Below are 57,671 nucleotides of genomic sequence, written 5' to 3'. Positions count from 1 at the left end.
GAGAGCCCGCGCGGCGCTCCGGGCGCGAGAGCGAGAGACACATCCATGTGCGGCATCGTCGGCATCGTCGGGCGCGACGCGGTGGCGGGGCAGGTGATCGAGGCTCTGCGCCGGCTCGAATACCGCGGCTACGACTCCGCCGGCTTGGCCACCCTCGAGCACGGCCGGCTGGCGCGCCGCCGCGCCGCCGGCAAGCTCGCCAACCTCGAGGCCAGGCTCGCGCAGGAGCCGCTCACCGGCACGATCGGCATCGGCCACACCCGCTGGGCCACCCACGGCCGGCCCAACGAGACCAACGCCCATCCCCACGCCACCCACAACCTCGCGGTCGTGCACAACGGCATCATCGAGAACTTCCGCGCGTTGAAGCAGGAACTCGAGGCCGACGGCGTCGTGTTCGAGACCGAGACCGACACCGAGGTCGTCGCCCAGCTGGTCAGCCGCGCCATCGACCGGGGCCTCGGGCCGGTGGCGGCGGTCGAAGCCGCCCTGCCGCGGCTGCGCGGCGCCTTCGCGCTCGCCTTCCTGTTCGCCGGTGAGGACAACCTGCTGATCGGCGCCCGCCACGGCGCGCCGCTGGCGATCGGCTTCGGCGCGGGCGCGATGTATCTCGGCTCCGACGCCCTGGCGCTGGCCCCCTTCACCGACGCGATCACCTATCTCGACGAGGGCGACTGGGCGATCCTCGCCCGCGACGGCGCCGAGATCCGCGATGCGTCCGGGGCGGTCGTCCAGCGCCCGCGCCAGACGATCGCCACCCAGGCCTACCGGATCGACAAGGGCGCCTATCGCCACTTCATGGCCAAGGAGATCCACGAGCAGCCCGAGGTGGTCGGCCGGACGCTGGCCCACTACGTCGACCTGGCCAACAGCCGGGTGGTGCTGCCCGAGGCGCTGCCGTTCGACTTCGCCCGGCTCAGCCGGGTGTACATCACCGCCTGCGGCACGGCGTACTATGCCGGCCTGGTGGCGCGCTACTGGTTCGAGCAGCTGGCGCGGCTGCCGGTGGAGATCGACGTGGCCTCCGAGGCGCGCTACCGCGAGGCGCCGCTGGAGCGGGACGGGCTGACGCTGGTGATCTCGCAATCGGGCGAGACCGCCGACACGCTGGCCTCGCTGCGCTACGCCAGGAGCCAGGGCCAGCACACCTTGAGCGTGGTCAACGTGCCGAGCTCGACGATCGCGCGGGAATCGTCGGTGGTGATGCCGACGCTGGCGGGTCCGGAGATCGGGGTGGCGTCGACGAAGGCGTTCTCGTGCCAGCTGACGGTTCTGTTGTGCCTGGCGATCGCGGCGGGGCGGGCGCGGGGCACGCTGGACGCGTCGGGCGAGGCGCGGCTGGTGGAGGCGCTGATCCGGGTGCCGGGTCTGATGGCGGAGGCGCTGACCCGGGAGGGGGCGATCGAGGCTGTGGCGCGCGAGGTCGCGCAGGCGCGGGACGTTCTGTATCTCGGCCGGGGCACGAGCTACCCGATGGCGCTGGAGGGTGCGCTGAAGCTGAAGGAGATCAGCTACATCCACGCGGAGGGCTACGCGGCGGGCGAGCTGAAGCACGGTCCGATCGCGCTGATCGACGCGAGCGTGCCGGTGATCGTGATCGCGCCGCATGACGGGGTGTTCGAGAAGACGGTGTCGAACATGCAGGAGGTGGCCGCGCGCGGCGGGCGGATCGTGCTGATCGGCGATGCCAAGGGCGCGGCCGAGCACGGTCTGGAGACGCTGGCGACGGTGACGATGCCGGCGCTGGAGCCGAGCGTGGCGCCGATCGTGTACGCGGTGCCGATCCAGCTGCTGGCCTACCACACCGCCGTGATCATGGGCAAAGACGTCGACCAGCCCAGAAACCTCGCCAAATCCGTCACCGTGGAGTGACACCGCGGATCATCGGCGGCCCGGTCGCAATCCAGATCGGCCTGAACGTGGCGACCGCACGCGTGTTCCATGCCGTTTACGCGGGCGGTGGATGTCGGGCCGATGCCGAAGACGTGCGGGGCGATTCGGATGTCGCCAGCCCGGCGGTTGTATACTGAAGAAGAACGGTGCTCGACGGGAATGGGCAGGCTGGCGGCGCGGCCGTACCGGTATGGGCGATGACGCAGGGCTGCGCGCGGATGGCAGGCATGGATCGTGCGATCATCGAGGCATCCGGCCTCTTCGATCGGTCCTGGTACGGAACGGCCTACCGGGCGATGCTCGGGCCGGATGCGGAACCGCTCGAGCACTTTCTCGAAACGGGAGCCGCGCGCGATTGCCGGCCGAATCCGTTGTTCGATGTCGCCTATTACCGGCGCCAGGCCGCGGCCCTGCGCGCAGGCGACAATCCGCTAATGCATTACATCGTGACCGGTTCAGGCTTGAACCTGAATCCGAGCAGCGTGTTCGACAGTGTCTGGTACAGGAAGCACGGGTCGTTTGGCGCTCAGAAAAGCCCGCAGACGGTGCTGGGCCATTTCCTTCATGTCGGCCGATACTGTGGCCTGAGACCCAACGCGTTCTACGACGATGGGTATTACAGGTCCGCCTATCCCGATGTCGTGGCGGCGGGTTGTGACCCGCTCTACCATTTCGAGATGTGGGGAGAGGCGGAGGGGCGGCATCCGGCGGAAGGAATCGCGCCGGCATCCCTGCAGGCGCTCGCCGACGCCGAGGGGATCACCGGCGATGCCGGCAGACGGATCGCCCAGCTCGTCGCCCGGAGGCCCGGAACGTCGTTCGCGGACTTGGCGGCGGCCGCAACCGAGACGCAGACGCAGAGGCTCGATCGGATGCGGACCTCGGAGGGGGCGGACAGGTCCGCAATTCTGGTCATCGGGCATGCCCTCGGCGGTGGCGTGCGCCGCTTCATCGACGAGCGGATCGCGGTCTTGGTGGAGGATCGCGACGTGCTGGCCTTGGCCGCTGCCCCAGGCGGTTTCGTCCTGCAATACCGGACGGTCGCTCAGACGCTCGATCTGTTCATCCCGGCTGTTGAGACAGGCCGGCTGCATGACATCATCAAAGATATCAATCTGTGTGCGGCGGAAATCCATCATACCCACGGCTTCAAGGATCTCGAATCCTTGATCGAGGGACTGGATATCCCGATCGACCTCTATCTGCACGATTACTACCTCGTCTCGCCGCAGCCGCATCTGTTAGGCCCGGATAGCCGTTTCGTCGGGGACGACCTGGAACTTCACCATGCGGAGCTGGAGCGCGCCGCGATCGTTCCGGGCCCGCTTACGGTCCGGTCGTGGCAGAGATCGCAGCGTTGGCTGTTCGAAAGGGCCCGACAGGTGATCGCGCCCGCACACGATGTCCGCCGGCGCATCAGGACGATCTATCCCGAGCTTGAGATCTCGGTGATCCCCCATGAACGTGACACCCTCCTGAAGGACATCCGGGCCCGCACGCCGCGGGTGCGGGCCCGGCCCGGACGACCGATGACGGTCGCGCTGCTCGGCTATCTCCAGACGCACAAGGGGATCGACGTCGCGCGGGCCGTCTTCGATCTGGCGCGCCGGAGAGGTCTTGACCTGACGTTCGTGATCATCGGGTATTGTGATGACGTTCGCGAACTCGGACCCAATGTACGGGTGACCGGCCGCTACGCGGATCGGGACCTCGAGAGCATCCTCGTCGACGAGGCGCCCGATCTCGTGTGGTACCCCGCCCAGTGCCCGGAAACCTGGTCCTACACATTGACCGCCGCCTTGCGGCTGAACCTGCCGGTTCTCTGTTCCGACATCGGTGCCTTCGCCGAGCGGATCGCGGGGGTCGAGCACGGCAGGACGTTCCCGTGGGACGCCGCGCCGGTCGCGTGGCTGACCTGCATGGTCGACCAGTTGAGCGGCCTCGCGCGTGATCCGGGAGGCCGTGCGGCCGACTGGGACCATGCGCGGTGCTGATCCAGTCCGACTGCACCCGGAGGGCTACCGCACACCGGCCTGGCGCCTATGTCACCCCCGGCAAGGAGCCGTTCCAACCATGATCATGATCCTCATCTGCTTCCTGGCGCCATGGCTTGCCATGTTCCTGCGCGGGAAGGTGTTCCAGGGCATCCTCTGCATTCTTCTTCACCTGACGATCATCGGATGGATCCCGGCGACGATCTGGGCACTTATCGTCACCCGCAGGGAAGCCGCCTGACGCGCTTCCAGCGCCGCACGAGGACGGAGAGATGCCGCCCAAGCTCACCAAGGCGATCATCGGGGCGGTCATCGCCGTCGCCCTCGCGGCGGCCGTCTCTTACGGCCTGATCAGCCAGCAGACCTCCGACTCGATCCAGACGCAGGCGAACCAGACCCTGCAGAACGATCAGGCCGCGCCCGCTCCGGGGCAGAAGCCGCCGCCGCCACCCGAGAACACGATTCCGCAGGCCCCCGGCCAGCCCGGGTCTTCGCCCCAGCCTCCGGCGCCGACGCCGCAGCGGTAGCGGCACCGTCCGGACGAGCGCGGTTCTCTTCTGACTGCCACCCGGTCTGCCCCGCTCCCTGTGTCGGACCGGCGATCCTGGGGACGGCGTCGCCGATCAACAACCTTGCGCGCGGCGCAGTCACGTCACCGAATGTTGGCGTGCGAAGGACCGGGCCGCGCTTCGGGTCGAGATCACCGGGAACGGCGACACGACGAAGGAGCCCATAGGAGGCCGCGCACCGACGGCGGCCCGCCGCCGGCCAGAAATCGGCGCGCGCCTCCTGCATTCGGGGGGCGCGGTCACCCGCAACCGGATCTAGCTTTCCCCTCGGCGCAGCGCCTGCGCCCCGTGGGAGGACGAAGATGGACTCTGCCTTGATCCCTGCGCTCCGGCGCAACCTTGCCCTGTTCGCGCTCGCGTTCGCCGCCGCCGCCCTGGCTTTCGGCACCGTCATGCTGACCGTGCCGCCGACCAGCGAGGCCGCGGTCCCGAGTGTCTCGGATGACGGACTCATCCCGCCGGTCACCAATTGCGAGTTCCTGCCGACCGGCGACGTCGACAGCTGCACGGTCTACCGGTGAGTGCGTGAAGCCCGGCCCCGTGCGGCCGGGCCGGCGGCGCCGGGCCGTACGGTCGCAGCCCCAGGCAGGTTTGAACCCTGGAGGTGCGAAAGGATCCTCCTCGCCTCAGCCAGCAGTATGCTGTGGCGGGCACCCGAGAGTGCGCGACGAGCCTGCCCGCCCAACCGGAGCTCCCGCACCGGCCTCGACCGCGCGGCGCGTTGCGTGAGAGGCTCTCACCTCTTGGGTCAGACCTCTTGGGTCGGACTTCTTGGCGGGTCAGACCTTTTGGCGGGCTCGGAGAACCCGGAGCTTTCCCGGCGCGGACCAGCCTGCCGGGTCAGGGCACGTCCGACGAACGACGACGTCCAGTCGGCGGGGTGTCGTGCGTCGACGGAGTGCCGAGGCCTCACGCGGGTCTAGGATTGTCCCTTCCAGGGCACCAGCACGCGCTCGAGCCAGCGCAGGCCGAGTTCGAACAGGGTCGCGAACAGGCCGATCACCAGGATGCCCATCACCACCACATCGGTGCGCAAAAAGTTGGAGGCGTTGAGGACGAGCTGACCGAGGCCGGCCTGGGCCGCCACCATCTCGGCGGCGACCAGGGTGGTCCAGCCCACGCCCATGCCGATCCGCAGGCCGATCAGGATCTCCGGCATCGCCGCGGGGATCACCACGTGGCGCAAGACCTGCGCGCGGCTCGCCCCGAGGGCGCGCGCCGCATGGATCTGGTCGCGGGAGGCGGAGAGCACGCCGGCCCGGGTGGACAGGGCGACCGGCGCGAAGCAGGCGAGGAAGATCAGCAGCACCTTGGACAGCTCGCCGATCCCGAACCAGATGATCATGAGCGGGAGGTAGGCCAGCGGCGGCAGCGGCCGATAGAACTCGATCAGCGGGTCGAGAAGGCCGCGCGCGATCCGGCTCGTGCCCATGGCGAGCCCGGCGGGGATCCCCAGCAGGGCGGCGAGCCCGAAGGCGCCGACGACGCGCAGGAGGCTGTCCCGGACGTGGAGGCCGAGCGGCGCACCGTCGATCGCGCCGGTCCAGGCCTGGCCGAAGGCCGACAGGATCGCCTCCGGCGCCGGCAGGAACAGCGGCTTGACCCAGCCGGCTCGCGTGGCGATCACCCAGAGGCCGAGGACCGCCAGCGTTGTGACGAGGCTGACCACCGGAACCAGCGCCGTGCCCCGGAGCCACGCTCCGCCGCGGAGCCACGCACTATCGCGGCGTCGCGCCGGATCCGCCGGGGCCGTCGCGTCCGGGGGCCGCCCGGTCATCGGCCCTCTCCGGGCGGCGCGTCGGCGCGGCGGTGGATGCGCCCGAGCACGCGCTCGCGCATGGCGATGAAGGCGGGATCCGACTTCACGGCCCGGGTGTCGCGGCCGCCCACCACCGCGCGCGAGAAGGGCAGCTCCAGCGTCTCGACGATGCGGCCGGGACGCGGGCTCATGATCACCAGCCGGGTCGCGAGGAACACCGCCTCCTCGACGTCGTGCGTGATGAAGAAGGCCATCTTGCCGGTCCGGTGCCAGATCTGGAGGATCAGCTCCTGGACCTGCTCGCGGGTGAAGGCGTCGAGCGCCCCGAGGGGCTCGTCCATCAGCAGGACGCGCGGGTCGCTGGCGAGCGCCCGGGCGAGGCCGACCCGCTGCTGCATGCCCCCGGAGAGTTCGTAGACCTTCCGGTCGGCGCAGTCGGGCAGGCCCACGAGGTCGAGCATCGCCCGGGCGATACGGCGCCGCTCCGCCCGGGGAGCGCCCCGCATCCTAGGTCCGAACGCCACGTTCTCGGCGACGTCCAGCCAGGGCATCAGGGCGTGGCGCTGGAACACCACGCCCCGGTCGGCCCCCGGCCCCCGGATCGGCACGCCGTCGAGGAGGATCCGGCCCTGCGTGGGTTCGAGGAATCCCGCGATGGCCGAGAGCAGCGTGGTCTTGCCGCAGCCCGACGCGCCGAGCGCAACCACGAATTCCCCCGGCCGGATCGTCAGGTCGATCTGCGCGAGGGCGTCGACCGCGGAAGGCCCTGCCCCGTAGCGGACGCTGAGGTTGCGGATCTCGATCATGAGCCACTCCGGTCCGGAGGCGGGCTATTTCCGGGCCGCGTCCACGTACTCCCCGGTGACGTGCCGACCGTAATCCGGCGCGAGCGCCTGGACGCGGCCTTGAGCCTTCAGGAATTCCGCGGTCTCTGTCAGGGCCTTGGTGGCGCCGCCGCTGAGCCACGCCGGGGAGGCCTGGGCCTCCAGGGTCGGGAAACGGTAGGCCGCGAGGCTCGCCGGCACCTCCGCTGGCGCCGAGCCGGTGATCCGGGCGATGGCCGCCACCTCCGGCGCGTCGGCGGCCCAGGGTTTGGCGGCGTAGGCGGCGTCCTGGGCGGCAATCAGCTTCACCAGGGTGACCAGGAAATCCCGGTTCTGGGCCGCCCAGGCCCGGTCGACGACCAAGCCGTCGAAGGTGGCCTTGCCCCTGCGGGCGAGGTCGCCCGCCGAGACCACCACGGTGCCGGATTTCTTTACCCGGGCCAGCACGGGATCCCAGATGAAGGTGGCGTCGATGTCGCCCCGCTCCCAGGCGGCGGCGATCTCGGGCGGGCGCATGTTCAGGATCCGGACGTCGGCCTGGGTAAGCCCGGCCTCCGCCAGCGCGGCGATCAGCTGGTAGTGCGACGTCGACACGAAGGGCACCGCGATCGTCTTGCCGCGCAGGTCGGCCACGCTGGCCACGCCGCTGCGCGCCACGAGCTGCTCGGCATCGGCGATCTCGTCGAGGATCCAGAACAGCTGGATGTCGAGCCCCTGGGAGGCGGCCGCGGCGATCGGGCTCGATCCCGCCTCCCCGATCTGGACATTGCCCGAGGCCATGGCGCGGATCACGTCGCCGCCGCCGCCGAACTTGCGCCAGTTCACCGTGTAGCCGGTGGCCTTCTCGAGAACTCCCGAGGCCATCAAGGCCCGGAACGGGATGACCATGTCCTGGTGAGCGAAGGTGACCGACCGGTCGGCGGCCCGAATGCCGCCCGCCGTGAGCGGGCCGAGGATCAGGAATGCCAGGGCCGCGCGCGCGACGCGGCGGCAGGAACGCAGTGCTGTAGCCATGAACGGAGCCCCTCGGCGAGACGACTCAAGAATCGCGTCGGCTCGCCGTCGGGAAAGTCGGACACGCTTGGCTTTCGACGCAAGAGCCTGAGCGGCCGGCAAGATCAGGTTGGAAGTTCAATCTCCTGACGGATCGATATCCGCAAGCATTGATCCATGCCTTCGGCTCTGGCCGCAGCAGACAAACTCCGAGTCCGTGCCCTGCCTCTGCGGAAGTGCTTGCTCTGTGCGAGGTCTCGACGCATCGGCATGTCTGGATCCGAGCATCCGGGATGACGGCCGGTCGTTTCGGGGCCGACCGGCCGTCAAACGCTTCGGATCGAAGGCTGCCTCAGGCGGCGCGGACGGTGCCGAGGAAACGCCCGACCTCGGCGGCGAGGTGCTCGGACTGGCGCGACAGCTCGGAGGCCGCGCCCAGAACCTGGCTCGCCGCCGCCCCGGTCTCCTCCGCCGCGCCCGCCACGCCCGCGATGGTCCCGGTCACCGCGCCGGTGCCGGCCGCCGCCTGCGTGACGTTACGCACGATCTCCTGCGTGGCCGCGCCCTGCTCCTCCACCGCCGCCGCGATGCCCGCCGCCACCCCGTTGATCTCCCGGATCCGGCCCGTGATCGCCCCGATCGCCCCCACCGCCTGACCCGTCACCCCCTGGATGCGCGCGATCTGCCCCGAGATCTCGCCGGTCGCCCGCGCGGTCTGCTCGGCCAGCGCCTTCACCTCGGAGGCCACCACCGCAAAGCCCCGGCCCGCCGCACCCGCGCGGGCTGCCTCGATCGTGGCGTTGAGCGCCAGCAGGTTGGTCTGGCCGGCGATCGAGGCGATCAGCCCGACCACGTCGCCGATCTTGGCCACGGCGGTGTTCAGCTCCTGCACCAGCGCGCCGGTCTGGTCGGCTTCCGCCGCCGCGACCCGGGCAAGTTCCGACGAGCCCTGCACCTGCCGGCCGATCTCCTGCACGGAGGAGCCGAGTTCCTCGGCCGCCGCCGCGACCGTGTTGACGTTGCTGGCGGCCTCTTCCGCGGCGGCCGCGACCGTGCCGGACTGGGCCGAGGTCTGGCCGGCGAGCGCCGACATCGCACCCGCCGTGGCCTGCAGCTCGGTGGCCGAGGCCGAGACCTGGCCGACGATGCCGCCGACCGCAGCCTCGAACCGGTCGGCCATCTCGCGCATCCCGGCCTTGCGCTGCTCCTCCGCGGCCAGTCGCGCCTGCGCGGTCTCCGCCTCCAGCTGCCGCGTCCGGATCAGGTTCTCCTTGAACACCTGGACGGCGGCGGCCATCCGGCCGACCTCTTCGGCGGTTCCGGAGCGGGGCACGTCGCGGCCGAGATCGCCCGCGGCGAGGCCGTCCATCGTGTCGGTCAGCGCCCGGATCGGCCGGGTGACGCCGCGTCCGATCAGCGTCGCCAGCCCGGCGATCAGGAGCGCGGCGAGAGCGGCTCCGGCGAGCAGGCGCTGGAGCGCCGGCTGCACCTGGGCGGCGGTATCGTCCGCGTAGATGCCGGTGCCGATGATCCAGCCCCAGGGCGCGAAGCCCTTCACGTAGGAGATCTTGGCCACGGGCTGATCCAGGCCGGGCTTCGGCCACATGTAAGGGACGAAGCCCGCACCGTCGCGGCGGACCTGATCGACCATGTCGACGAACAGGTGCTTGCCGGTCGGGTCCGCGAGGCCGCCGATATCCTGGCCGATCAGCTCGGCCTTCGGATGCATCACCATGCGCGGATGCATGTCCTGGATCCAGAAATACTCGTTCCCGGCGTAGTGCAGGCCACGGATCTCCGCGACGGCCCCGGCCTGGGCGGCGGCGCGGCTCATCCGCCCCGCCCGCTCCTCCCCCTCGAAATAGGCCAGCACCCCGTGTGCCGCCTCGACCAGCGTGCGGGTCTGCGCCGCGCGCGCGTCGCCGATCACCCGGGACAGGTCCCAGGCCGCGAGCCCGATCAGCAGCGCCATGCCGAGCAGGGCCGTCGCGGTGATCATCTGGAGACGCGTGCCGATGCGCAGGGTCATGATGGGCCGATGAAATCCGATGGGAGGCGCGGCAGCGCATGGCGGTCCCGGAGCTGGGCGGCCATGCGGGCGTGCACGGAAAGGGTCGTGGAGGCTATAAGGGACCGCGCACCGGGAAGTTCGGCGGTAGAGAGCGGATTACATCGGCAAAGGTAATAAGTAGTTATAGGGAAGTTCGATCGTTATGAGTTGCATTATGCTGCGTATTTAGGCCGTACTGACATAGGTTGTGATAACGCCGGGCTTCCGGGATGGGGTTGGCGTCGCGCCGATAGCGTGCGGACCTGCCGGCAAGCGGCGCGACGGCGGCCGCATCCCGCCGCGTCATCCCGGGGCCGCGCAGCGGAACCCGGGATCCGGACCCGCCGGCGCGTCAGGTGCTGGCCGCGCGGTGGTTCCGGATTGTCCGCCTCCGGCGTGCCCTTCGGGACCGAGCACGCCTGCGGCGCCCCGGATTGACGGCGCGGGACGCCGGTGGGGTGAGGGCCGCACGTGGCGATTCCCGTCGACGGCTTCGCCGCCGGGCTCACGCGCCCCGGGCCACCGCGCTGCGCGGGTGAGCACGGACAGGGCTGCTGCGTCCGAAGACCGCGACCAGAAACCGGCTCAGGTGATCGGCGCGGGATTGAACAGCGTCAGATCGTTGAACAGCCCCCACTGATCCGACCAGGGGCGCTTGCGCCCGCTCGCCACGTCCAGGATCAGGTGGAACAGCTCCCAGCCGACCTCCTCGATCGTGGCCTCGCCGGTGGCGATGCGGCCGGCATCGAGGTCGATCAGGTCGGACCAGCGCTCGGCCAGCTCTGTCCGGGTGGCGACCTTGATCACCGGCGCCTGGGCGAGTCCGTAGGGCGTGCCGCGGCCGGTGGAGAAGACCTGCAGGGTAATTCCCGAGGCGAGCTGCAGCGTGCCGCAGACGAAGTCGCTCGCCGGGGTCGCGGCGAAGATCAGGCCTTTTTCGCGCACGCGCTCGCCAGGGGCCAGCACGCCGGAAATGGCGCTGGTGCCGGACTTTGCCACTGAGCCCAGGGCCTTCTCGACGATGTTGTTGAGGCCGCCCTTCTTGTTGCCCGGCGAGGGATTCGCCCGGCGGTCGGCCTCGCCCTTGGCCAGATAGGCGTCGTACCACGCCATCTCGCGGATCAGCGCCTCGGCGACCTCCGGGCTCTTCGCCCGGGGGGTCAGGAGATGGATCGCGTCGCGCACCTCGGTCACTTCCGAGAACATCACGGTGGCGCCGCAGCGGACCAGCAGATCGGCCGCGAAGCCGAGCGCCGGGTTGGCGGTGACGCCCGAGAAGGCGTCGCTGCCGCCGCATTGCAGGCCGACTACCAGCTCGGAGGCCGGGCAGGTCTCGCGCGTCCGGCGGTTCAGTACCTCCAGGCGGGCCTCCGCCATCGACAGGATGCTGTCGATCATGGCCGAGAAGCCGTGGTGGCGCTCGTCCTGCAGCCGCACCACCCCGTCGCCCGCCGCGCCGTTGTCGGGCAGGAGCCGCTCCGAGACCAGCTTCTCGCAGCCGAGGCCGACGACCATGACCTCGCCGCCGAAATTCGGGTTCTGCGCGAGGCTCTGGAGCGTCCGGATCGGCACCACCGCCTCGGGGGCGTTGATGGCGACGCCGCAGCCATAGGCGTGGGTCAGGCCGACCACGTCGTCAACGTTGGGATAGCGCGGCAGCAGCTCCTGCTTGATCCGCCGGATCGCCACGTCGAGGGTGCCGGCGACGCATTGCACGCTGATCGAGATCGCCAGGATGTTCTTGGTGCCCACCGACCCGTCCGGGTTGCGGTAGCCCTCGAAGGAGTAGCCTTCGAGCGGCGGCAGAGGGGCCGGCACGCGGGTGGCCATCTCCAGGGCGTCGAGGGCGGGGGCGAGCGGCGTCGCGACGCGGGATTCCTCCACCCAGGCGCCCCGCGGGATCGGTTGCGTCGCGATGCCCACCACCTCGCCATAGCGGCGGACCTCGCCGCCCTCCGGGATGTCGGTGAGCGCGACCTTGTGGCCCTGCGGCACGAACTCGACGAGTTCCAGCCCGTCCGGGAACACCGTGCCGGCCGGCAGCCCGAAGGCGTTGACCACGATCGCGACGTTGTCGCGCGCGCTCAGGCGGATCGTGCGCGGGACGTCTCCGGCCTTCGCGCCGTTCTGGCGCGGGCGGGTCGGGGCTTCGATCTCGGCCTGCATCGGATGCTCCTTCGTGACGCTCCCGTTCGGGGTCCGTGTCGTGGTCCGGCGCGCGCTCAGGGGGCGTCGCCGACCGCGTGGTTCGCCAGGGCCTCCAGGGCCTTCACCATGGCCGAATGATCCCAGGCTGCGCCGCCCTGGGTCACGCAGGCCGAGAACAGCTGCTGGGCCAGCGCCGTCGCGGGCAGGCTGAGGCCGAGCGTCCGAGCATTGTCCAGGGCGAGGTTGAGGTCCTTCTGGTGCAGGCCGATGCGGAAGCCCGGGTCGAAGGTCCGCTTGATCATCCGCTCGCCGTGCAGCTCCAGGATCCGCGACGTGGCGAGGCCGCCGGTGATCGCCTGCCGCACCTTGGCGGGATCCGCGCCGGCCCTCGAGGCGAACAGCAGCCCCTCGGCCACCGCCTCGATGGTCAGGGCGACGATGATCTGGTTGGCGACCTTGGCCACCTGTCCGGACCCGACCGGGCCGACATGGGTCACGGTCTTGCCCATCGCCTCGAAGAGCGGCCGGGCGCGCTCGAAATCCTCCGGCTCGCCGCCGACCATGATCGACAGCGCGGCGTTCTTCGCCCCGACCTCGCCGCCCGAGACCGGCGCGTCGAGATAGGCACCGCCCCGCGCGGCGACCCGGACGGCGAAATCCTTGGTGGCGAGCGGCGCGATCGAGCTCATGTCGATGACGGTTTTGCCCGGGCTGAGGCCCTCGGCGACGCCCCCGGCGCCGAACAGCACCTGCTCGACGTCCGGGGTGTCGGGCAGCATCAGGATGATCGTGTCGGACCGCTTCGCGACCTCGGCGGCGGTGGCGCAGGCCGTGCCGCCTGCGGCCAGCAGCGCGTCCGGGACGCTGCGCCGGCTCTTGAGGAACAGGCTGTGGCCCGCCGCAATCAGGTGACCCGCCATGGGCGCGCCCATGATGCCGAGGCCGATGAATCCGATGTTCATGGGGAGCGATCCCGGTTGTGGCGTTCAGGCACGGAAGCGGGCGGCGAGCGCCTCGGAGCCGCGGGCGAGCAGCCCCATATCGGAGCCCACCGCGGTGAAGCGGGTGCCGGCGGCGATGTAGCGGCGGGCCAGCTCCTCGCTCGGCGTGAGGATGCCGGCCTGCTTGCCGGCCTTGACGATCCGGGCGACCGCCGCCTCGATGGTGCGGACCACCTCCGGATGACCCTGCTGGCCGAGATAGCCGAGGCTGGTCGACAGGTCGCCGGGCCCGATGAACACGCCGTCCACGCCCTCGACGGCGGCGATCGCGTCCAGATTGTCGAGGGCGCGGCGGGACTCGACCTGCACCGCCACGAAGATCTCGGCCTCGCAGCGGGTGTGGTAGTCCTTGATCCGGCCGAACCGGGCGGCGCGGGGCGCCTGCGAGAAGCCGCGGATGCCGCGGGGCGCGTAGCGCGTCGCCGCGACCACCCGGGCAGCCTGCTCGGCATCGTCGATGTTGGGGATCATCAGCGACTGCGCGCCGGCGTCGAGGATGCGCTTGATCGTGATCGGGTCGTCGCTCGGCACCCGCACCATCGGGTGGGTGCCGCCTTCCATCATCGCCTGGAGCTGGGCGTAGATGTCCCGGAGGTCGTTGGCCGAGTGCTCCATGTCGAGGAGCAGCCAGTCGAACCCGGCCCCGGCGACCACCTCGGTGGAGATGGGGCTCGCGAGGCTGCACCACAGGCCGATCTGCTGGCGCCCCTCGGCGAGGGCCGCCTTGAAGCGGTTGGTGAGGCTGTCCATCGCGAATCCTCCTGAGCGCCGGCGCGTCGCGGCGTCTGCGCGCCGTCCACCGCAACAGGCGCACCCTTCGGCCGCGCAGTCAAAGCCAAAGTCTGGATCGATCGATGCCGCACATGCATCGATCGGCCCGCAATTCACGGCGACGGCATGTCCGCCAGGACCGAGACCAGCTGGGCGATCAGGGGCTCGTCCGCCGCGCGCCGCCAGGCCAGCACCAGCTCGACCGGCCGCGGCGCGGGCAGCGCGAGGGGTCGGAACACGACATCCTCGAAGCGCAGGCGCTCGGCCGCCGCCGGCACGAGGGCGATCCCCAGGGCCGAGCGGACGAGGGCCAGGATCGAGTGGATCTGGGTGAGCTGCTGCACGATCCGCGGCGGGATGCCGGCCTCGGTGAACAGGCCGAGGACGAGGTCGTGGAAGTAGCGCGCCTCGTTCGGCGCGTAGGCGATGAGCGGTTCCAGACCGAGCTCGCCGGGGGTGAGCCGGTCGCGCAGCGCCAGGGGATTGCCCGCGGGCAGCGCCACCACGAGCGGCTCGGCCAGCGCCCGGACGGCGATCAGGTCGGGATGCGTCACCGGTGGCCGCACCAGGGCGGCGTCGATGCGGCCGGCGAGGAGTTCCTCGACCTGATCCTTGCTGACCATCTCGCGCAGGGAGAGCGTCACGTCCGGCAGCGTCTGCCGGAGCGCGGTGACGAGGCGCGGCAGGAAATCGTAGGCCGAGGCCGCGGTGAAGCCGAGCTTGAGCACGCCGGCGCGGCCCGCCGCCACCTGCCGGGTGACGTGGGTCGCAGTCTCGGCGAGCCGCAGGATGCGCTGCGCCTCGGGCAGGAAGCTGCGCCCGGCCGCCGTCAGCCGGACGGAGCGGCTGGTGCGTTCCAGCAACTGCACGTCGAGGACGCGCTCCAGAACCTGGATCTGCCGCGACAGGGGTGGCTGCGTCATGTTCAGCCGGGCGGCGGCACGGCCGAAATGCAGCTCCTCCGCCACGGCGGCGAAACACCGGAGCTGGCTGAAATCGAACATGGAGGCTCCCTGACGCGAAGCGGCGGCGGAGCATAGAGCCTCGGCGGCCGCCGCGTCCCGGCGGGCCGGACGGACCTCACCGCGTGAGTTCGTTGCCGGCGTAGTCGATCTTGCCGTCGGGACCCTTCCTCCAGGCGTACATGACGTAGTCGGGCCGGGTGATATCGCCCTTCCTGTCGTAGGCGATCGGGCCGATCACGGTGTCGATCGGCTGACCCCGGTGCAGCCAGTCCGCGAGCGTCCGGCCGTCGCTCGAGCCGGTCTCGGCCATCGCCTTCGCCAGCACCTGCACGGCCGCGTAGCCGTAGAGCGTGTAGGCGTCGGGATCGATGGACTTGGCCTTGAAGGCCGCCACCACGGCCTGGGCATGGGGGTTCCGGCGTGCGTCCGGCCCGAAGGTCATCAGCGTGCCCTCGGCCGCCGGCCCGGCGATCTGCGCGAACTCCTTGGGGGCGAGCCCATCCCCGCCCGCCAGGATCGCCCTGAGGCCCTGGTCGCGCATCTGGCGCAGGATCAGCCCGGCCTCCGTGTGGTAGCCGCCGTAATAGACCACGTCGGCGTTCGCCGACTTCAGCTTGGACACGAGGGCCGAGTAGTCCTTCTCGCCCGGATTGATGCCCTCGAACAGCACCTCCCGGCCGCCCTTGGCCTTGAGGGCCTTCAGGGTCTCCTCGGCCAAGCCCTTGCCGTAAGGCGACTTGTCGTGGATCACGGCGATCTTCTTGTCCTTGAAGTGCTCGGCCAGGTAGGCGCCGGCCACCGCGCCCTGCTGGTCGTCGCGGCCGCAGGTGCGGAACGTGTTCCACAGGCCGCGCTCGGTGAACTTCACGTTCGTGGAGGCGGGGGTGACCTGGATGATGCCGGCGTCGAGATAGACGTCGGAGGCCGGGATCGACACGCCCGAGTTGAAGGCCCCCACGACCATCTTCACGCCGTCGCCGGCGAGCTTGTTGGCCACCGAGACGCCCTGCTTCGGGTCCGAGGCGTCGTCGCCGACGACCGTCTCGAAGATCCGGCCCCCGACCCCGCCGGCCTTATTGATGTCGGCGATCGCCTGCCCGGCGCCGGTCCGGATCTGCGCCCCGAAGGCCGCGTACGGTCCGGTGATGCCGACGGCGATCCCGATCTTCACCGGGCCGTTCTTCTCCTCGGCCTGCGCGGCGCAGAGCATCAGAAGGCCGGTGACGGCAGCAAGGCGCAGGCTTCGCATCGGTCTCCCCTGGTGCTCGGCGCGACGGGCTGGACGTGTCGCGCAAGATCTGACCCGGCCCAACCTGCGACTCGGCAGCAATGAAGCCGGCATCCTGATTGTTCAGGGGGTATTTCAATTCGTCAAGTCATGAAAATTCGGAGCAATCCCATGTAATTTGAAAAGGTGCGCGCATCTTGATGACGATACAAATAATTTATGGTCGAAAGATATTTATGAGTTCGCCATCTTGGTCGCGGAATAGAACTCCAAAACCCTGATCTCCGGTTCGTGTCCCGTGCGGCCACCGGCCTCGCGCGGCGTGGCGTCGATGATGCATCCGGCCGGCGTCGCCGTCGCAGCCTGCGAGACCGATGACCGCTTTGCACATGCCCTGCCCGCGCCCCGCCCGATCCCCGCGCCGGGGACGCGGCTGATGGAGCCGCCCGAGGACGGTTCCGTCGCCTGGGCGGAGCGCCGCCGGATCGCCGAGCAGGGCCGGGGCGACCGGGCGTGGTCCCTCTGGGGCCCGTATCTCAGCGAGCGGCAATGGGGGACGGTCCGGGAGGATTACAGTTCCGACGGCGATGCCTGGCGCGCGCTGACGCACGAGGAGGCCCGGTCCCGCGCCTACCGCTGGGGCGAGGACGGGCTGGCCGGGATCTGCGACGAGCGCGGCGGCCTCAACCTGGCGCTGGCCCTGTGGAACGGCCGCGACCGCATCCTCAAGGAGCGCCTGTTCGGCCTGACCAACCAGGAGGGCAACCACGGCGAGGACGTGAAGGAGGTCTACCACTACCTCGATGCCGTCCCGAGCCACGCCTATCTCCGGATGCTCTACCGCTATCCGCAGGGCGCCTTCCCGTACGAGGATCTGGTCCGCGAGAACCTGGCGCGCGGCCGCGACCAGCCCGAATACGAGATCGACGAGACGGGGATCTTCGCGGGCGACCGGTTCTTCGACGTCACGGTGGAATACGCCAAGGCAGATGCCGACGACATCCACGCGGTGATCACCGCGCTCAACCGCGGCCCCGAGACCGCTGACCTCCACGTCGTCCCGCTTCTCTGGTTCCGCAACACGTGGTCCTGGCAGGCCGGGCAGGCGCGTCCGCGGATCGCCCGCGCGCCCGACGGGGGCGTGGTCTGCACCCACGAGCGGCTGGGGCCGTACCGCCTAGCCTTCGACGGCGCGCCGGACCTGCTGTTCTGCGAGAACGACACCAACCTGCGGCGCCATGGCGGACAGCCCGACGCCCCCGGTCCGTTCAAGGACGGGCTCCACGCGGCGATCGTCGAGGGCGACGCCGCGGCGGTGCGGCGGGATGCCGGGACCAAGCTCGGCCTCCACTACGCGCTGCGGCTGGAGCCCGGGGCGAGCGCCCGGATCCGGCTGCGGCTCTCGGCGGGCGCGCGCATCCGCGCCGTCGACGGCGACGGGTCCACGATCCGGCAGCGGCGGGCCGAGGCGGACGCGTTCTACGAAGAATTGCAGGACGGCATCGCGGACCCGGATGCCCGCGCCATCTTCCGGCAGGCCGCCGCCGGGCTGATCTGGTCGAAGCAGCTCTATTGCTACGACGTGCGGCGCTGGCTGGCGGGCGACCCGCTCCAGCCCGGGCCGCCGCGCGGGCGGGACGGCGGCCGCAACAGCCAGTGGCAGCACTTCGCGGCGGCCGACGTCCTGTCGATGCCCGACACCTGGGAATACCCGTGGTTCGCCGCCTGGGACCTGGCGTTCCACTGCCTGCCGCTGGCGCTGCTCGACCCCGGCTTCGCCAAGAAGCAGCTCCTGCTGCTGACCCGCGAATGGTACATGCACCCGAACGGGCAGCTCCCGGCCTACGAGTGGGAGTTCGGCGACGCCAACCCGCCGGTCCATGCCTGGGCCGCCTACCGGGTGTTCGAGATCGACCGGGACCGGCGCGGCGGGCGCGGCGACATCGCCTTCCTGGAGGGCGTGTTCCACAAGCTCCTGATCAACTTCACTTGGTGGGTGAACCGGAAGGACGCGCAGGGACGCAACGTCTTCCAGGGCGGCTTCCTGGGGCTCGACAATGTCGGGGTGTTCGACCGCTCGCGCCCGCCCCCGGGCTTCGGGGTGGTCCATCAGGCCGACGGCACCGCCTGGATGGCGATGTACGCGCTCAACATGATGCGCATCGCCCTGGAGCTCGCCCTGCACAACGACGTCTACGAGAGCACCGCCTCGAAGTTCTTCGAGCACTTCCTGCTCATCGCCGAGGCGATGACCGACATGGGCGGCGAGGGCTTCGGCCTGTGGGACGAGGCCGACGAGTTCTACTACGACGAGGTCGACATCCCGGGCGGCGGGATGCTGCCCCTGCGGGTCCGCTCCATGGTCGGGCTGGTGCCGCTCTTCGCCGTGGAGGTGATCGAGCCCTCCGTGCTACAGCGCCTGCCGGACTTTGCCCGGCGCCTGAACTGGGTGCTGGAGAACCGGCCCCACCTCGCCCGGCTGGTCTCGCGCTGGACAGAGGGCGGCGTGAAGGACCGCAAGCTCCTGTCGCTGCTGCGCGGCCACCGCATGAAGGCGCTGCTCCGGCGCATGCTCGACGAGGCGGAGTTCCTCTCGCCCTACGGCGTGCGCTCGCTCTCGAAGGTCCACCGCGACGCGCCCTACGTGCTTAACGAGCTGGGCGCGTCGTTCACGGTCCGGTACGACCCGGCCGACTCGACCTCCAACATGTTCGGCGGCAACTCGAACTGGCGCGGTCCGGTCTGGATGCCGATGAACTACCTCATCGTCGAGGCTCTTCGGCGCTTCCATACCTATTACGGCGACGACTTCCTGGTGGAGTACCCGACGGGCTCGGGGGCCCAGTGCACGCTGAGCGCGATCGCCGACGCCTTGGAGGACCGGCTGATCGCCCTGTTCGCCCGGGATCCGGAGGGCCGCCGGCCCGCCCTGGGCGACAGGGCGCCGAGCCTCACGGCGCCGGGCGCCGAAGAGGCCCTGCTGTTCCACGAGTTCTTCGACGGGGATACCGGCCGGGGACTCGGTGCCTCGCACCAGACCGGCTGGACGGCGCTGATCCTCACCTTGCTGCGCGACCGCGCGCGGTCACGGGAGGCGCCCCGCTAGGGCCATTCCCGAACGTGTTGCCGCGGTTCGGAAGGACGGCGGCTCCGGTCGAGACAAACATGCCATGCTACCCCTCCCATGCGGGAGAGGGTTGGGGTGAGGGACAATCGGCGATGGCCCCCGGCCCCACCCGGTCGGGAACGCCTCTGACGAGCCGTGAGCCTCAGTGCGGTCGCGGCTGCGGCAAGCCCTCGAAACGCGCCGTTAACCTTAATCGGTGAATTGCCTGATCGTGAGTGGCTTCGCGCGGGGGGGACCTGCCGCCGCGCAAGGATGGCAAATCATGCGGCTGATCGTCGGCACATTGATCGTCTTCGCCTGCGTCTTCGGCAGCTACAAGATGATGGGTGGCCACCTGGAAGTCCTGTGGCAGCCGTTCGAGTTCGTCATCATCCTCGGTGCGGCGATCGGCGCCTTCGTCATCGGCAATACCGGGCCGGTGCTCAAGGCCGTGCCCGCCATGCTGGGCACGCTCCTGAAGGGCCCCAAATACAACCAGCAATCGTATGTCGAGCTGCTGGGGATGCAGTATTCGTTGTACAAACTTGCCAAGCAGAAGGGCTCGATGGCGCTCGAGCCGCACATCGAGAATCCGAGCGAGTCGTCGCTGTTCAACGCCTTCCCGACCTTTGCCGCGAACCATCACGCGGTCGAGTTCGTCTGCGACTACATGCGCATGGTGACGCTGGGTGCCAACAACGTCCACGAGATCGACGCGCTCATGGATGAGGAACTGGAGACGCACCATCAGGAGCAGGAGCGTGTCGTTTCGGCCATGCAGTCGCTGGCCGACGGAACGCCGGCGCTCGGCATCGTCGCCGCCGTGCTCGGCGTGATCAAGACGATGGGGGCGATCAAGGAGCCGCCGGAGGTGCTGGGACATCTGATCGGCGGCGCGCTCGTCGGCACCTTCTTCGGCGTCTTCGTCGCCTATGGCTTCTTCGGGCCCATGGCGCAGTCGCTCAAGAGCCTCTTCGAGGCCGAATCCAAATACTACCTGTCCCTGAAGGCGGGTCTGCTCGCCCACATCGCCGGCCAGCCGCCGGTGATGTCGGTGGAATTTGCCCGCAAGTCTCTGATGAGCGACGTCCGCCCGACCTTCAACGAGGTGGAGGCGGCAACCGCCGCCCTCCCCGCCCAGAGCTGACCCGATATCCGGTAGGGACGCGATGACCACGATCATCATCAAGAAGGTCAAGAAAGGCGGTCATGCGCACCACGGCGGTGCCTGGAAGATCGCCTACGCGGACTTCGTGACCGCCATGATGGCGTTCTTCCTGCTGATGTGGCTGATCAGCATGACCACGCAGGAGCAGAAGGTCGGTCTGGCGGAATACTTCGCGCCGGCGGCTCTGAGCCCTGCGACCAGCGGCGCGGGCGGAATTCTGTACGGCACCGCCCTCGACACGTCAGGCAACAAGTCGTCCACGCCCCGCGACGCCGCGAGGGGCTCTGTCGAGCAGGAGGACAGAGCGCGCTCGATCAGTCCGGGCCGCGCCAGCGAGCTCGATGCCAGCCGCCCGGCTGCCAACGTGCAGGCCAACGTCAGCGCCATCGCCAGCCTCCGGCAGGCGCTCCAGGCGATGCCCGACATTGCCGAGCTGTCGCGCAACATCGTGATCGAACAGACCAAGGAGGGCGTGAACGTATCCCTCGTGGACCAGGACGGCCGCTCCATGTTCCGCGAGGGCTCTGTCGATCCCTACGAGCACACCCGTCGCGTGCTGGAGGCGCTCGCCCCCACCCTGCGCCGGCTGCCCAACCGCCTGTCCATCACCGGCCACACCGCCGTCGCGCGCCCGGGCTCGGCGCGGGCCGGCGAGCCCTGGAACCTCTCCGCCGGGCGGGCCCTCTCCGTGCGCGCGATCCTGTCGGGCGCCGGGGTTCCCAACGACAATTTCGCGTCGGTCACGGGACGCGCCGATACCGAGCCGGTTTTCCCCGACAACCCCTATCTCGCGCCGAACCGACGTGTGACGGTGACTTTGCTCAATGCGAGCCCGCCGGTGCCCCCGAACCTCTTCCGTTGACGACACATCCTGGGCGCCGCGTTGCTGCTGGCGATCCGCGGGATCATCGAAGGCTCCCGGGGGACAACAGCCTGTCCCGGCCCCCATAGGCTCCAGACCGCCCGTGCGCGCGCGATGCCGCCCGGGCGGTCTGGCGCGACTGCGGCGGACGCAGCCCCGCGCACGCCGTCCAGAGCATAGGATCTGGATCCCGGGCTTCGCTGCGCGGCTCCCGGGATCATTGGGTTTGGCAGGCCGGCGCCGGTCAGCAGCTCAGGCGGCGTCCTTCGCGGCGGCCGAAGACCCGGTAATGGGCGGCGCCGGATTCCATCTGCCCGTTCGCGATCGCGCGGCGGACATCCGGGTTGCAGCGCAGGTACTCACGCTCGTCGAAGCCGTAATTGGCCCGGCCCCGATAATCGTCCCGATCCCGGTAGCCGCGATCGCGGGATTCGTAATCGCCGCGGTCCCGGTCCCGGTCCCGGTAGCCGCGATCGCGGTAGCCGTAATCGTCGTAGTCGGGGCGCGGCTGCGCCGCGACCGGGCCAACCACGCCCAGGACACCGAGGCTCACCGCGGCTGCTGCCAGAAACGCCTTCATCCGTCTGCCCTCCTCGAGCATCCTGCGAAACACCCGCTCATCGGGCTTCCTCCGTCCGCGCGCGATGGCGCGACGCAGCTTCGCCGGGACGCTCCCGATTGGTGGCTTGAAACGCCCAGCGGGCGAGATGGTTCGATCCGCCATGAGCCGCCGTCGGCAGCCTGCTGCGGAGTAGAGACCTGATATGCGACAAAAAGCCCGGCCGCGGGATCAGCCGCGCCGGGCTCGGATCGGACCGGCCGGGTGATCCGGCCGGCCGCATCCCCGATCACATGCGGCGCATCATTTCCCGGCGCATCATGCGGTGGCGCATCTCACGGCGCATCTCGTGACGCTCCATCCGGTGGCGCATCATCCGGCGCTCCATGCGACGCCGCATCATGTGACGCTCCATCCGGTCCATCTGGACGATCGAGACCATGTCGGACGGCGCCGCGACGGCGCCGGGCGCCAGCGGCGCGGCGGAGGCGGGCAGCGCGACAGCGCTGCCGAGGGCGGCCAGCAGGGCGGCAGTGATGATCGAAGTGCGCAAGGGCTGTGTCCTTTGTCGCCGCCGGTGGAGGCGGGCGTTTCCTTAAGGGCTGCGGTGGGAGGAGATCCTCCCACGGCCCCGCCCAGGAAGCCCCGGGCTGGCTGGATGGTTCCCGGACATCTGGGTGCGTTCCGTCCCGACCGAGCCCCCCAGGACGGCGCGCCGTGTGGCGCTCAGCGTGGGATGCCGAAGGCGGAGCCGTTCGGGTGGCGGGCGCCCTCCGGGCCCGCAGCCCGCGGTCCGGCGCCGTCCGGACCGGCCGACGCTGGCGTGGGCGCGCTGAGATCGCCGGCCCCGGCGCCGGTGCCGTTCGGTGCGACGGTCCCGACCGGCGCATCGGACGCGGCGGGCTTCGGCGGCCCCTCGCCGCCGTAGAGTGCCCCGGTGCCGCCGCTCGGCGCCGGGCCTCCGCCGACGCCGCCCCGGTCGCCCAAGCCGGCGGCCCCGCCGAGGCCGCCCCCGCTCGACGGCGACGCGCTGCCGGCCATCGGTGCCGCGCCGCTTCCGCTGCCGCTATCCGGCGCAGCGCCTGACCCGACGCCCTGCGCGGCGGCGGATCCGGCCACCCCCACAAGGCTGCAGATGAGGAGGATCCTCAGGTCGCCCGCGTCCATGCATCGCACGCCCTGGCAGCGGGCTGCCCACTGCCTCATGCCCGGCCAACCAGCCCTCCGGGCGATCGTTCCGGCCCCGGCGCCGCTTGGCCGGGGACCTGAGCACATCCGGCGGGGAGGCCAGCGTGATGAGGCCTGCAATCCCCAACTCGGCGGGCATCATCGACCTGCCGGCGGTCGCGCGCGGCATCGTCATCGCCCGCTTATTGTTGGGTATGAACAAGTATGCATCAGGCTGCCGATCGAGGCTCTTTTCTCTAGATTTTAATTTCATGACAATCGAACTGCCGCAGACGGCGGAAGTATTGGTAGTACTTTTACCTGGAAAATCTGCGACGATTTGCTAAGTTGCATCCACCTGACCACAGAATCAGTGGGCAAAGATCATGTGCGACTGAAATAACGACGATGTATTGTTTTTATCAGTGCTGAAATAATAATTCATTTTCAAGTCTTCACGGCAGAGATTCTACCCGGCACGCGGCAGAGACACCTTCGAATCAGGAAGCGATGATGCACCGTATTTTGAGCGCCGGCCTCGTGATGGGATTGCTGTCGAGCACAGCGCTGTCCGCCGATCTGGCCCACAATCCCAAATCCGAGCCGGTGGCGCCCCCCGTCTTCACGTGGTCGGGCGTCTATGGCGGCCTGTTCGTCGGCTTCGGCGCGCTCGACAGCGCGACGCAGTTCCTCTGCGCGGGTCCAGACGGGCGGGCCGGCGCAGCGGGCTGCCCGGTCCTCCCGTCCAGGCGGGGCACCGATGACGGCTTCATCGCCGGCGGCGAGGTCGGCGGCAATTGGGCGGTCGGATCCGGCTTCGTGGTCGGCGGCGCCGCGGATTATCAGTTCACGCGCCTCTGGGATTACGGCGAGCGGGAGGGCCGCTTCACCGACAGCGGCGGCCGCGCCCTGATCTTCCGCGTCGCACATGCCGGGCAGCGGCTCGACCAGCTGGCGACCCTGCGCGGCAAGGTGGGCTTCGCCCTGGGGCCGACGCTGATCTACGGCACCGGCGGCCTCGCCTTCGGCAACGTGCGCATCGACAGCAACCTGACGGCCTTCAATCGGAGCGTGTTCGACGCTCGCGAAGGCGAGGTCCGCACGGGCTATGCCGTCGGCGCCGGCCTCGAGCACGCGTTCACCGATCACCTCTCGGCCAAGGTCGAGGGCCTGTACTACGACCTCGGCAGCCGCTCGGTCCTCGCGGCACCGATCGGTCGCGTGCTGCCCGGCTATCGTGCCGGTGCCCGCATCGCGACGGACGGTTTCCTGACTCGTGTCGGCCTCAATTACCGGTTCGGTGCCGGCCTGCCGTCGGACGGTCCGGCCGCGCCATCGCCCTGGGCCTTCGAAGGTGGCCTGCGCTATTTCTACAGCTCCGGCGGCCCGCGCTACACCCTCGGCGATCCCTTCAAGCCCGGCCAGGTCAATTCCCGCCTGACCTACGCGGGTGCCGACGCCCATTCCGGCGAGAGCTTCGCGCGGGTCGAGCACGCGCCGACGGGCCTGTTTGCCAAGGGCTTCCTCGGCGCGGGTGGGGTCACGACCGGCCGGCTCGCCGATGAAGATTTCCCACCTCTCGAAAGCCGGTATTCAAAGACGCTCTCGCCGATCAAGGACGGCGACATCGGCTACGGCGTCATCGATTTTGGCTACGACGTGCTGCGCCGGGACGGCTTCAGCCTGGGCGGCTTCGTCGGCTACCAGTACGACGCCGAGCTTCTCAACGGCCACGGTTGCCAGCAGGTGGCACGCAGCGGCATCTGCGCGGGCCAGTACGCCGTACCCGATCAGGTCAAGGTCTTGGGTGAGACCCTGCGCTGGAATGCTCTGCGCGTCGGCCTGATCGGCGAGGCCCGGTTCGACCGGGTCCGGCTGAGTCTGGAGGGTGCCTACCTCCCCGCCGTGTCTCTGGAGGGGGTCGATCGTCACTGGCTCCGGCCGGACATCAACCCGCTGCCGCAGCAGGGGCGCGGAGACGGCTACTTCGCCGAGGGCATCGTCTCGTACGACGTGACACCTCGCGTGAGCGTCGGCGTCGGCGCCCGTTACTGGCGGATGCAGACCGACTCGGGCTCCGTGAAGTTCCCGACCTACCCGCGCAGCCCGACCAAGTTCGAGACCGACCGCTACGGCGCCTTCGCGCAGATCTCCTGCCGGCTGGCCGATTTCGGCCTCGGCGAGGCGAATGCCCCGGCGACTTTGGTCCGCAAGGACTGACGCGGGCTGATCTGGCCTGACAGGGGTCACCGGCCGGCGCCGCCTGCACGATCTGGGTGGGGCGCCGGCCCGGTTCGTGGCAGCGCCCAGCCTGCAAGATCTCCTCGACTTTCAACTGGCGGCGAACCGATCATGTGGATCGCGCAGCAGGTGCCGGATCCGGCGCCTGCTTCCAAGCTGCGGCGATGCCGTTCAGGCCGCCATCATGAGCGTGCACCGCCGGCTTCGCAGCAGTCCGCGCGCTCGGCCTCGTCCTGGGCCTCGCGGTCCTTTTGGGCTCTCGCGCCCGTTTCACGCGCCCCGCCCGCCTGCGCACAGCTGAGCCGCGAGACTTGTTTGACAGCGCTGTCACGCCGAACCGGCGTCCACTCGGGCGGCAACGCTCTCGAGCCGCGACCGTCAGGGCTGCGACTCGCTTCGAGAGCCGGGCGCGCTGGCGTACCGCGAAGACCCGCCATGTCCCGTCCCTGCCCTCATCCTGAGGCGACCGCTACGCGCCCGCACCTCGGGATGAGGGCAGGGACGGGACGACCCAACCTCACACAACGACCCGCGCCGCGCGTCGGCCGTCTCAACGGGACCCGGAACGGCTCCAGCGCGGCCCCGCCCACAATGTGAAGTCGCGTTCTCCGACCTGAGATCTGCCCCAGGGCGTCTCGTCCGGTCATCCTGGGCCCTCGGATCAGAGCCGCCGACGCGGCAAGGTCTTGCGCCGGCAACGGCTCTGGACCGCCCGCAGCCGGCGCGCCGGTGCCGATCGCACGGGCCGGAGCCTCACACCTGGGGCGATGATGCCGCGCGAGCGTACGGCCCGTCGTCCGTTGCGGACGCTGGTTCGCCCGGGCCCGGGGCCTCCGCGATCGGCCTCGGCATTCGGTTTGCTGGCACAGGATCGTCCGTGACGGCCCTGGAGGGCGGGGGCGAGAGCCGCGCGCGGCAGGGGTGCGGTCGCGCATGCCGCACGAAGCTGGCAAGAAATCCGCAACCATAGGCTAAGCAGGCTGCGCCGGAGCAGCACCGTGTGTGCTTCGGGGCGCGGTTCGCGCCGGTCGAACGGATCCGCCAACGCCGATGCACACAGACGCGCCTTTCCCGGTCGCGCCGCCAAGCCCCGCTCTCCCCTCTCCCGCGCGCGAGTCGGAGCCGTGGGCGGGCGCCGCCGGATTCGGGCAATGGCGGATCGACGCGCGCACGCGGTGCGTCGCCCGGTCGGCGAGCCTGGCGCGCGTCCTGGGCGGACCGCCGGCGGAGCAGATTCTGGCCTTCGAGGACCATTTCGCGTGTTATCACCCGGATGATCGCGCGCTTGTGATCGCGCGGGTCGACGACCTCCTGTGCGGCCGCCGGCCGGCGACGCCCTATCAGGGCCGGGCTCGCATCGTGCGCCCGGACGGCAGCGGCCTCGACGCGATCATCCAGGGCGTTCCCGAACACGGCCCCGACGGCACGCTCGTCGCCCTGCACGGGATGCTCCTCGACGTGACCGATCTGGTCCGGTCCGAGCGGCGCGCGCACGAGACCGACACGCTCCTGCACGGGACGCTGGACAGCATGGACCAGGGCCTCGTCGTGCTCGACGCCGCCCAGCGCGTCCGCGTGTTCAACTGGAGCGCCGCGGACCTCCTCGACCTGCCGGGCGACGTCCTGCGCGAGGGCGTCGCCTTCCCCGACATCCACGCCTACCAGCGCGCGCGGGGCGATTTCGCCGCGGCGGAAACCGAGCTGCGGCTGGGCGTGGCCGGCCGCGACCTGACGGCACTGCCGCCGCTCTTCGACTGGCGCCTGCCCAGCGGTGTCGTCCTGGAGGTGCGGCGCTCGCCCCTCGCCGATGGCGGCGCGGTCCTGACCTTCAGCGACGTCACGCAGATCCGGCACGCTGAGCGGGCGACGGAGGAGAGCGAGCGCCGCTACCGGCTGCTCGCCGAGAACGCCACCGACATCATCATCTGGTCCGACCTGACCACCTGCCGCCGCTACGTCTCGCCCGCCGTGCGCACCGTCCTCGGCTACGACCCGGACGACCTGATCGGCACGCAGCCCCTCGCCTTCGTCCACCCCGACGACGTCGCGGCCTATCGCGAGGTCCTGGAGGGCCTGACCGGCGGGCGCACGGCGCGCGCCCTGACCTCCCAGCGCTACCGCCACCGGGACGGCCGCTGGGTCTGGCTGGAGATCTCCTTCAGCCTGACCCACGACGCGGCGACGGGCGCGGCGGACGGCTACGTCGCCACCCTGCGCGACGTCGGCGCCCGGAAGGGGGCGGAGGATGCCCTGCGCCTGAGCGAGGCGCGCTACCGCGCGCTGGCGGATGCGCTGCCGCAGCTCGTCTGGATCACCGCGACCGAGACCGGCGAGGCGACTTATGTCAACCGGCGCTTCGAGGATTACTACGGGCCGATCGGCCCCGCGCGGGCCGCCCGAACGGCCCGCAACCACCCGGACGACGCCGAGCGGATGGAGGACCTGTGGCGCGAGGCGCGCGCGCGCCGGACCGCCTACGAGGTCGAGGGCCGCCTGCAGCGCCACGACGGGGCCTATCGCTGGCACAAGCTCGTGCTCCTGCCGATCTGGCAGGGCGAGACGATGGTGGGCATGCTCGGCACCGCCCTCGACATCGACGAGATCGTGGCGGCGCGGCGCAAGGTCGAGGAGGCGAGCAGCCTCCTGCTCCTCGCCCAGCAGGCCGCCAAGGCGGGCACATGGCACCTCGACCTCGACAGCGGCCGGATCGACTGGTCGGCCGAGAGCGCGCGCCTGCACGGCATCGAGACGGAGGGGGATTACGCCCTCGAGGCGCAGGCCTGGCTCGCGCGGATCGACCGCCAAGACGGCGAGCGCGCCCTTCAGATCGCCGCGGCCGCCGCCGAGGCGGGGGAGACCTTCTCGATCGAGTTCCGGGTCCCCACCCCCGACGGCGGCGTGCGCTGGATCAACGGCGTCGGGCGCGGCGTCCCGGGGCCGGATGGCCGGGCGCGGCGGATGATCGGACTTAACATCGACGTGACCGCCCGCAAGGCTGTCGAGGCGGCGCTCATCGCCGCCAAGGCCGCGGCGGATTCCGCCCGCCTGGAGGCCGAGCGCGCGAGCGCGGCCAAGAGCGAATTCCTGGCCGCCATGAGCCACGAGATCCGCACGCCGCTCAACGGGGTGATCGGCTATGCCGACCTCCTGCTCGACGAGACGGAACTCGGGCCAGTGGCGCGCAAGCACGCCGACCGCATCCGCACCGCCGGCGCGGCGCTCCTGACCGTGGTCAACGACGTCCTCGATTTCTCGAAGGTCGAGGCCGGCCAGATCGAGATCGTGCCCCGCCCCTTCGCGGTCGAGGCGCTCATCGACAACGCCGTCTCGATCGTGCGCCCGTCGGCCGAGCGCAAGGGGCTCGCGCTCGCCATCACGCGCGGGCCGGACCTGCCGGCCTGGATCGCGGGCGACGAGGACCGCCTGCGCCAGATCCTCCTCAACCTGCTCAACAACGCCGTGAAGTTCACCCCGATCGGGCGCATCCGCCTGTCGGTCCTGGCGGGCCCCGGAAGCCGGGCCGGCGCGCGCACCCTGCGCTTCGAGATCCGCGACACCGGGATCGGCATCCCGGCGGACAAGTGCGACCGCCTGTTCCGGCGCTTCTCGCAGGTCGACGGCTCCGTCAGCCGCGAGTACGGCGGCACCGGGCTGGGCCTGGCCATCTCGAAATCCCTCGTGGAGCTCATGGGCGGGACGATCGGCGCCGCGAGTGTCGTGGGCGAGGGCTCGACCTTCTGGTTCGAGGTCACGCTGCCGGAGACGGCCCCGGAGGTCGGCGCCGGGGCGCCGGCCACCGCGATCGCCCGCGCGACGGGCAAGCGCCTCCTGCTGGCCGAGGACGTGCCGCTCAACCAGGAACTGGCCCGGACGATCCTGGGGCGGGCCGGGCACACGGTCGACGTGGTCGCCGACGGCGTCGCCGCGGTGGCGGCGGTCCAGGCGCGGTCCTACGACCTCGTCCTGATGGACGTGCAGATGCCCGTCATGGACGGCCTCACCGCGACCCGGCGGATCCGCGCGCTGGGCGGGCCGCTAAGCCGTGTGCCGATCGTCGCGATGACCGCCAATGTCCTGCCGCAGCAGGTGGCCGAGCTGCGCGCGGCCGGTCTCGACGACCATGTCGGCAAGCCGTTCCGGACGGATGCGCTGCTGGCGGCGATCGACCGCTGGGCCCGCCCGTGCGGCGCGCGTCCGCCCGCTGCCGCCTCGATCGATCGGGCCGTTCTCGACGAGATGACCGAGATGGTCGGACGGGACCGCATGCGCGACCTCCTGGCGATGCTCGCCCGGGAACTCGCGCAACGGTTCGGGCCCGACGCCGCGGATCATGGCCGCGAGCGGCTCATGCTGGACGCGCACGCGATGGTGTCGGCGGCCAGCATGGTGGGCTTCGTCACGCTCGCCGACACGTGCCGGGCGGTGGAAGCGGCCTGCCGGACTGCGGACGACGTCGCCCCTCTGCTCGGCCCGCTCCAGGCCCAGGCCACCGCGACGATCGCCGAGATCGAGGTCCTGCGCGCGGTCTGATGCGGCGCCGGCCGCGCGCCGTCAGTCCGGGGCGCCGCCGGTGCGGACGTGAACGCGCTGGCCGGCCCGGATCCGGCTCCCGCTGCGCCGTCACGGGTGACGGGGCGGCGGACCCCAGCACCTCGTGCGGGCGGACAAGCACCTCCGTTGCGTGCGATCTGGCCAGCAGCATCGTCACTCCGGCCGGACTCTGCTAGGCAGCCGGCACTGCCATGCCGATGCCGATTCCCACCCTCCGGACCCTGCTCTTCCGCCTGCACTGGGCACTGGGCCTCACCGCCGGTCTCGTCCTCGCCCTGATGGGCCTGACCGGAGCCCTGATGAGCTACGAGGAGGCGGTTACCGCCTTCGCCAACCGCGACCGGCTGGAGGTCACGCCCGGCGGACGGACGGCGCTGCCCCCCGCTTCCCTCGCGGCGCGGATCGACGCGCAGGCGGGCGGCCGCGTCGCCAACGTGCTGACCCTGTCGGACGACCCGAGCGCGAGCGTCCATGTCCGCTTCGCCCGCGATCCCGAGACCCGCGCGCGGCCGCCCGCCGCCTACGCCGACCCATACGACGGGACGCTGCTCGGCCCGGTGCGGCTGGAGGGAGCCTTCACCGCGGTGCGGGACCTGCACCGCTGGCTGCTGCTGCCCGGCGGGTCCAAGGGCTGGGGACGCACGATCACGGGCGCCTGCACCCTGGCGCTGCTGGCCTTCCTGGCTACCGGCCTCTACCTGCGCTGGCCCCAAATCCACCGCTGGCGGATCTGGCTCAGGCCGGCCCTGTCGCGCCCAGGCCGACCGCGCTGGTGGTCGCTGCACGCCGTGGTCGGGACTTGGCTCCTGCCGGTCTACCTAATCATCGCGCTCAGCGGCCTGACATGGTCCTACCCGTCGTTCAAGGACGCCGCCGCGCGGCTGCTCGCGGGCGCGCCGGACGCCGCGAAGCCGGCCGGCCGAAGGGCCGCTGGAAGGCCGGCCGATGCCGCCGGCGGCGCAGCCGTCGACCGCGCCTGGGCGGATTTCCGCACGCGGACCGGCGAGGAGGCCGGCACGGCGGTCCTGACCCTGCCGGGCGCCGACACGAAGGCGATCCGGATCCGCTGGCTGCCGAAGGGCGTCGACGCGCCGAGCGCCCGCAACGAGGCCCGCTACGATCCCGCCACGGGCGCCCTGCTGGCCTCCGAGCGGGCCGCCGACGTGTCCCTGGGCCGGCGTCTCCTGGACAACGTCCTGGAGGTGCATCGCGGCCGCTTCTTCGGCGACCTCGTCGCGCTGCTGTTCTGCCTCGCGGCGCTGGCCATGCCGGGCTTCGCCGCGACCGGCTTGACGCTCTACGTCCTGCGCCGCCGCGCCGGGGCCCGCCGGAGGACGGTCGAGGCCGCCGCGCCGGCGGGCGCCGTCCGCGCGGCGAGCCCCTGACGGCGGCGTCCGGCGGCCCGTCGTTCGACGAAGGTCGCCCCGCCACCGCCCGGGCGATGCGGTCCGCCCGTCAGAGCCGGGCGGTGATCGTCGCCAGCACCGTGAACGGCGCGCCGGGGGTGTTGTTGGTCGCGGTGGTCGGCGCCTCGATGTAGCGCACGTTCGTCAGGTTGCGCATGTTCACCGACAGACGCCAGTGGGCGTCGAAATCGTAGTACACGAGCGCGTCGAGCCGGTTGTAGGCGCGCACGGTGAAGCTGTTGTCGAGGTCGCCGTAGCGCTGGCCGACATGGGTGACGCCGAAGCCGAGCCCGAGCCCGCGGAGCGGGCCCTGCTGGAACGCGTAGGTCGTCCACAGGCTGCCGCTGAACACCGGCACGCCGGTGAGCCGGTTGCCGACCGCGAAGGTCGTGTCCTTGGTGATCCGCGCGTCGATCAGGCCGACACTGCCGATGACGTTCCAGCCGGGCAGGATCTCGCCGGCCAGGTCGGCCTCGACACCCCGCGACCGCTGCTGGCCGGTGATGACCGAGAAGGTGGAATTGCGCGGGTCGGTGGCCGCGACGTTGTCCCGGACGATCTGGAAGGCGGCCGCGCTCAGGGTCAGGCCGGGCGTGAGATCGACCCGGGTGCCGGCCTCGACCTGCTCGCCCGTGCTGGGCGGCGGGCTCGCCACGTTCAGCACGCTGGCGGTCTGCGGCAGGAACGACGTGGCGTAGCTCGCGTAGAAGGTCAGCGGCTCGAACGGCCGGTAGATCAGCCCGACCCGCGGCGAGGCGCCGAACAGGGTCTGCTCGGGCGGCTGGGTCCGCGAGGCCGGCTGGCGGTTGAAATAGTACTGGCTGCCGAGATCGAACCGTGCCCCGACGACGAGCTGCAATCCCGGCGCCAGCACGATCTGGTCCTGGGCGTAGAACCCGAACACCTCCAGCTTCTGCTTCAGGTCGGCCTGGAACTGGAGCGGCTGGAAGGCCGCGCCGAACATCGGGTTCAGGAAGCTGACCGGAGCGAGGTTGCCCTGCTGGGAGAAGGCGTGGCGGAAGCCGTTCGAGTATTCGATCCCGAGAAGCGCCGTATGGGCGAAGCCGAAGGTGTCGAACTTCATCACGGCCTCGGTCTGGCTGTCGACCGCGGCGAAGCGCGAGTTGACCGTTGCCTCCCGCCGGGTCAGCAGCGTGCCGGCATTGTTGACGGATAGGGCACGGGCCGCGAACACGTCGAACGTGCCCCATTGCCCGGCGATGACCTGCCGGAGCGTCAGGTTCTCGTTGACGTCGTGCTCGGCCCGCACGGTGATCGTGTTGAATTCGCCGAAGTAGCGCGAGGACGGCTCACCGTAGAACCGGCTGATGTTGTCGAGGGGGACGCGGCCGCGGAAGGCCACCAGCCCCTCGTCGTACTGGGTGTGCTGGTTGGTGAATTCCGAGTTCACGTAGACCCGGGTGTCGGCACTCGGCGTCCAACTGAAGGCCGGCGCCACGAAGACGCGCCGGTTGGTGTCGCCACCGTAGTTGCGGAAGGTCGGATCCTCCTGGGCGGCGAAGCTGAGACGCGCGGCGAGGCCCTCGACGGTGGGCAGCGCGCTCGACACGGAGCCCTGGAAGCGCCGGAAGCCGAAGCTGCCGCCCTGCACGCTTGCGTCGGCCGTGGGCTCGAAGGTCGGTCGGCGGGTCACGATGTTGATGACGCCGCCGGGATCTCCCCGGCCGAACAGCACCGAAGCCGGGCCCTTGATCACCTCGACGCGCTCGGCATCCACGAGGTCGCGCGTCACCGGGTAGAAGTTGATGGCCGGATCGACCAGCACGCCGTCGACGGCGAAGACCTGCGTGGAGAAGCCTCGGATCAGGTAGTTCTGCGACCGTCCCTGCACTGTGCTGCCGAGAACCACGTTGCTGACGTTGGTCACGGCATCGGTCAGTCGCAGGTCCTGCTGATCAGTGATCACCGAACGGGGCACGACGTTGATCGATTGCGGCGAGTCGCGCACCGGCGTGTCGGTGCGCGTGGCGGTCGCGGAGCGCGTCGCCCGGTAGCCGGTGACGGGACCGTCGGCCCGCTCGCTAACGGGGCCCGTGCCCGAAACACTGAGTTCGGAGAGAACAACCTCGTCGGCTGCCGGCTCAGATTGCGCGCGGATCTCTGTCGGCGCGAGCAGAAGGAGCATTGTTGCGAGTCCAGTGCTACAGAGATTCGGACGCGACCGGCAGTATTTGATGCGATCGACGATGTCGATCCGGGCGGCGAGCATGATTTAAAATCGTTCTGAAGAGCGGCGTATCGACGCGATGCGGTGTTTCTAGATTGCAAGCGCCGTCTTTTCTCAATGCCGATTGGGAAAGCTGCGGGTGACGCGCGCATCCTCTGCCCGGATGTGGCGCGGAAGGCACGCTTTGAGGGCAATGCTTTGAAGTCGTTCAAAGCTGCCAACTTTTGCGTGTGCAATGCTGAGCTTCGCAACCGGCTGCATCCCGGGACGCGCGCCGGACGCAGGCCGACTCACCGCGTCGTGTCCTTCGCGGGATCGCGCGGCATTGCCCGGGAGAACGGCCGGCCGGCCCGCGTGAGGGGGGGTCGCGGACCGGCCGGCGTACCGCGCGCCGGATCCAACGCGCGATCGGTGATGGCGGCTGTGCCGCCGGTCGCCGGTCCGGCTCGGAGACGCGCGGCGGCGCTGGGATCAGCGGGCCGCCTGCCGATCCCGGGGCGCCGGGGTCGGCAGGCCGCCGTCGAGCCCGGCGTTGAGCAGCGCGTGGAGCTGGGCGATCGCCGCGGCGACGTCGAAATCGGGCAGTGCCGCGCGGCCGACCACGATCCCCCGCATCAGCGGCGCGAGCAGCGCGTAGAGCGCGGCCGGGTCGCAGTCCGGCGCGGTGGCGAGCGCCGCGAAGGTCGTCACGAACCAGTCGCGGCTCTCGGCCTCGGTCCGCGCCGTCAGGGCGGCGATGGCCGGATTGCGCGTGGATTCCGACCAGATCTCCACCCGCAGGATCGCGGCCTCGCGGGTGATCGACACGAAGTAGCGGGCGATGATGCTGAGCAGCGCCCCACGCCGATTGTCGCTGCCCTCCATCTCCGCCACTAGGAGGGTGCCGCGCTCGCGCTCGCGCTCCACCAGCCCGACGACCAGGGCCTCCTTGGACTCGAAGTAGCGGTAGAAGTTGCCCGGACTCATCGCGGCCTCGCGGGCGAGGTCCTGCATGGTGGTGCGATGGAAGCCGTTGCGCGCGAAGCAGGCTTCGGCCGCATCGAGGATGTGCGCGCGCCGGGCGGACGGGTCGCCGCGGGCCTCCGCCCTCCTGCCCGCCGCGACGGTCACGACCCGGGCTGCGCCGTGAGGGCGACCGGAGCGATGCGGCTCTGATCCTTGCCCAGGCTGGCGACGGCGCAGGATTGTGGTCCCTGGTGCAGGTCTGCGCAGATCCGGGCCTGCCAGCCGTCCGGGCCGGCGCCCGTCCAGTTGATCAGCGCCAGCCAGGCGAGGGCCAGGACGGCGCCGAAGGTCAGGTTGGCGGGGGTGCAGACGGTACGGACGAGGGCGAGGGCGCCCGGGCCGCGGGCGCCGAAGCGCTCGGTATCGAGATCGGACCAGCGGCCTTCGAGAGTGAGAGCCATCGCGCGCTCCTGTTTGCTCGACCGTTGTAATGAACGTTCATTCTCATGTCAATGAACGTTCATTCTCATCTGTGGCCCGCGGCGTCGCGACGGCGGCCGCCGCCGTGACGGGGGGGCGCGTGCGGGTAGAGCGGAGTCGGGTCTATGACGGCTTTTCCGGGTGTCCCAGAGGGGCGTCGGCACCGGTGCGCGGGAGGTGTGTCTCGCCGGGTCCCCGCTTCCTGCCGCCGCGCTCCGGCAGCCCGGGATCTGGGAGGGCAGCTCCGGTCAGGGCAGAGCCGGGTCGCAAGCCGCCGTCCACGGCCCGTGCCGCCGCGATCTCACTGTTTCGGCGCGTCCGGGACCTCGTCCCGGACGCGCGCGGCCTGCTGTCAGCCGAGCGTGGCCGGCTTGAGGGCGCCGGTCCGGTCGTGGAAGTCCGGGCCGTTGGTGGTGCGGGCCACGTGGCCGGCGCGGATCAGGTAGTCGCCGAAATGCTCGCCCGGCTGCCGGCCCTTCGCGTAGTCGGCGAACAGCGGGTCGAGGGTGTCGCGGATCTCGGAGGCTGCCACATCCTCCTTGTAGAGCTTGCTGAGCCGCGAGCCATCATGGGCGGCACCGAGATAGAGATGGTAGCGCTCGGGGCCGCGGCCCACGAGGCCGATCTCGGAGATGAACGGCCGGGCGCAGCCGTTCGGGCAGCCGGTGGAGCGGATCGTGATCTCCTCCTCGGCGAGGCCGTGGGACGCGAGGCTCTCCTCCAGCTCGGTCATCAGGTCCGGCAGGTAGCGCTCGCTCTCGGCGAGTGCGAGGCCGCAGGTCGGCAGGGCCACGCAGGCGAGCGAGCTGCGCCGCAGCGCGCTCGCACCCCGGGTCAGGCCGTATTCATCGACGAGAGCGTCGATCTCGGCGCGCTTCTCGGCCGGGACGTTGGCGATGATCACGTTCTGGTTGCCGGTGAGGCGGAAATCGCCCTGGTGCACCTCGGCGATGCGGCGCAGGCCCGAGAGGAACTGCGCGCCGCCCTCAATGTCCTTGATCCGGCCCGAGGGCACGTAGAGGGTCAGGTGGTGGCGGCCGTCGTCGCCCTCGACCCAGCCGTAGCGGTCGCCGTTGCCGGTGAATGCGAAGGGCTTGGGCGCGCCGAGCTTCTTGCCGACGCGCTTCTCGACCTCGGCGCGGAACGCGTCGAGCCCGTAGCGCTCGATCGTGTACTTCAGTCGCGCGTTCTTGCGGTTCTTGCGGTTGCCCCAGTCGCGCTGGACGGTCATCACCGCCTCGGCGACCTTGATGGCGTCCTCGGGCTTCACGAAGCCCATCACGTCAGCGGTGCGGGGGAAGGTATCGGGCTCGCCGTGGGTCATGCCCATGCCGCCGCCCACCGTCACGTTCCAGCCGGTGACCTGGTTCTTCTTGTCAATGATCGCGATGAAGCCGAGGTCGTGGGCGAAGATGTCGACCTCGTTGGAGGGCGGCACCGCCACGACGGTCTTGAACTTCCGCGGCAGGTAGGTCCGGCCGTAGACCGGCTCGACCTCGGCCGCGTCCTCGCCGCCGACCACGCGCTCGCCGTCGAGCCAGATCTCGCGCCACGCGCTGGTCTTGGGCAGCAGCGAGTCGGAAATGTCCTTGGCGAGCTGGTAGGCGGCCTTGTGGGCACCGACCTGGGCCGGGTTCGTCGCCGCCATGACGTTGCGGTTGACATCGCCGCAGGCCGCGATCGTGTCGAGCAGCGCGCCGTCAATCGCCGCCATCGTGCGCTTCAGGTTCGACTTGATTACGCCGTGGTACTGGAAGGTCTGGCGCGTGGTCGCGCGCAGCGCCCCACCCGCGTAGGTCCGGGCGATGTCGTCGAGGATCAGCCACTGCTTCGGGGTGATGACGCCGCCGGCGATGCGCAGGCGGATCATGAAGCTGTAGGCCTTGTCGAGCTTCTTCTTGGTCCGCTCGGGGCGCAGGTCGCGGTCGTCCTGCAGATACATCCCGTGGAACTTCACGAGCTGCCCGTCATCCTCCGAGATCGCCCCGGTGGCGTGCTTCAGGAGCCCGTCCGCCAGGGTGCCGCGGAGGTAGCCGCTGGCGATCTTGATGTGCTCGTTCGCGGCGAGTTTCTCCGCGCGCGCGGCCTCAGCGTCCGTGATCGGGCGCGCGGTCGGCGGGGTCTCGTAGACGCGCTTGGCCGGGGTGGCGGCGGAGCCGGGGGCCGGGATCTCGGCGGCGTCGCGGGGGCTGTGGTCGTCCATGGGGTGGATCCGTCTGTCTGAACGCGTCTTCCTCCCCGATGGGAGGTGGCGAGCGGAGCGAAGCCGGTGCAGGACTGGAACCGGATCCGCGACCGGCCCACTCTCCCGCGCGGGAGAGGTCTGCTTTCGCAGAAAGCCGGGTGAGGGCTGCGCCCTCTCCGGAAAGATCCGATCCCTCACCCTGTCCCTCTCCCACCTGGGAGAGGAGACCTGCGTCCCGCCTGTCTCTGCCGCATCTCGTTGAAGGCCCCCGCGGTGCGGGGAGCGGTGTGTCCTTAGTAAACGTCCTGTTGGTAGCGGTGGCTGCGCTCCAAAGCCGCGACCTGCGTCTCGGCGTCGGCGGCGCTCAGGTTCTTGACCGTCTCGTAGGCCTTCACGACCGCGGCGCGCACGTCCTTGGCCATGTTCTTCGCGTCGCCGCAGACGTAGAGATGCGCGCCCCCGTCGAGCCAGGAAACCAGCTCCTTGGCGTTCTGGGTGATCCGGTCCTGCACGTAGACCTTCTCCGGCTGGTCCCGCGAGAAGGCCACGTCGATCTTGGTGAGCGACCGGTCCTCCAGGGCATCCTGCCATTCGAGCTGGTACAGGAAGTCGTGGGTGAAGTGCCGGTCGCCGAAGAACAGCCACGACCGACCGGGCGCCTCGACGGCCCGACGCTCCTGCACGAAGGCGCGGAACGGCGCGACGCCGGTACCCGGGCCGACCATGATGATGTCGGTGGCCGGATCCTGCGGTAGGCGGAAGTGGCGGTTCGGCTTCAGCCGCACCCGGAGTTTGGCGCCGTCACGGATGCGGTCGGCCACCTGGACCGAGGCGACGCCCGAGCGGGCTCGGCCGTGGGTCTCGTAGCGCACCGCTGCGATGACGAGGTGGACCTCGTCGCCCACTTCCTTGCGCGAGGAGGCGATCGAGTAGGCCCGCGGCGGCAGCGGCCGGGTGATGGTGCCGAGATGCTCGGCCGTCAGCTTCGCCGGGTAGGTCTCCAGCAGGTCGATCAGGTGCCGGCCCTCGATCCAGGCCTTGGCGGCGCCGCTGTCGATGAGCTTCTGCGCGTCCGCGTGACCGGTGGCCTTCACGAACCGCTCGATCGTGGCGGCCGAGAGCGTGGTGATGTCCCGCTCGGCGAGCAAAGCCGTGCGCAGGGCCTCGTCGCCCGAGAGACCGGCGGCCTTCAGGATCTCGTCCACCAGCTGCGGGTCGTTCTCGGGGAAGATCTCGAGCGAATCGCCCGGCTCGTAGGCCGGCGCGCCGTCCTCGAAGGCCAGCGCCAGGTGGATCGTCTCTTTGTCGGAGCGGGAGGAGTTGAGGTTCACATGCTCGACGACCTCGACCACCACGGGTTCGCGGCTCGGCTCGGCATCGTCGTCCTCGCCGGCCCCGGCGCGGGCGAAGTCCACCGCCACGACGTTGTCGGGCTGCTCCGCCGGGGCGAGCGCCTTCAGCGCGCCCTTGATCCAGTCGGCGGCGGGCTTCTCGAAGTCGAGGTCGAGGTCGGCCCGCTCGGCGGCGCGCTTGGCGCCCAGCGCCTCGAAGCGCGCGTCGAGCGCCTTCCCGATGGCGCAGAACTCAGCGTAGGACGTGTCGCCGAGCGACAGGACCGCGAACGCGACGCCGTCGAGGCGCGGGGCGCCCTCCCCCATCAGCTCGCCGTAGGCCCGCACCGCCCGGGCCGGCGGCTCGCCCTCGCCCCAGGTCGCCGCGATGGCGATCAGCTTGCCGGCCTTCGGCAGGGTCGCGACGTCGAGGTCGGAGAAATCCACGACCTTGGGCTTGAAGCCCTGCTTGCGCGCGAGCTTGGCGACGTTGCCGGCAAGGGCCTCGGAGTTTCCCGACTCGCTCGCGTAGATCACCGTCAGCGGTTCGGCGGCCTTGGGCGGCGCGGCCGGCGCCGCGGCGGGCTGGCCGCCCGCGGCGTCGAGGCCAGCCAGGAAGCCGGCCAGCCACGCGCGCTGCGTGGGGCTCGCGGCGCCGAGCACCGCATCGAGGCTGGCGCGCTCGCCATCCCCGAACGGGGCGGTGCGCGGGAGAAGCTTCTGGCGTGACATCAAGAGACCATGTCGTGGCCTGTACGGCCGGTGTCAATCGAGAAACGTTCGTTTTGCAGAACGGGTGAAGATTAGGACATCAGGTTCGCTGCGGTGCGGAATAAGAGAAGATCATTCTCCGACCACGGCGAGGACCGGACCAGTCCCGGGCAGATGCCGCCCGTTCTTCGGCGGCGCCGGCAGCGGCAGGGCGGTGGTGGATTTGACCTTCTCCATGGCGAAGCGGGACGTGACGTTCTTGAGCGGCAGCACGGCGATCAGGTGCTTGTAGAAGCTGTCGTAGGCCTGCATGTCGGCGACGACGACACGCAGCATGTAGTCCACGTCGCCGGCCATCCGGTAGAACTCAAGCACCTCCGGCATGGCCGAGACGGTTGCGGCGAAGCGCTGCAGCCATTCCTGCGAGTGGTCGGCCGTCTCAATGGAGACGAACACGGTCAGGCCGAGGCCGAGCTTCACCGGATCGAGCACCGCCACCCGCCGGTCGATGACGCCGTCAGCCTCCAGCTTCTGGATCCGCTTCCAGCAGGGGGTTTGCGACAGCCCGACCCGTTCGCCGATGGCCGCGATCGAGAGGGTCGCGTCCGTCTGTAGCAGGGCGAGAATCTTCAGATCGATCGCGTCCAAAGCTGTCTCCATCGGCTTCTTCCGCGCGGGCCGGCGCGGGGTCGATATAGGGGCGTACCGGTGTGGATAAGAAGAATTTTTTATCCTGACCGCCGGCCACCGGTGTGGATCGCTGTGCGCAACCGCACAGTTGCCCCGACGCTGGGGCCCGGCAAGCGGGGCGAAGCACCTTGACTTCGTTCGGTATAGCGAACATTTCGACCGTTCGACAACAGGGCCGGCGTGCGCCGTGCCCTTTCCATCACGCGAACCCCCGGGACATGTCGCGATGACCCGTCCGGACCAACAGACGGCTGAGGCTCTTGCGGAGCAGCTGTCCGGGCTCGACCTTCCAGGCCGCCTCCATCGGATCGCCGCCGAGATCCCCGGCCGTCTCGTCTTCACGACGAGCCTCGGCGTCGAGGATCAGGCGCTCACCCACGCGCTGGCCATGGCGGGCCTCGCGAAGGGCCGCGTCGAGATCGTCACCCTCGATACCGGCCGCCTGTTCGCCGAGACCTACGACACGTGGTCCGAGACCGAAGCGGCCTACGGCATCCGGATCGCGGCCTACGCGCCGGAGCGCGCGGCCGCAGAGGCGTTCGTGCGGACCGAGGGCATCAACGGCTTCCGCCGATCGGTCGCCGCGCGGCAGGCCTGCTGCGGCTTCCGCAAGGTCGAGCCGCTGGGCCGCGCGCTCGAAGGCGCCAGCGGCTGGCTCACCGGCCTGCGGGCCGGCCAGTCCGCAAACCGCGCCGAGACGCCGCTCGCCGAATTCGACGCCGCGCGCGGCCTGATCAAGCTGAACCCCCTGGCCGACTGGACCCGGGCGCAGGTCGACAGCTTCGTGCGCGACAGCTTCGTCCCCTACAACGTCCTGCACGACCGGGGCTTTCCCTCAATCGGCTGTGCCCCCTGCACCCGCGCGGTGAAGCTCGGCGAGCCGGAGCGCGCTGGGCGCTGGTGGTGGGAGCAGGAAGACAAGAAGGAATGCGGCCTGCACGTCGGACGCCAAGTTGCACACCCTGCGGCGTCGGTGCAGCCGGGCCAGGAGGCCGCCGCGTTCGAGACCACCCCGACTCAGACAGCCCGCCAGCCGGAGTTCGCCCGATGAGCGCCGCCCTCGACGCTGCCGTGCAGACGAGCGCCCCAACGCCCGCACAGGCCGCCGACCGCCTCAGCCACCTCAAGCGGCTGGAGGCCGAGGCCATCCACATCTTCCGGGAGACGGTCGCCGAGACCGAGAACCCGGTGATGCTCTACTCGATCGGCAAGGATTCCTCCGTCCTGCTGCATCTGGCGCTGAAGGCCTTCGCGCCCGGGCGGCTGCCGTTCCCGCTGCTCCACGTCGACACGACCTGGAAGTTCCGCGAGATGATCGCCTTCCGCGACGCCCGCGCGAAGGAACTCGGCCTCGACCTGCTGATCCACACCAACCCGGACGGGCTCGCCCGCGGCATCGGGCCGGTGAGCCACGGCTCCGAGGTCCACACCGACGTGATGAAGACCCAGGCGCTGCGGCAGGCGCTCGACAAGCACAAGTTCGATGCGGCCTTCGGCGGCGCCCGCCGCGACGAGGAGGCGAGCCGCGCCAAGGAGCGGATCATCTCGCTGCGCACCGCGCAGCACCGCTGGGACCCGAAGCGCCAGCGCGCCGAGCCCTGGCACCTCTACAATCTCAAGAAGAAGCGCGGCGAATCCCTGCGGGTCTTCCCCCTGTCGAACTGGACCGAACTCGACATCTGGCTCTACATTGAACAGGAAAATATTCCGATCGTGCCGCTCTACTTCGCCAAGGAGCGGCCGGTGGTCGAGCGCGAGGGCCAGCTCATCATGGTCGACGACGAGCGCCTGCCGCTCGAGCCCGGCGAGACCCCGCAGCAGCGCCTCGTCCGCTTCCGCACGCTCGGCTGCTACCCGCTGACCGGGGCGGTGGAGAGCGACGCCGCCTCGCTGCCCGAGATCATCGGCGAGACGCTCGCCGCCCGCACCTCGGAGCGCCAGGGCCGGGTGATCGACAAGGACGGGGCCGGCGCCATGGAGCGCAAGAAGCAGGAGGGCTATTTCTGATGACGCTGCACCAAGCCCCCAACGCCTTCGGCGACCGCGCCGCCGGCTACGCGGCCTTCCTGACCGCCCACCGTAACAAGGCGGTGCTGCGCTTCATCGCCTGCGGCTCGGTGGATGACGGCAAGTCGACCCTGATCGGGCGGCTCCTGCACGACACCAAGCAGATCTTCGACGACCAGATCTCGGCGCTCCAGCGCGACTCGCGCAAGCACGGAACGCAGGGGCAGGAGGTGGATCTCGCGCTTCTCGTCGACGGCCTCCAGGCCGAGCGCGAGCAGGGCATCACCATCGACGTCGCCTACCGGTTCTTCTCCACCGACAGGCGCTCCTTCATCGTGGCCGACACGCCCGGCCACGAGCAGTACACCCGCAACATGGCCACCGGCGCCTCGACGGCCGACGTGGCGGTGATCCTGGTGGATGCCCGCCAGGGCCTGACCCGCCAGACCCGGCGCCACGCGCTGCTGGTGTCGAATCTGGGGATCCGCCGCGTCGTGCTGGCGGTGAACAAGATGGACCTCGCCGGCTGGGCGCAGGGCACCTTCGACGGCATCGTGTCGGGGTTCTCGGACTTCGCCCGCGGGCTGAACTTCGCCGAGGTCAAGGCGATCCCGCTCTCGGCCAAGAACGGCGACAACGTCGTGGACGCGGGCGTCGCGGCGCCCTGGTACACGGGCGGCACCCTGCTCCATTACCTCGAGACCGTGCCGGTCCACGCGGAGGCGCTCAACGCGCCGTTCCGGATGGCGGTGCAGTGGGTCAACCGGCCGAATTCCGAGTTCCGCGGCTACAGCGGTCGGATCGCCAGCGGCCGGGTGCGGCCGGGCGACTCGGTAACGGTGCAGCCCTCCGGCCGGACCTCCACGGTGGCGCGGATCTACACCGCCGACGGCGACCTGCCCGAGGCCGGCGAGGACGAGTCGGTGACCCTGGTGCTCGCCGACCAGATCGACGCCTCCCGCGGGCAGGTGATCGTGGCCACCGACGCGCCGATGCGGGTCACAGAAACCCTCGACGCCCGCCTGTTCTGGGCCGCCGAGACGGATCTCAGCCCGGGCGCGAGCCTGTTCGCCAAGATCGGCACCGCCACGGTAACCGCGACCGTGGAGCGGATCGTCTCGCGCATCGATCCCGAGACCGGCAAGCCCGGCCCGGCCGAGCGCCTGTCGGCCAACGACATCGCCGACGTGAGCCTGCGCCTCGACCGGGCGGTGGCGATCGACGCCTACGCGGAGAACCGCGAGACCGGCAGCCTGATCCTGATCGACCGCGAGACCACCGACACGGCGGCCCTCGGGCTGGTCCTGGCGCCGAAGGCGGAGGCTCCCAAGGCGGCCGCGGCCGGTGCGAAGCCTGCGGAAGGCGGCGGTTTCCTTGCCCGCCTTGGACGGTTGTTCGGGCGCTGAGGATCGGCCGCACCCGCACCGTCGTTCCGGGTCGCCACAGGCGAGCCCGGAATCCAGAGCCGCCGCAGCAGTCAGGCCTTGGTGCGTCGGCGCGTCTGAATCCCGGGCTCCGCTGCGCGGCCCCGGGATGACGGCGTCGCCAGCGGACCGGCGCGATCCGGGCTCGCCTCAGACCAGCTTGAAGCGCAGCGCGCCCAGACCTTCCAGCTCGGACACCACCTCGTCGCCGGGCTTCAGCCAAGCGCGGTCCTTGCGCGGGATCTTCTCGCCGAAGATCACCCCCTGCGGGGTACCCGTGTAGAAGATGTCGCCCGGCTTGATCGTCATCACCTTGGACGCGAAGCTGATCAGCTGGCGGCAGTTGAAGATCATGTCGTTGGTGCTCCAGTCCTGGCGCACCTGGCCGTTGACCAGCGTCTTCAGCTTGAGATTGTTCGGGTCCTTCACCCGGTCGGCGGTGACCAGGTAGGGGCCGAGTGGCGCGAACCCGTCGGACGTCTTCCCGATCATGAATTGCGAGGTCAGCGTCTGGAGATCCCGGGCGCTGAAATCGTTGCCCGTGCAGTAGCCGGCGAGATAATCGAGGGCGTCCGCCTCGGAGACGTTCCGGCATTCCCGGCCGAAGACCAGGACCAGCTCGGTCTCGTAGTCGAACTCGCGCGCCGCCTGGGTTGGCAGCGTGATCGTGCCGCCGTGGTGATTCAGGGCGTTGTTGTACTTGTTGAACAGCGGCGGATCCTTCGGGATCGGCGTGCCGGTCTCCTCCGCGTGGTGGCGGTAGTTGAAGCCCATCATGATGATCTTCTCGGGCCGCGTGACCACCGGCCCGTAGGCGATGCCGCTCTCCGCCAGCATGAAGCGCCCATCGGGGGCGGCCTCGACTGCGTCGATCAGCGCCCGCAAGGCCGGGCCGCGCCCGTTCTGCAGCAGGTCGTCCATGTCGGTGGGAACCGGCATCCCGAGGGCACGGCCGGCGGCGGCGACGTCGAGCACCGTGTCGGCCATCTTCACGCCCAAGGTATAGGCGTCGCCGCGGCGCATGTTGATGAGGATCATGTCCCGGGGCATGCCGAAGGGCGCGGGCATACCCGCCGGCGCGGTCTTCGGCGCCGCCGTCCGCTCCTCGGCCGCCCGGGCCGGCGCCGCCGCTGCGGCGAGCCCCGCGGCCGTGACGGTCAGGAATTCGCGTCGGTTGCCCATGCTGCGTCTCCTCCGGTCTGCCCGTCTCGCGCGGGCCTGGTCCGATCGGAGCCTGCACGGCCGGCGGCAGCGCCGCCAGGGCCTGAAGTGGGCGACGGGTGACGGCTCAGGCCGCCTGTGAGGCGGCGCCGAGCCCCCAGGCCTGGGCCAGCAGCGCGTAGGATTGGTGCCGCGCCGCCTGGTCGGGGATCGCCGTGACGATCATCAGCTCGTCGGCCTGCGTGCGCGCGACCATGTCGGCGAGCCGGGCCCGCAGGGTCTCGGGGCCGCCCACGTGCAGGCGGTCGCGGCCGCGCTCGATCTGCATCCGCTCGCCGTCGGAATACGGGTAGACCAGCGCCTCGGCGAGGCTCGGCAGCGGCCGGTACTCGCCCCGCTCCCGCCGCAGCGTCGCCAACCGCGCGCTGGACGCCAGCCGCTCGGCCTCCGCGTCGGTGGGGGCGCAGATCGCTGCCACCGCCAGGATCGCGTGGGGCTTCGTGCCGAGGCGTGTCGGCCGGAACCCGCGGCGGTAATCGAGCATCGGCGGCTCCGCGGGCATCCCGGAGAAGTGCTGCGCGAAGCCGAAGCCGCAGCCGATCTCGCCGGCGAGTCGGGCACTGTAATCCGAGGAGCCGAGCAGGAAGATCGGCGGCAGCGGGACGTCCGCCGGGCTCGCGGTGATCCGCGCAAAGGGATGGCCTTCCGGGAAGCCGCCGTCCCAGAACAGCAACTCCTGCAGGCGGTCGAGGAAGTCGTCACCGCCGCCCTCCCCCGTGGCCTCGCGGCGGCGCAGCGCCCGGGCCGTGAGGCCGTCGGTGCCGGGAGCCCGGCCGAGGCCGAGATCGATCCGGCCCGGGAACAGGGCTTCCAGCACCCGGAAGCGCTCGGCCACCATCAGCGGCGCGTGGTTCGGCAGCATGATCCCGCCCGAGCCGACCCGGAGGTTGCGGGTCGCGGCGGCGATCTGGCCGATCATGATCTCGGGGGCCGGGCTCGCCACGTTGGGCAGCGCGTGGTGCTCGGCGAGCCAGTAGCGCCGGTAACCGAGGCCGTCGACGTGGCGGGCGAGCGCCAGGGTGTCGTGCAAGGCCTGCGCCGGGGTGGACTCGGCGCTGACGAAGGAGAGATCGAGGACGGAGAGCGGTGTCATGGGTAGGATCTGGTAACGACGATCCCGCAAAGCGAGAGCGGCCGCGTAGGAGAGACCTGCGCCGCACGCTGGGCGCGAGATTCGGGTTCGTGCCGCGCCCCGCCTTGCCGGCTCAGCGTCCCGGGCCTAGGGTCCGCCACGCCGCGAAGAGGCGGCGCCCGACCTCGACATTCCGGAGCATCGCACGCCATGGCTCTCCTCGCCGACGTCCTTTCGCGGGTGAAGCCGTCCGCGACCATCGTGATGACCCAGAAGGCCCGGGACCTGAAGACGTCCGGCGTCGACGTCATCAGCCTGTCGGTGGGCGAGCCGGATTTCGACACGCCCGAGCACATCAAGCAGGCCGCGATCGAGGCGATCCACCGGAACGAGACGCGCTACCCGCCGGTCTCCGGCATCGCGCCCCTGCGCGAGGCGATCGTACGCAAGTTCAAGCGCGAGAACGGGCTCGACTACAAGGTCTCGCAGACCATCGTGGGCACCGGCGGCAAGCAGGTGCTGTACAATGCGTTCCTCGCTACCCTGAACCCCGGCGACGAGGTGGTGATCCCCCGCCCCTACTGGGTGTCCTATCCGGAGATGGTCGGGCTGTGCGGCGGCTCGCCGGTCTTCGCCGAAACCGACATGGACCACGGCTTCAAGCTCCAGCCGGAGGAGCTCGATCGGGTGCTCACCCCGAAGACCAAGTGGATCGTCCTCAACTCGCCGTCGAACCCGTCCGGCGCCGCCTATTCCCGCGCCGAGATGAAGGCGCTCACCGACGTGCTGCTCCGCTACCCGGACGTGCACATCCTCACCGACGACATCTACGAGCACCTGACCTACGGCGATTTCGAGTTCGTCACGCCGGCCCAGGTCGAGCCGCAGCTCATCGAGCGGACGCTGACCATGAACGGCGTTTCGAAGGGCTACGCCATGACCGGCTGGCGCATCGGCTACGCGGCCGGGCCGGAGAAGCTCGTCAAGGCGATGGATTTCGTCCAGGGCCAGCAGACCTCCGGCGCCAGCACGATCGCGCAATGGGCCGCGGTCGCCGCCCTCGACGGGCCGCAGGACCACCTGGCCAAGTTCCGCGCGGCCTTCCAGGAGCGGCGCGACCTCGTCGTATCGATGCTCAACCAGACCAACGGTCTGACCTGTCCGACGCCCGAGGGCGCGTTCTACGTCTATCCGTCCTGCGCGGCACTGATCGGCAAGAGGACCGAGGCCGGCAAGACCATCGAGACCGACGAGGACTTCGTCATGGAGCTGCTCCAGGCCGAGGGCGTGGCCGCGGTGCACGGCTCGGCCTTCGGGCTCGGCCCGAACCTGCGCATCTCCTACGCCACGTCCAACGCGGTGCTGGAGGAGGCCTGCCGGCGCATCCAGCGCTTCTGCGGCTCGCTGCGATAAGTCGACCCGGACGGATCGCTTTACGATCTCCCACCCGCGGGCGCCGTCAGGCTCGCGGGTGGGGAGTAACGAACCTAAAAGACATGAGGACCCCGGACGCTGAGACCGGGCCGCAGCGTCGAAAGACAGACCCGTCATTCCGGGACTGCGTAGCAGGGCTTGGAATCCAGACCTGCCGACGGTGCTAAGCCCGAGCCATCAGAGGTTCTGGATTCCGGGCTCGCCTGCGGCGCCCCGGAAAGACAGCGTGTGTTCGACCGCCGCGGCCGCGCTGATACGCTTCGCCGCGGGGGTCGCTGAAATGATTCCGTCTCTGTTGCCGGCTCGGCTGTCACCCTCTACACGGGCGGTCCCCAGCGGCCGATGCGCCTGAAGGTTTCGCGAGCCCGCTCGGGCCTGCATGGCGGCGGGGTCGGCAGTGACGGGGCGGTCCGGACCAGTTCTCTGGGCGGTTCCTGTGAGGCTCAGTGGGCCGAGTCGCTGCAGGAGTGTCGGGAGCGCGGGGAACAGGAACCGCGGATCCGGCGCAAGGCCCACACAGATTCCGCATTTCGATAGCCGGTGAACCCGTCCATCGCGGCGTTCCGGGAACTGCCCCGTTCCGGGACAAGCCGGACCGGCGCGGTTGCGGCTTCATTCACGCTCCCGCGCGATGATGCGTCAGAGCCGGGGATCCGGTTCGGCGTAACTGCGTTCTCTTGGGCCTGACGACCATGCGAGCCCTGCTTACCGGTGGCATCAAGGCGATCCTCGGCATCGCCGCGCTCTCCACCGCCGCTCATTGGACCTTGCGCGTACAGCGCGAGTCTCCGACGCCGATCCCGGTTGCCGCCAGCATTCCGGACCCGGTCGCGACGGGCTCCATCGAGCCCCGCCATGTCGAGCGTGCGGCCGCGGTCGCGCCGACTCCGGTGGCGGCCCCGCGCGCCGCATCGGGGCTCGATCAATCGCACTTGGCTGCCCTGATCGCCGGCGCGACGCCGCCGAAGCCCAAGGTCGCCAAGGCAGCGACCAAAACCGCGTCCGCGGAGAAGACCGCTTCCGCTGACAAGACCGCCTCGGCCGAGAGGGCCCCCGCCAGGCGGTGAACCCTCCTTCGGCGGGATGGCGGTGCCGGATGCATGGTTCCTCTGCGTGACGGCCGATACCTCGGCGGCACGAGACGTGGCAGGAATTCGGTCTCTACCGAGATTGGTCAGGCATGAGCACGCAGGTCGCGACCTCCGTCCGCGATGACATCGCCGCGACGCGCTGCGATCCGGAGGCCGACCTCGCCGGCCGCCGGCGGATTATCGGCATCGCCCTGATGTGCGGGGCCGTCGCCTTCTTCGCGAGCCTCGACGCCTGCGGCAAGACTCTGGCGCGGGCCGGCGTCGACCCCCTGGTCACCACCTTCATGCGCTACGCCGCGAGCGTCGCCATGATCTCGCTGTTCATCAACCCCGTGCGCACGCCGGGCGTCGTGAAAAGCCGGCGCCTGCCGCTGCAGATCGCGCGCTCCCTGCTGCTCTTCGCCTCCACGGCGCTGAACTTCCTGGCCCTACGCTACCTGCAGCTCGCCGAGACGATCTCGATCCAGTTCGCCGCGCCGCTCACGGTGGCGCTGCTGGCCGGGCCGCTGCTCGGCGAGTGGTCGTCGCGGGCGCGGCTGGCGGCGATCGGCGTCGGCTTCCTGGGCGTGCTGGTGATCGTGCGGCCGGGCGTCGGCGGGATGCATCCGGCCGCTCTGCTCTGCGTCGCCAACGTCGTGGTCTACGCCTTCTACGCGATCATCACGCGCAAGCTCGCGGCCTACGATTCGACCGCCACGACCATGTTCTACACGGGGCTCGCGGGCCTCGCGCTGATGGCCCCGCTCCTGCCCTGGATCTGGACGAGCCCGGCGAGCCTGACCCACTGGGCGCTGCTGTTCGGGGTTGCCCTGTTCGGGACTCTGGGCCACTGGCTGCTGGTGATGGCCCATGCCCGGGCCCCGGCCAACGTGCTGGCGCCGTTCATCTACACGCAGCTGCTGTGGTCGGTGACCCTCGGCTTCCTGCTGTTCGGCGACGTCCCGAGCCGCTGGACGGTCGCGGGCGCCATGATCGTGGTCGGATCCGGCCTCTATCTCCTGGCGCAGGAGACGATCCGCCGGGAGGCCCGGCCGGCCGCCTGAGGCGACCGGCCGGAACCCATCAGCGGCCGAGGCGCTCCTGGCGCTCCATCCGCTCCTCGCGACGATTCTCACGGGCACGCCGGGCCGGGTCCGGATCGGTGCCGAGCACGCCGCCGACCGTGCCGGTGGCCGCGCCCACCGCGCCGCCGACGACACCGCCCACCGGGCCGGCCGCGGCCGAGCCGTCCTCGACGCCGCGCTGCGCACCGCGGGCCGTGCCCTGGGCCTGCGCGGCACCCGCGAAGGCGATGGGCGCGAGGGCGAGGGTCGCGATTAGAAGCTTCTTCATGGGTCTACTCCCGTGAGTCGATCTGGGTCTGCTCCGCCCCCTGTTCCGGGGCGAAGGGCGTGCCCATCAACGGTTCAGGGGCCGAAAGGTCTCATCCCGGCTCGCATCTGCGTGATCGGCGCTTCCGCTGGCCTCGGGCCGGAGCGGCTGATAGAGAACGCGTCATGCACGCTTCGCGCGCCCTGCGCGGCCCCGGCCGCCCGATCCGAATTACCGGCCCGGCCTCCGCCTGAGGGCCCGCTTCGGCGCGGCCGCGCGGAGGTCCGGGATCCTCCTGCCGCCTGACCCGAATCCGCCGGCCTGCCGCCGGCCCGACCGCCGATGCGAGACCCGATGACCGCCCCCGAGACCGCGCCCGCCCGCGACTATTCCAAGACCCTGTTCCTGCCGCAGACCGAGTTCCCGATGCGCGCCGGCCTGCCGGTGCGCGAGCCGCTGTTCATCGAGCGCTGGAAGCAGATGGACCTCTACGGGACGCTGCGCGCCCGTGGGCAGAACCGGCCGAAATTCGTGCTCCACGACGGCCCGCCCTACGCCAACGGCAACATCCACATCGGCACGGCGCTCAACAAGATCCTCAAGGACGTGGTGGTGCGTTCGCAGACCGCCCTCGGCTTCGACGCCAACTACGTCCCGGGCTGGGACTGCCACGGCCTGCCGATCGAGTGGAAGATCGAGGAGCAGTACCGCGCCAAGGGCCGCAACAAGGACGACGTGCCGGTGATCGAGTTCCGGCAGGAATGCCGGACCTTCGCGGCCCAGTGGCTCGACGTGCAGCGGGAAGAGTTCAAGCGCCTCGGCGTCACCGGCGACTGGGACCATCCCTACGCGACCATGGCGTTCCCGGCCGAGGCCGTGATCGCCGACGAACTGATGAAGTTCTCGATGAGCGGCCAGCTCTACCGCGGCTCAAAGCCGGTGATGTGGTCGGTGGTCGAGAAGACCGCTTTGGCCGAGGCGGAGGTCGAGTACGAGGAGCATGTCAGCGACACGGTGTTCGTGGCCTTCCCGATCCGGTCGGGTGCCGAGGGGGATCTCGCCCAGGCCCGGGTGGTGATCTGGACGACCACGCCCTGGACGATCCCCGGCAACCGCGCCGTCGCGTTCTCCAAGAAGATCGCCTACGGCCTATACCGGGTCACGGAGGCGCCGGCCGACAACTGGGCGACCCCCGGCCAGACCTACATGCTCGCCGACAGCCTGGCCGCGACCGTGTTCAAGGCCGCCCGGGTCGAGGCGTTCGAGCGCGTGGCCGACGTGAGCCCGGCGCAGCTCTCCGGCCTCACCCTGGACCATCCCCTCGCGAAGCTCGGTTACGGCTTCGCCGTGCCGATGCTCGACGGCGACCACGTCACGGACGAATCCGGCACGGGCTTCGTCCACACGGCGCCGAGCCACGGTCGCGAGGATTTCGAGCTCTGGATGGCCAACGGCCGGCTGCTGCGCGAGCGGGGCATCGACGCGACCATCCCCTACACGGTCGATGCCGACAGCGTGCTCACCGAGGCCGCCCCGGGCTTCACCGGCACCCGCGTGCTCACCGCCAAGGGCGAGAAGGGCGACGCCAACAAGGCGGTCATCGCCGCGCTGACGGAGGCCGGGGCGCTGATCGCCCGCGGGGTGCTGCGCCACCAGTACCCGCATTCCTGGCGGTCCAAGAAGCCGGTGATCTTCCGCAACACGCCGCAATGGTTCATCGCCATGGACCGGCCGGTGGATTCGCTCGGCAACCGGACGCTGCGCGAGGTCGCGCTCCAGGGCATCGACGACACCCAGTGGGTGCCGACTCAAGGAAAGAACCGCATCACCGGGATGGTCGCCAACCGGCCGGACTGGGTGGTCTCGCGCCAGCGCGCCTGGGGCGTGCCGATCACCGTCTTCGTCCACCGCGAGACCGCCGAGATCCTCAAGGATGAGCGGGTCAACGCCCGCATCCGCGACGCCTTCGCGGCCGAGGGCGCCGATGCGTGGTTCCGGGACGATGCCGCCACGCGCTTCCTGACGCCCGACCACGATCCGGAGGCCTACGAGAAGGTCACCGACGTCCTCGACGTCTGGTTCGATTCCGGCTCGACCCACGCCTTCGTGCTAGACGATCCGGAGGCCTTCCCGGGGCTCGCCGGCGTCACGCGCGTCCGCGACGGCGGGCAGGACCGGGTGATGTACCTGGAGGGCTCCGACCAGCACCGCGGCTGGTTCCAGTCCTCGCTGCTCGAATCCGCCGGGACCCGCGGCCGGGCGCCCTACGACATCGTCCTGACCCACGGCTTCGTGCTTGACGGCAAGGGCCTGAAGATGTCGAAGTCGAAGGGCAACGTCGTCGCGCCGCAGAGTATCATCAAGGATTCGGGTGCCGATATCCTGCGCCTGTGGGTCGCGGCTTCCGACTACACCGACGACCTGCGCATCGGCCCGGAGATCATCAAGACGTTTGCCGAGACCTACCGGAAGCTGCGCAACTCCCTGCGCTGGATGCTGGGCTCCCTCGCCCACCGGGTCGCGGGCGACGACGTGGCGTACAAGGATATGCCGGAGCTGGAGCGGCTGATCCTGCACCGGCTGGCCGAGCTCGACGGCGAGATCCGCGAGGCCTACGCGACCTTCGACACCAAGCGGGTGGTGGCGCTGCTCAACGGCTTCATGACCGGCGACCTGTCGTCGTTCTACTTCGACGTGCGCAAGGACGCCCTGTACTGCGATCCGATCTCGTCGGTGCGTCGCCGGGCGGCGCTGCAGGTGATCGACGAGGCTTTCCGCCGGGTGACGGTCTGGCTCGCCCCGGTGCTCGCCTTCACCGCCGAGGAGGCGTGGCTCGACCGCTACCCGTCCGAGGACGGCTCTGTGCATCTCCAGACCCTGCCGGAGACTCCGTCCGCATGGCTCGACCCTGCCCTCGCGGAGCGCTGGCAAAAGATCCGGCGGGTCCGGCGGGTCGTCACCGGTGCCCTGGAGATCGAGCGCGCGGCCAAGCGCATCGGCGCGAGCCTGGAGGCGGCGCCGCAGGTCTACGTGGCGGATCCGGACCTGCTCGCGGCGCTCGAGGGCTGCGACTTCGCCGATACCTGCATCACCTCGGACATCACCGTGGTGGCGGGCGAGGGTCCGGCCGAGGCCTTCCGTCTCGACGAGGTGCGCGGCGTGGCGGTGGTGCCGAGCCCGGCCGAGGGCCGCAAATGCGCCCGCTCCTGGCGGGTCAGCCCGCGCGTGGGCAGCGATCCGGACTATCCGGAGGTGACGCCCCGCGACGCCCAGGCCCTGCGCGAGTGGGATGCGGCGCATCCGGAGGCGAGCGCGGCGTGAGCGTGTTCCACGCCGGCGGCGGCGCCGCTGTTCCCCCTGCCCGCCCGCGGGGAGAGGGGGCAATCGCCCTGGACCGCGCGCGCCGCCGATGACGCCCTTCCGCGCCGGCCTCCTGGCCCTCGTCCTCACCCTGATCCTCGATCAGGCCACCAAGCTCGGGCTCTACTTCGGCACCGACCTCGTGCTGACGCAGCCCTGGCGGTTGGCGCCCTTCGCCGACTTCGTGGTGGTCTGGAACCGGGGCGTCTCCTACGGGCTGTTCCAGCAGGAGAGCGGCCTCGGCCGCTGGCTCCTCGTGGCCCTGTCGGTGGCCGCCGCGATCGGCCTCGGCATCTGGATGCGCCGGGCCGCCTCGCGGCTCCTCGCCGTCGCCCTCGGGCTGATCGTCGGAGGTGCGCTCGGCAACGCCATCGACCGGGCGGCCTACGGGGCGGTGCTCGACTTCGTCCACCTGCATGCCGGCGGCTGGTCCTGGTACGTCTTCAACGTCGCCGACGCGGCGATCGTGGCGGGCGTGATCGGCCTGATTCTCGACAGCCTGTCACCGGACAGCCGCAGGGAAAGAGCGTCTCCGCCGCAGGGCGACCCGGCGCCGCGCCTGTGATCCCTGCAACACACAGGTACGGCTGCATCCCCCTCCTGGCGCAACGCAGTCAAGGCGCCATACGATCGCCGGAAACCGGCCTCAGGCCGAGACCCGTCGGATCAGGCCGCGCCGCGGTCATCCCAGAGCCGGACGCCCCGTCCGGAACCCGTGAGGCAGCATGACCGGGCATCGCAGGCTTCGTCCCCTCCTCTCCGCCGCGGTGGCCCTGGCTCCGCTCTGCGCCGTCGGGCCCGTGCACGCGCAGGAGCGCGGCGAGTTCATGCGCGACGCGCTGTCGGGCATCGGCCTTCTGGAGAAGCGCCAGGACCCGATCGACTATCACGAGCGCCCGCCGCTGGTGATGCCGCCCAAGCTCGACGGCAAGGCCCTGCCCCAGCCGCGCGCCCGCTCCACCAGCACCGCGTGGCCGAAGGATCCCGAAATCGTCGAGCGCGAGCGGGCGGCCGCCGAGCGCCGCCGTCCCGTGGGCAATCAGGTCCGGGGTCGCTACGACGACAACAACGCCACGCTCTCGGTGGACGAGATCCGGGGCGGCCGCCGCGCCGGCGCGAGCGTGACCACCGAGGCCGAGCGCAAGCCCGGCGACAACAACCGCGACGACAGCCTGCTCAGCCCCTTCGACCTGCTCAAGGGCAAGAGCGCCAACGCCGAGCCCTCGGACGTCGAGCCGAGCCGCGATGTGCTGACCGATCCGCCGACCGGATATCGGCAATCGCCCAAGAAGCTGGCGCGCCCGCCATCGAACGACCCGATCAACAACGCCAGCCGCGAGAAGGAAGAGTCCGATCCCGGGGCCTACCTCCGTCAGCGGGCGCAGCAGTAACCGGTACGCCGTGTCGCTGTTGCAACGGCGCCACGGCATGGCAACATGAGATGATCGTCCCGGTGCGGTTCTTGCCCGCCGGCGACCAGGACGGCCTCGATTCGCGCGTGCGTCCCGACATGAGACGCCGGGTCCGGGGCCGGCAGAAGGAAAGCGGAATGCACCTGTTCAGGAAGGCGACGCCCCCCCTCTTCCCGCTGCGTCCGGGCTCGCCCATCGGCGCCAGCGCCGGCCGGGGCGATGCCGCGCCGTTCGGGCGGTCCGAGGCGGGTGGCCCGGAAGTCACGGCCTTCACCCTCGACAACGGCCTCGACGTGGTGGTCGTGCCCGACCACCGGGCTCCCGTCGCCACCCATATGATCTGGTACCGCAACGGTTCGGCCGATGATCCGCTCGGTCAGTCGGGCATCGCCCACTTCCTTGAGCACCTGATGTTCAAGGGCACCGAGACGCACCCGGTGGGCGCCTTCTCGAAGGCGGTGTCGGGCCTCGGCGGCCAGGAGAACGCCTTCACCAGCTACGACTACACCGCGTATTTCCAGCGGGTCGCCCGCGACCATCTCGGCACCATGATGGCGTTCGAGGCTGATCGCATGAGCGGTCTCGTCCTCGACGACGCCGTGGTGGCGCCGGAACGCGACGTGGTGCTGGAGGAGCGCCGCATGCGGGTCGAGACCGACCCGTCGGCCCAGCTCTCCGAGGCGATGGCGGCCTCGCTGTTCGTGCACCATCCCTACGGGATCCCGATCATCGGCTGGATGCACGAGATCGAGGGCCTGAACCGCGAGCACGCGCTGGCCTATTACAAGCGCTTCTACACGCCGGAGAACGCCATCCTGGTGGTCGCCGGCGACGTCACGCCGGACGAGGTCCGGCGGCTTGCCGAGACCACCTATGGTCGCGTCACCCCCCAGGGCGCCCGGCCCGAGCGCCTCCGGGCGCGGGAGCCGGAGCCGAAGGCCCTGCGCCGCGTCGCCGTCGCCGACCCGAAGGTCGAGCAGCCGACGCTGCAGCGGCTCTACCTGACCCCCTCCTGCATCACCGCCCGCGACGGCGGCTGCCACGACCTGGAGTTGCTCGCCGAGGTTCTGGGTGGCGGTTCCACCTCCTACCTCTACCGGAAGCTGGTCATGGAGACCGGCCTCGCGGTGAATGCCGGCGCCTGGTACATGGGCTCGGCGATCGACGACACGCGCTTCTCCGTCTACGCGGTTCCCGCCGAGGGCGTGCCGCTGGAGAAGCTGGAAGAAGCCGTCGACAAGGTGCTGCGCCGCGCCCCCGCGGAGGCCCTGGATGCCGAGGCGATCGAGCGCGCCAAGACCCGCCTCGTCGCCGAGACCGTCTACTCGTCCGACAGCCAGTCGTCGCTCGCCCGCATCTACGGCTCGGCGCTGGCGATCGGCGAGACCATCGAGGAGGTCCGCCGCTGGCCGACCGACATCGAGGCGGTGACGCAGGATCGCCTCAAGAGCGCCGCCGAGCACTGGCTGACGCCGGCCCGCTCGGTCACCGGCTACCTGACGAAGGCGCAGGATTCCGACGCCCCGGTTGCGATGGCCGCCGAGTAGCCCCGGCCGCGTCCCGGCGGGCCTGTTCCGGGCCCGCTTCGGGACGTGCCGAACGGGAGCTTTGGCCTGCTCCGCCGTCGCCCGAGAGAGAAGACACGAGGTTTCCATGAGCTTGACCGAGACTCTGGTCGAGACCGCCGCCCCCGCCGCCAGCTCGCCGACCACGGCGCTGCCGGTGACGACCGCGGCCGGCATCGAGGCGTGGCACGTCGAATCCCCCGTCGTGCCGATGATCGCCCTGGCCTTCACCTTCGAGGGTGGCGCCGCCCAGGACCCGGCCGGCAAGTCCGGCTGTGCCCAGATGCTGGCGCGGCTCCTCGACGAGGGCGCGGGCGACCTCACCTCCGATCTGTTCCAGGAGCGGCTCGCCGCCCGGGCCATCGAGCTGTCGTTCCATGCCGGGCCGGACGCGGTCGGCGGCTCGCTGAAAATGCTGGTCAAACATGCCGACGAGGCGATCGGGCTCCTGGCCCTGGCGCTGGCCAAGCCCCGTCTCGACCCCGACGCGATCGAGCGGGTTCGCGGCCAGATCATCGCCGGCCTGCGCTACCAGCAGAACGATCCGGGGGTGCTGGCCTCCCGCCGCTTCTTCAAGGAGGCGTTCGCCGGCCACCCCTATGCCCGCCCCTCCTCCGGAACCGTGGAGAGCGTCACGGCGATCACCCGGGACGACCTCCTGGCCATGCATGCCCGGATCATCGGGCGCGGCCGGGTGAAGGTCGCGGCGGTCGGCGCCATCGGCGCCGAGCAGCTCGCCGAGGGCTTGAACCGGGCTTTCGGCGCCCTGCCCGAGGCAGGCGCGCTCAAGGCGGTGCCGCGCACGGAGGTGCACGATCTCGGCCAGCGCGTTGTCGTCGATCTCGACGTCCCGCAATCGGTGATCCGGTTCGGCATGGCCGGCGTGCCCTGGCGCGACCCGGACTTCATCCCGGCCTACGTGCTGAACCACATCCTGGGCGGCGGCGCCTTCACGTCCCGCCTGTTCCAGGAGGTGCGCGAGAAGCGCGGGCTCGCCTACTCGGTGGGGACCTCGCTCGTCAGCCACCGCTCGGCCGCGATGACCTGGGGCTACACCGCCACCAAGAACGAGCGCGTCGGCGAGGCCCTGTCGGTGATCGGCGACGAGATCGGGCGGCTGATCGCCGACGGGCCGGACGACGACGAGTTGCAGAAGGCCAAGGACTATCTGACCGGCTCCTACGCGCTCGGCTTCGACACCTCGACCAAGATTGCCCACCAGCTGGTGCAGATCGCCTTCGAGGAACTGGGCATGGACTACATCGCCCGGCGCAACGCCATGGTCTCGGCCGTGACCCAGGCGGATATCCGCCGCGCCGCCGCCCGCACCTTCGCGGACGGCAAGATGCTGGTGGTCGCAGCCGGTCGTCCGGTCGGGCTCTGAGGGGCAGGACTCGGAACGCGGGTCCACCGCGTCCGGGTGTCGATCGCCCGGTCACAAGCCGCCGTCATTCCGGGGCGCCGCAGGCGAGCCCGGAATCGAGAGTTGCCGACGGCGCCCTGTTGGGTGGGCATTCGGTGCGGTTCTGGATTGCGGGCCCTGCTGCGCCGTCCCGCAATGACGGGTTCGTCAACGAGAGACGCGGCTTTCCCGGGTTGACCCGCCTTCGTGGCTCTCTTCGGAGGCGCGCGACGCCAGGATCGTCGGCGTTGCACTGTCCTGGGCCACTGCGCTGCGCTTGTGATGAGGCGACGGTGAGCTCCGAAGTCTTCGCAACCCTGACGCGGGTCCCCACCTGAGGCCCAACGGCGCCAACCCCCGGACCGACATGCAGCTCACCGGCATCCACCACCTCACCGCGGTGACCGCCCGCGCGGCGGAGAACGTCGCCTTCTACACCGGCACGCTCGGCCTGCGCCTCGTGAAGAAGACGGTGAACCAGGACGACGTCTCGGCCTACCACCTGTTCTACGCGGACGGGCTGGCGAGCCCGGGCACCGACATCACCTTCTTCGACTGGCCGGCACCCCGGGAGCGGCGCGGCTCGA

General features: G+C 70.4%; 45 protein-coding genes (1 of these 45 only partly in view). 24 read left to right on the top strand and 21 right to left on the bottom strand.

All coding sequences use genetic code 11. The features are described 5' to 3' along the window. Positions 1-45: 45 nt before the first annotated feature. The 5 genes from glmS to AC3WSN_RS06015 all read left to right on the top strand — a co-directional run bounded on the left by glmS (position 46) and on the right by AC3WSN_RS06015 (position 4,977). Positions 46-1,872, top strand: a complete 1,827-nt coding sequence (glmS, locus tag AC3WSN_RS06035; RefSeq protein ID WP_492536742.1) for a glutamine--fructose-6-phosphate transaminase (isomerizing) — start codon at positions 46-48, stop codon at positions 1,870-1,872. A gap of 167 nt (positions 1,873-2,039) precedes the next feature. Then, a complete protein-coding gene (locus tag AC3WSN_RS06030; protein ID WP_492536741.1) occupies positions 2,040-3,887 on the top strand; it encodes a glycosyltransferase in 1,848 nt (615 codons plus the stop codon). A 79-nt stretch (positions 3,888-3,966) separates the two neighbouring features. Next, complete coding sequence (locus AC3WSN_RS06025) at positions 3,967-4,128, top strand: YqaE/Pmp3 family membrane protein (RefSeq protein ID WP_192710096.1); 162 nt, start codon at positions 3,967-3,969, stop codon at positions 4,126-4,128. Positions 4,129-4,159: 31 nt separating this feature from the next. Then, complete coding sequence (locus tag AC3WSN_RS06020; protein WP_192710095.1) at positions 4,160-4,414, top strand: hypothetical protein; 255 nt, start codon at positions 4,160-4,162, stop codon at positions 4,412-4,414. A gap of 344 nt (positions 4,415-4,758) precedes the next feature. After that, positions 4,759-4,977, top strand: a complete 219-nt coding sequence (locus AC3WSN_RS06015) for a hypothetical protein (RefSeq protein ID WP_192710094.1) — start codon at positions 4,759-4,761, stop codon at positions 4,975-4,977. 398 nt (positions 4,978-5,375) lie between these two features. On the opposite strand, the gene AC3WSN_RS06010 is transcribed toward AC3WSN_RS06015, so the two are convergent. The 9 genes from AC3WSN_RS06010 to AC3WSN_RS05970 all read right to left on the bottom strand — a co-directional run bounded on the left by AC3WSN_RS06010 (position 5,376) and on the right by AC3WSN_RS05970 (position 16,216). Beyond that, a complete protein-coding gene (locus tag AC3WSN_RS06010) occupies positions 5,376-6,233 on the bottom strand; it encodes an ABC transporter permease subunit (protein WP_192710093.1) in 858 nt (285 codons plus the stop codon). Next, positions 6,230-7,021, bottom strand: a complete 792-nt coding sequence (locus AC3WSN_RS06005) for a taurine ABC transporter ATP-binding protein (RefSeq protein WP_492536740.1) — start codon at positions 7,019-7,021, stop codon at positions 6,230-6,232. Before AC3WSN_RS06005 ends, AC3WSN_RS06010 begins: the two co-directional genes overlap by 4 nt. A gap of 24 nt (positions 7,022-7,045) precedes the next feature. Beyond that, complete coding sequence (gene tauA, locus AC3WSN_RS06000; protein WP_492536739.1) at positions 7,046-8,053, bottom strand: taurine ABC transporter substrate-binding protein; 1,008 nt, start codon at positions 8,051-8,053, stop codon at positions 7,046-7,048. A gap of 331 nt (positions 8,054-8,384) precedes the next feature. After that, a complete protein-coding gene (locus AC3WSN_RS05995) occupies positions 8,385-10,061 on the bottom strand; it encodes a methyl-accepting chemotaxis protein (protein ID WP_492536738.1) in 1,677 nt (558 codons plus the stop codon). A gap of 606 nt (positions 10,062-10,667) precedes the next feature. Continuing rightward, positions 10,668-12,248 (bottom strand): galactarate dehydratase, encoded by a 1,581-nt coding sequence (garD, locus tag AC3WSN_RS05990; RefSeq protein WP_492536737.1) that lies wholly within the window; start codon positions 12,246-12,248, stop codon positions 10,668-10,670. A 56-nt stretch (positions 12,249-12,304) separates the two neighbouring features. Then, on the bottom strand, positions 12,305-13,192 hold the full coding sequence (locus tag AC3WSN_RS05985) for a 2-hydroxy-3-oxopropionate reductase (protein WP_492536736.1): 888 nt from the start codon (positions 13,190-13,192) through the stop codon (positions 12,305-12,307). A gap of 24 nt (positions 13,193-13,216) precedes the next feature. Further along, positions 13,217-13,981 (bottom strand): HpcH/HpaI aldolase family protein, encoded by a 765-nt coding sequence (locus tag AC3WSN_RS05980; protein WP_238197136.1) that lies wholly within the window; start codon positions 13,979-13,981, stop codon positions 13,217-13,219. Between the two features lie 134 nt (positions 13,982-14,115). After that, positions 14,116-15,006 carry a LysR family transcriptional regulator gene (locus AC3WSN_RS05975; RefSeq protein WP_492536735.1) on the bottom strand — a complete coding sequence of 297 codons (891 nt, stop codon included), beginning with the start codon at positions 15,004-15,006 and terminating at the stop codon, positions 14,116-14,118. Between the two features lie 76 nt (positions 15,007-15,082). Continuing rightward, positions 15,083-16,216 carry a branched-chain amino acid ABC transporter substrate-binding protein gene (locus tag AC3WSN_RS05970; RefSeq protein ID WP_492536734.1) on the bottom strand — a complete coding sequence of 378 codons (1,134 nt, stop codon included), beginning with the start codon at positions 16,214-16,216 and terminating at the stop codon, positions 15,083-15,085. 415 nt (positions 16,217-16,631) lie between these two features. Here AC3WSN_RS05970 and AC3WSN_RS05965 point away from each other — a divergent pair, with 415 nt between their 5' ends. The 3 genes from AC3WSN_RS05965 (at position 16,632) to AC3WSN_RS05955 (ending at position 21,331) form a co-directional block, all read left to right on the top strand. Further along, on the top strand, positions 16,632-19,301 hold the full coding sequence (locus AC3WSN_RS05965; protein WP_492543023.1) for an MGH1-like glycoside hydrolase domain-containing protein: 2,670 nt from the start codon (positions 16,632-16,634) through the stop codon (positions 19,299-19,301). Positions 19,302-19,533: 232 nt separating this feature from the next. Then, the gene (gene motA / locus AC3WSN_RS05960; RefSeq protein ID WP_492536733.1) at positions 19,534-20,448 is read left to right on the top strand and encodes a flagellar motor stator protein MotA; all 915 of its coding nucleotides are present in this window, start codon (positions 19,534-19,536) and stop codon (positions 20,446-20,448) included. A gap of 22 nt (positions 20,449-20,470) precedes the next feature. Beyond that, positions 20,471-21,331 (top strand): flagellar motor protein MotB, encoded by an 861-nt coding sequence (locus AC3WSN_RS05955; RefSeq protein WP_192710083.1) that lies wholly within the window; start codon positions 20,471-20,473, stop codon positions 21,329-21,331. Between the two features lie 244 nt (positions 21,332-21,575). On the opposite strand, the gene AC3WSN_RS05950 is transcribed toward AC3WSN_RS05955, so the two are convergent. The 3 genes from AC3WSN_RS05950 to AC3WSN_RS05940 all read right to left on the bottom strand — a co-directional run bounded on the left by AC3WSN_RS05950 (position 21,576) and on the right by AC3WSN_RS05940 (position 22,931). Continuing rightward, complete coding sequence (locus AC3WSN_RS05950) at positions 21,576-21,911, bottom strand: hypothetical protein (protein WP_492536732.1); 336 nt, start codon at positions 21,909-21,911, stop codon at positions 21,576-21,578. A 268-nt stretch (positions 21,912-22,179) separates the two neighbouring features. Beyond that, the gene (locus tag AC3WSN_RS05945; protein WP_492536731.1) at positions 22,180-22,443 is read right to left on the bottom strand and encodes a hypothetical protein; all 264 of its coding nucleotides are present in this window, start codon (positions 22,441-22,443) and stop codon (positions 22,180-22,182) included. A gap of 173 nt (positions 22,444-22,616) precedes the next feature. Beyond that, positions 22,617-22,931 (bottom strand): hypothetical protein, encoded by a 315-nt coding sequence (locus tag AC3WSN_RS05940; RefSeq protein WP_192710080.1) that lies wholly within the window; start codon positions 22,929-22,931, stop codon positions 22,617-22,619. 254 nt (positions 22,932-23,185) lie between these two features. Between AC3WSN_RS05940 and AC3WSN_RS05935 the strand changes: the two genes are divergently transcribed. The 4 genes from AC3WSN_RS05935 to AC3WSN_RS05920 all read left to right on the top strand — a co-directional run bounded on the left by AC3WSN_RS05935 (position 23,186) and on the right by AC3WSN_RS05920 (position 31,234). Beyond that, positions 23,186-23,404, top strand: a complete 219-nt coding sequence (locus AC3WSN_RS05935; RefSeq protein ID WP_492536730.1) for a hypothetical protein — start codon at positions 23,186-23,188, stop codon at positions 23,402-23,404. Between the two features lie 166 nt (positions 23,405-23,570). After that, positions 23,571-25,277 carry an outer membrane beta-barrel protein gene (locus AC3WSN_RS05930; RefSeq protein ID WP_492536729.1) on the top strand — a complete coding sequence of 569 codons (1,707 nt, stop codon included), beginning with the start codon at positions 23,571-23,573 and terminating at the stop codon, positions 25,275-25,277. Between the two features lie 1,071 nt (positions 25,278-26,348). Beyond that, positions 26,349-29,828 (top strand): PAS domain S-box protein, encoded by a 3,480-nt coding sequence (locus AC3WSN_RS05925; protein WP_492536728.1) that lies wholly within the window; start codon positions 26,349-26,351, stop codon positions 29,826-29,828. A gap of 212 nt (positions 29,829-30,040) precedes the next feature. Next, positions 30,041-31,234: a PepSY-associated TM helix domain-containing protein gene (locus AC3WSN_RS05920; RefSeq protein ID WP_492536727.1), complete on the top strand. Its 1,194-nt coding sequence runs from the start codon at positions 30,041-30,043 to the stop codon at positions 31,232-31,234. 70 nt (positions 31,235-31,304) lie between these two features. On the opposite strand, the gene AC3WSN_RS05915 is transcribed toward AC3WSN_RS05920, so the two are convergent. From AC3WSN_RS05915 to AC3WSN_RS05890, 6 genes are all read right to left on the bottom strand, one after another. Further along, entirely contained in the window at positions 31,305-33,401 is a 2,097-nt protein-coding gene (locus tag AC3WSN_RS05915) for a TonB-dependent siderophore receptor (RefSeq protein WP_492536726.1), read from the bottom strand. 513 nt (positions 33,402-33,914) lie between these two features. After that, positions 33,915-34,553, bottom strand: coding sequence for a TetR/AcrR family transcriptional regulator (locus AC3WSN_RS05910; RefSeq protein ID WP_492536725.1), 639 nt, complete (start codon positions 34,551-34,553; stop codon positions 33,915-33,917). Beyond that, positions 34,550-34,849, bottom strand: coding sequence for a hypothetical protein (locus AC3WSN_RS05905; RefSeq protein WP_492536724.1), 300 nt, complete (start codon positions 34,847-34,849; stop codon positions 34,550-34,552). Before AC3WSN_RS05905 ends, AC3WSN_RS05910 begins: the two co-directional genes overlap by 4 nt. A gap of 371 nt (positions 34,850-35,220) precedes the next feature. Further along, positions 35,221-37,071, bottom strand: coding sequence for an NADPH-dependent assimilatory sulfite reductase hemoprotein subunit (locus AC3WSN_RS05900; RefSeq protein ID WP_492536723.1), 1,851 nt, complete (start codon positions 37,069-37,071; stop codon positions 35,221-35,223). 275 nt (positions 37,072-37,346) lie between these two features. Then, on the bottom strand, positions 37,347-39,116 hold the full coding sequence (locus AC3WSN_RS05895) for a diflavin oxidoreductase (RefSeq protein WP_492536722.1): 1,770 nt from the start codon (positions 39,114-39,116) through the stop codon (positions 37,347-37,349). 111 nt (positions 39,117-39,227) lie between these two features. Then, on the bottom strand, positions 39,228-39,743 hold the full coding sequence (locus AC3WSN_RS05890) for an Lrp/AsnC family transcriptional regulator (RefSeq protein WP_091716811.1): 516 nt from the start codon (positions 39,741-39,743) through the stop codon (positions 39,228-39,230). Positions 39,744-40,011: 268 nt separating this feature from the next. On the opposite strand from AC3WSN_RS05890, the gene AC3WSN_RS05885 reads away from it, so the two are divergent. From AC3WSN_RS05885 to cysN, 3 genes are read left to right on the top strand one after another with little or no spacing between them, the layout of a single operon-like run. Beyond that, entirely contained in the window at positions 40,012-40,836 is an 825-nt protein-coding gene (locus AC3WSN_RS05885) for a phosphoadenylyl-sulfate reductase (RefSeq protein WP_492536721.1), read from the top strand. Further along, on the top strand, positions 40,833-41,792 hold the full coding sequence (cysD, locus tag AC3WSN_RS05880) for a sulfate adenylyltransferase subunit CysD (protein ID WP_492536720.1): 960 nt from the start codon (positions 40,833-40,835) through the stop codon (positions 41,790-41,792). The genes AC3WSN_RS05885 and cysD overlap by 4 nt, the downstream gene beginning before the upstream one ends. Continuing rightward, positions 41,792-43,198 carry a sulfate adenylyltransferase subunit CysN gene (gene cysN / locus AC3WSN_RS05875; protein ID WP_492536719.1) on the top strand — a complete coding sequence of 469 codons (1,407 nt, stop codon included), beginning with the start codon at positions 41,792-41,794 and terminating at the stop codon, positions 43,196-43,198. The genes cysD and cysN overlap by 1 nt, the downstream gene beginning before the upstream one ends. A gap of 168 nt (positions 43,199-43,366) precedes the next feature. Here cysN and AC3WSN_RS05870 read toward each other — a convergent pair whose 3' ends face one another. Both AC3WSN_RS05870 and AC3WSN_RS05865 read right to left on the bottom strand, forming a co-directional pair. Continuing rightward, positions 43,367-44,398, bottom strand: a complete 1,032-nt coding sequence (locus tag AC3WSN_RS05870) for a fumarylacetoacetate hydrolase family protein (RefSeq protein WP_192710067.1) — start codon at positions 44,396-44,398, stop codon at positions 43,367-43,369. Positions 44,399-44,504: 106 nt separating this feature from the next. Further along, entirely contained in the window at positions 44,505-45,530 is a 1,026-nt protein-coding gene (locus AC3WSN_RS05865; RefSeq protein WP_492536718.1) for an LLM class flavin-dependent oxidoreductase, read from the bottom strand. 189 nt (positions 45,531-45,719) lie between these two features. Between AC3WSN_RS05865 and AC3WSN_RS05860 the strand changes: the two genes are divergently transcribed. The 3 genes from AC3WSN_RS05860 (at position 45,720) to AC3WSN_RS05850 (ending at position 49,077) form a co-directional block, all read left to right on the top strand. Beyond that, the gene (locus tag AC3WSN_RS05860) at positions 45,720-46,922 is read left to right on the top strand and encodes a pyridoxal phosphate-dependent aminotransferase (RefSeq protein ID WP_492536717.1); all 1,203 of its coding nucleotides are present in this window, start codon (positions 45,720-45,722) and stop codon (positions 46,920-46,922) included. 698 nt (positions 46,923-47,620) lie between these two features. Further along, complete coding sequence (locus tag AC3WSN_RS05855; protein WP_492536716.1) at positions 47,621-48,010, top strand: hypothetical protein; 390 nt, start codon at positions 47,621-47,623, stop codon at positions 48,008-48,010. A gap of 113 nt (positions 48,011-48,123) precedes the next feature. Further along, complete coding sequence (locus AC3WSN_RS05850) at positions 48,124-49,077, top strand: DMT family transporter (protein WP_492536715.1); 954 nt, start codon at positions 48,124-48,126, stop codon at positions 49,075-49,077. A 19-nt stretch (positions 49,078-49,096) separates the two neighbouring features. Here the strand turns inward: AC3WSN_RS05850 and AC3WSN_RS05845 are convergent, their stop codons facing one another. Next, complete coding sequence (locus AC3WSN_RS05845) at positions 49,097-49,366, bottom strand: hypothetical protein (protein WP_091776110.1); 270 nt, start codon at positions 49,364-49,366, stop codon at positions 49,097-49,099. Between the two features lie 333 nt (positions 49,367-49,699). Here AC3WSN_RS05845 and ileS point away from each other — a divergent pair, with 333 nt between their 5' ends. From ileS to AC3WSN_RS05815, 6 genes are all read left to right on the top strand, one after another. Then, a complete protein-coding gene (gene ileS / locus AC3WSN_RS05840; protein ID WP_492536714.1) occupies positions 49,700-52,666 on the top strand; it encodes an isoleucine--tRNA ligase in 2,967 nt (988 codons plus the stop codon). Between the two features lie 88 nt (positions 52,667-52,754). Then, positions 52,755-53,270 carry a signal peptidase II gene (gene lspA / locus AC3WSN_RS05835; RefSeq protein WP_492536713.1) on the top strand — a complete coding sequence of 172 codons (516 nt, stop codon included), beginning with the start codon at positions 52,755-52,757 and terminating at the stop codon, positions 53,268-53,270. Between the two features lie 160 nt (positions 53,271-53,430). Further along, positions 53,431-54,096 carry a hypothetical protein gene (locus AC3WSN_RS05830; protein ID WP_192710060.1) on the top strand — a complete coding sequence of 222 codons (666 nt, stop codon included), beginning with the start codon at positions 53,431-53,433 and terminating at the stop codon, positions 54,094-54,096. A gap of 158 nt (positions 54,097-54,254) precedes the next feature. Beyond that, positions 54,255-55,664 (top strand): M16 family metallopeptidase, encoded by a 1,410-nt coding sequence (locus AC3WSN_RS05825; protein ID WP_192710059.1) that lies wholly within the window; start codon positions 54,255-54,257, stop codon positions 55,662-55,664. A 106-nt stretch (positions 55,665-55,770) separates the two neighbouring features. Continuing rightward, positions 55,771-57,066 (top strand): M16 family metallopeptidase, encoded by a 1,296-nt coding sequence (locus AC3WSN_RS05820; protein ID WP_192710058.1) that lies wholly within the window; start codon positions 55,771-55,773, stop codon positions 57,064-57,066. Between the two features lie 385 nt (positions 57,067-57,451). Continuing rightward, positions 57,452-57,671, top strand: the 5' portion of a protein-coding gene (locus AC3WSN_RS05815; protein ID WP_492536712.1) for a ring-cleaving dioxygenase. 731 nt of this gene lie beyond the right edge of the window; only the first 220 of its 951 coding nucleotides appear in the window; it begins with the start codon at positions 57,452-57,454; its stop codon lies off the right edge, out of view.

Source organism: Methylobacterium sp. FW102-HT35C08 (assembly GCF_058790235.1).
This window is presented reverse-complemented; position numbering and strand designations above follow the sequence as displayed.

What these genes read in the sequence shown, in the direction of transcription:
- AC3WSN_RS05915 (WP_492536726.1), bottom strand. Translation starts at nt 33,401, where the DNA reads ATGCTCCTTCTGCTCGCGCCGACAGAGATCCGCGCGCAATCTGAGCCG.
- AC3WSN_RS06005 (WP_492536740.1), bottom strand. Translation starts at nt 7,021, where the DNA reads ATGATCGAGATCCGCAACCTCAGCGTCCGCTACGGGGCAGGGCCTTCC.
- AC3WSN_RS05980 (WP_238197136.1), bottom strand. Translation starts at nt 13,981, where the DNA reads ATGGACAGCCTCACCAACCGCTTCAAGGCGGCCCTCGCCGAGGGGCGC.
- AC3WSN_RS05850 (WP_492536715.1), top strand. Translation starts at nt 48,124, where the DNA reads ATGAGCACGCAGGTCGCGACCTCCGTCCGCGATGACATCGCCGCGACG.
- AC3WSN_RS05820 (WP_192710058.1), top strand. Translation starts at nt 55,771, where the DNA reads ATGAGCTTGACCGAGACTCTGGTCGAGACCGCCGCCCCCGCCGCCAGC.
- AC3WSN_RS05975 (WP_492536735.1), bottom strand. Translation starts at nt 15,006, where the DNA reads ATGTTCGATTTCAGCCAGCTCCGGTGTTTCGCCGCCGTGGCGGAGGAG.
- AC3WSN_RS05930 (WP_492536729.1), top strand. Translation starts at nt 23,571, where the DNA reads ATGCACCGTATTTTGAGCGCCGGCCTCGTGATGGGATTGCTGTCGAGC.
- AC3WSN_RS05825 (WP_192710059.1), top strand. Translation starts at nt 54,255, where the DNA reads ATGCACCTGTTCAGGAAGGCGACGCCCCCCCTCTTCCCGCTGCGTCCG.
- AC3WSN_RS05995 (WP_492536738.1), bottom strand. Translation starts at nt 10,061, where the DNA reads ATGACCCTGCGCATCGGCACGCGTCTCCAGATGATCACCGCGACGGCC.
- AC3WSN_RS06015 (WP_192710094.1), top strand. Translation starts at nt 4,759, where the DNA reads ATGGACTCTGCCTTGATCCCTGCGCTCCGGCGCAACCTTGCCCTGTTC.
- garD (WP_492536737.1), bottom strand. Translation starts at nt 12,248, where the DNA reads ATGCAGGCCGAGATCGAAGCCCCGACCCGCCCGCGCCAGAACGGCGCG.
- cysN (WP_492536719.1), top strand. Translation starts at nt 41,792, where the DNA reads ATGACGCTGCACCAAGCCCCCAACGCCTTCGGCGACCGCGCCGCCGGC.
- AC3WSN_RS05985 (WP_492536736.1), bottom strand. Translation starts at nt 13,192, where the DNA reads ATGAACATCGGATTCATCGGCCTCGGCATCATGGGCGCGCCCATGGCG.
- AC3WSN_RS05920 (WP_492536727.1), top strand. Translation starts at nt 30,041, where the DNA reads ATGCCGATGCCGATTCCCACCCTCCGGACCCTGCTCTTCCGCCTGCAC.
- AC3WSN_RS05965 (WP_492543023.1), top strand. Translation starts at nt 16,632, where the DNA reads ATGGAGCCGCCCGAGGACGGTTCCGTCGCCTGGGCGGAGCGCCGCCGG.
- AC3WSN_RS05950 (WP_492536732.1), bottom strand. Translation starts at nt 21,911, where the DNA reads ATGAAGGCGTTTCTGGCAGCAGCCGCGGTGAGCCTCGGTGTCCTGGGC.
- ileS (WP_492536714.1), top strand. Translation starts at nt 49,700, where the DNA reads ATGACCGCCCCCGAGACCGCGCCCGCCCGCGACTATTCCAAGACCCTG.
- AC3WSN_RS05935 (WP_492536730.1), top strand. Translation starts at nt 23,186, where the DNA reads ATGAGGCCTGCAATCCCCAACTCGGCGGGCATCATCGACCTGCCGGCG.
- AC3WSN_RS05885 (WP_492536721.1), top strand. Translation starts at nt 40,012, where the DNA reads ATGACCCGTCCGGACCAACAGACGGCTGAGGCTCTTGCGGAGCAGCTG.
- AC3WSN_RS06010 (WP_192710093.1), bottom strand. Translation starts at nt 6,233, where the DNA reads ATGACCGGGCGGCCCCCGGACGCGACGGCCCCGGCGGATCCGGCGCGA.
- tauA (WP_492536739.1), bottom strand. Translation starts at nt 8,053, where the DNA reads ATGGCTACAGCACTGCGTTCCTGCCGCCGCGTCGCGCGCGCGGCCCTG.
- AC3WSN_RS06025 (WP_192710096.1), top strand. Translation starts at nt 3,967, where the DNA reads ATGATCATGATCCTCATCTGCTTCCTGGCGCCATGGCTTGCCATGTTC.
- AC3WSN_RS05905 (WP_492536724.1), bottom strand. Translation starts at nt 34,849, where the DNA reads ATGGCTCTCACTCTCGAAGGCCGCTGGTCCGATCTCGATACCGAGCGC.
- AC3WSN_RS05845 (WP_091776110.1), bottom strand. Translation starts at nt 49,366, where the DNA reads ATGAAGAAGCTTCTAATCGCGACCCTCGCCCTCGCGCCCATCGCCTTC.
- AC3WSN_RS05900 (WP_492536723.1), bottom strand. Translation starts at nt 37,071, where the DNA reads ATGGACGACCACAGCCCCCGCGACGCCGCCGAGATCCCGGCCCCCGGC.
- AC3WSN_RS06020 (WP_192710095.1), top strand. Translation starts at nt 4,160, where the DNA reads ATGCCGCCCAAGCTCACCAAGGCGATCATCGGGGCGGTCATCGCCGTC.
- AC3WSN_RS05865 (WP_492536718.1), bottom strand. Translation starts at nt 45,530, where the DNA reads ATGACACCGCTCTCCGTCCTCGATCTCTCCTTCGTCAGCGCCGAGTCC.
- AC3WSN_RS05870 (WP_192710067.1), bottom strand. Translation starts at nt 44,398, where the DNA reads ATGGGCAACCGACGCGAATTCCTGACCGTCACGGCCGCGGGGCTCGCC.
- AC3WSN_RS05940 (WP_192710080.1), bottom strand. Translation starts at nt 22,931, where the DNA reads ATGGCCGGCAGCGCGTCGCCGTCGAGCGGGGGCGGCCTCGGCGGGGCC.
- glmS (WP_492536742.1), top strand. Translation starts at nt 46, where the DNA reads ATGTGCGGCATCGTCGGCATCGTCGGGCGCGACGCGGTGGCGGGGCAG.
- AC3WSN_RS05860 (WP_492536717.1), top strand. Translation starts at nt 45,720, where the DNA reads ATGGCTCTCCTCGCCGACGTCCTTTCGCGGGTGAAGCCGTCCGCGACC.
- AC3WSN_RS05970 (WP_492536734.1), bottom strand. Translation starts at nt 16,216, where the DNA reads ATGCGAAGCCTGCGCCTTGCTGCCGTCACCGGCCTTCTGATGCTCTGC.
- AC3WSN_RS05925 (WP_492536728.1), top strand. Translation starts at nt 26,349, where the DNA reads ATGCACACAGACGCGCCTTTCCCGGTCGCGCCGCCAAGCCCCGCTCTC.
- cysD (WP_492536720.1), top strand. Translation starts at nt 40,833, where the DNA reads ATGAGCGCCGCCCTCGACGCTGCCGTGCAGACGAGCGCCCCAACGCCC.
- AC3WSN_RS05895 (WP_492536722.1), bottom strand. Translation starts at nt 39,116, where the DNA reads ATGTCACGCCAGAAGCTTCTCCCGCGCACCGCCCCGTTCGGGGATGGC.
- AC3WSN_RS05955 (WP_192710083.1), top strand. Translation starts at nt 20,471, where the DNA reads ATGACCACGATCATCATCAAGAAGGTCAAGAAAGGCGGTCATGCGCAC.
- lspA (WP_492536713.1), top strand. Translation starts at nt 52,755, where the DNA reads ATGACGCCCTTCCGCGCCGGCCTCCTGGCCCTCGTCCTCACCCTGATC.
- AC3WSN_RS05830 (WP_192710060.1), top strand. Translation starts at nt 53,431, where the DNA reads ATGACCGGGCATCGCAGGCTTCGTCCCCTCCTCTCCGCCGCGGTGGCC.